At 67.7% G+C, this 55,329-nt stretch carries 62 protein-coding genes and 1 tRNA gene (2 of these 63 running past the window's edge); 28 read left to right on the top strand and 35 right to left on the bottom strand.

Annotation, left to right across the window (positions count from 1 at the left end; all coding sequences use genetic code 11):
* From ACH4KB_RS08560 to ACH4KB_RS08545, 4 genes are all read right to left on the bottom strand, one after another.
* Nucleotides 1–974, bottom strand: the 5' end (the start) of a protein-coding gene (locus ACH4KB_RS08560) for a DEAD/DEAH box helicase family protein (protein WP_398064966.1). It extends 2,008 nt beyond the left edge of the window; the window shows 974 of its 2,982 coding nt (coding positions 1–974); it begins with the start codon at nt 972–974; its stop codon lies beyond the left edge, outside the window.
* A gap of 17 nt (nt 975–991) precedes the next feature.
* A complete protein-coding gene (locus tag ACH4KB_RS08555; protein WP_398064964.1) occupies nt 992–2,851 on the bottom strand; it encodes a site-specific DNA-methyltransferase in 1,860 nt (619 codons plus the stop codon).
* Between the two features lie 139 nt (nt 2,852–2,990).
* Entirely contained in the window at nt 2,991–3,761 is a 771-nt protein-coding gene (locus ACH4KB_RS08550) for a DUF4391 domain-containing protein (protein WP_398064962.1), read from the bottom strand.
* The gene (locus tag ACH4KB_RS08545; protein WP_398064960.1) at nt 3,758–6,961 is read right to left on the bottom strand and encodes a helicase-related protein; all 3,204 of its coding nucleotides are present in this window, start codon (nt 6,959–6,961) and stop codon (nt 3,758–3,760) included. The genes ACH4KB_RS08550 and ACH4KB_RS08545 overlap by 4 nt, the downstream gene beginning before the upstream one ends.
* A gap of 193 nt (nt 6,962–7,154) precedes the next feature.
* On the opposite strand from ACH4KB_RS08545, the gene ACH4KB_RS08540 reads away from it, so the two are divergent.
* Entirely contained in the window at nt 7,155–7,718 is a 564-nt protein-coding gene (locus tag ACH4KB_RS08540; RefSeq protein ID WP_398064958.1) for an HD domain-containing protein, read from the top strand.
* Here the strand turns inward: ACH4KB_RS08540 and ACH4KB_RS08535 are convergent.
* Together ACH4KB_RS08535 and ACH4KB_RS08530 are read right to left on the bottom strand one after the other, a co-directional pair.
* A complete protein-coding gene (locus ACH4KB_RS08535; protein WP_398064956.1) occupies nt 7,706–8,173 on the bottom strand; it encodes an NUDIX hydrolase in 468 nt (155 codons plus the stop codon). The two genes, ACH4KB_RS08540 and ACH4KB_RS08535, sit on opposite strands and share 13 nt — an antisense overlap.
* Nucleotides 8,160–8,933 (bottom strand): XRE family transcriptional regulator, encoded by a 774-nt coding sequence (locus ACH4KB_RS08530; protein WP_398064953.1) that lies wholly within the window; start codon nt 8,931–8,933, stop codon nt 8,160–8,162. The genes ACH4KB_RS08535 and ACH4KB_RS08530 overlap by 14 nt, the downstream gene beginning before the upstream one ends.
* Before the next feature lie 96 nt (nt 8,934–9,029).
* On the opposite strand from ACH4KB_RS08530, the gene ACH4KB_RS08525 reads away from it, so the two are divergent.
* The 7 genes from ACH4KB_RS08525 to ACH4KB_RS08495 all read left to right on the top strand — a co-directional run bounded on the left by ACH4KB_RS08525 (nt 9,030) and on the right by ACH4KB_RS08495 (nt 13,534).
* A complete protein-coding gene (locus tag ACH4KB_RS08525) occupies nt 9,030–9,722 on the top strand; it encodes an HAD family hydrolase (RefSeq protein ID WP_398064951.1) in 693 nt (230 codons plus the stop codon).
* A gap of 105 nt (nt 9,723–9,827) precedes the next feature.
* Entirely contained in the window at nt 9,828–10,730 is a 903-nt protein-coding gene (locus ACH4KB_RS08520; protein WP_229321371.1) for a radical SAM protein, read from the top strand.
* A 61-nt stretch (nt 10,731–10,791) separates the two neighbouring features.
* Nucleotides 10,792–11,364: a hypothetical protein gene (locus ACH4KB_RS08515; protein WP_099218473.1), complete on the top strand. Its 573-nt coding sequence runs from the start codon at nt 10,792–10,794 to the stop codon at nt 11,362–11,364.
* On the top strand, nt 11,282–11,944 hold the full coding sequence (locus tag ACH4KB_RS08510; RefSeq protein WP_398064948.1) for a class I SAM-dependent methyltransferase: 663 nt from the start codon (nt 11,282–11,284) through the stop codon (nt 11,942–11,944). The genes ACH4KB_RS08515 and ACH4KB_RS08510 overlap by 83 nt, the downstream gene beginning before the upstream one ends.
* Nucleotides 11,945–11,955: 11 nt before the next feature.
* On the top strand, nt 11,956–12,543 hold the full coding sequence (locus tag ACH4KB_RS08505) for a class IV adenylate cyclase (RefSeq protein ID WP_398064946.1): 588 nt from the start codon (nt 11,956–11,958) through the stop codon (nt 12,541–12,543).
* A gap of 19 nt (nt 12,544–12,562) precedes the next feature.
* Nucleotides 12,563–12,937 (top strand): hypothetical protein, encoded by a 375-nt coding sequence (locus ACH4KB_RS08500; protein WP_364885716.1) that lies wholly within the window; start codon nt 12,563–12,565, stop codon nt 12,935–12,937.
* A 183-nt stretch (nt 12,938–13,120) separates the two neighbouring features.
* The gene (locus ACH4KB_RS08495; RefSeq protein ID WP_398064944.1) at nt 13,121–13,534 is read left to right on the top strand and encodes an NUDIX hydrolase; all 414 of its coding nucleotides are present in this window, start codon (nt 13,121–13,123) and stop codon (nt 13,532–13,534) included.
* A gap of 104 nt (nt 13,535–13,638) precedes the next feature.
* On the opposite strand, the gene ACH4KB_RS08490 is transcribed toward ACH4KB_RS08495, so the two are convergent.
* The 5 genes from ACH4KB_RS08490 to ACH4KB_RS08470 form a co-directional block, all read right to left on the bottom strand.
* Nucleotides 13,639–15,351 (bottom strand): mobilization protein, encoded by a 1,713-nt coding sequence (locus tag ACH4KB_RS08490; RefSeq protein ID WP_398064942.1) that lies wholly within the window; start codon nt 15,349–15,351, stop codon nt 13,639–13,641.
* Nucleotides 15,348–15,908 carry a MobC family plasmid mobilization relaxosome protein gene (locus ACH4KB_RS08485; protein WP_398064940.1) on the bottom strand — a complete coding sequence of 187 codons (561 nt, stop codon included), beginning with the start codon at nt 15,906–15,908 and terminating at the stop codon, nt 15,348–15,350. The genes ACH4KB_RS08490 and ACH4KB_RS08485 overlap by 4 nt, the downstream gene beginning before the upstream one ends.
* A 325-nt stretch (nt 15,909–16,233) precedes the next feature.
* On the bottom strand, nt 16,234–17,088 hold the full coding sequence (locus ACH4KB_RS08480) for a DUF2637 domain-containing protein (protein WP_398064938.1): 855 nt from the start codon (nt 17,086–17,088) through the stop codon (nt 16,234–16,236).
* A gap of 421 nt (nt 17,089–17,509) precedes the next feature.
* Entirely contained in the window at nt 17,510–18,685 is a 1,176-nt protein-coding gene (locus ACH4KB_RS08475) for a DUF3631 domain-containing protein (protein ID WP_398065607.1), read from the bottom strand.
* Between the two features lie 356 nt (nt 18,686–19,041).
* On the bottom strand, nt 19,042–19,272 hold the full coding sequence (locus ACH4KB_RS08470; protein ID WP_037630553.1) for a hypothetical protein: 231 nt from the start codon (nt 19,270–19,272) through the stop codon (nt 19,042–19,044).
* 94 nt (nt 19,273–19,366) lie between these two features.
* Between ACH4KB_RS08470 and ACH4KB_RS08465 the strand changes: the two genes are divergently transcribed.
* From ACH4KB_RS08465 to ACH4KB_RS08385, 17 genes are all read left to right on the top strand, one after another.
* Entirely contained in the window at nt 19,367–20,068 is a 702-nt protein-coding gene (locus ACH4KB_RS08465) for a helix-turn-helix domain-containing protein (RefSeq protein WP_398064936.1), read from the top strand.
* Nucleotides 20,065–21,732, top strand: coding sequence for a tyrosine-type recombinase/integrase (locus ACH4KB_RS08460; RefSeq protein WP_398064934.1), 1,668 nt, complete (start codon nt 20,065–20,067; stop codon nt 21,730–21,732). Before ACH4KB_RS08465 ends, ACH4KB_RS08460 begins: the two co-directional genes overlap by 4 nt.
* A 456-nt stretch (nt 21,733–22,188) precedes the next feature.
* A complete protein-coding gene (locus ACH4KB_RS08455) occupies nt 22,189–22,638 on the top strand; it encodes a hypothetical protein (RefSeq protein WP_398064932.1) in 450 nt (149 codons plus the stop codon).
* Nucleotides 22,639–22,741: 103 nt separating this feature from the next.
* A complete protein-coding gene (locus ACH4KB_RS08450) occupies nt 22,742–23,749 on the top strand; it encodes a DUF6907 domain-containing protein (RefSeq protein ID WP_398064931.1) in 1,008 nt (335 codons plus the stop codon).
* On the top strand, nt 23,746–24,162 hold the full coding sequence (locus tag ACH4KB_RS08445) for a DUF6907 domain-containing protein (protein WP_398064929.1): 417 nt from the start codon (nt 23,746–23,748) through the stop codon (nt 24,160–24,162). The genes ACH4KB_RS08450 and ACH4KB_RS08445 overlap by 4 nt, the downstream gene beginning before the upstream one ends.
* Nucleotides 24,159–24,353, top strand: coding sequence for a hypothetical protein (locus ACH4KB_RS08440; protein ID WP_398064927.1), 195 nt, complete (start codon nt 24,159–24,161; stop codon nt 24,351–24,353). Before ACH4KB_RS08445 ends, ACH4KB_RS08440 begins: the two co-directional genes overlap by 4 nt.
* Nucleotides 24,350–24,727, top strand: a complete 378-nt coding sequence (locus tag ACH4KB_RS08435) for a hypothetical protein (protein ID WP_398064925.1) — start codon at nt 24,350–24,352, stop codon at nt 24,725–24,727. Before ACH4KB_RS08440 ends, ACH4KB_RS08435 begins: the two co-directional genes overlap by 4 nt.
* Entirely contained in the window at nt 24,724–25,062 is a 339-nt protein-coding gene (locus ACH4KB_RS08430) for an HNH endonuclease (RefSeq protein ID WP_398064923.1), read from the top strand. Before ACH4KB_RS08435 ends, ACH4KB_RS08430 begins: the two co-directional genes overlap by 4 nt.
* Complete coding sequence (locus tag ACH4KB_RS08425; RefSeq protein WP_398064921.1) at nt 25,059–26,195, top strand: conjugal transfer protein; 1,137 nt, start codon at nt 25,059–25,061, stop codon at nt 26,193–26,195. Before ACH4KB_RS08430 ends, ACH4KB_RS08425 begins: the two co-directional genes overlap by 4 nt.
* A complete protein-coding gene (locus ACH4KB_RS08420; RefSeq protein WP_398064919.1) occupies nt 26,192–26,494 on the top strand; it encodes a hypothetical protein in 303 nt (100 codons plus the stop codon). Before ACH4KB_RS08425 ends, ACH4KB_RS08420 begins: the two co-directional genes overlap by 4 nt.
* A 40-nt stretch (nt 26,495–26,534) precedes the next feature.
* The gene (locus tag ACH4KB_RS08415; RefSeq protein WP_398064917.1) at nt 26,535–26,720 is read left to right on the top strand and encodes a hypothetical protein; all 186 of its coding nucleotides are present in this window, start codon (nt 26,535–26,537) and stop codon (nt 26,718–26,720) included.
* Between the two features lie 41 nt (nt 26,721–26,761).
* Nucleotides 26,762–26,983 (top strand): hypothetical protein, encoded by a 222-nt coding sequence (locus ACH4KB_RS08410; protein ID WP_398064916.1) that lies wholly within the window; start codon nt 26,762–26,764, stop codon nt 26,981–26,983.
* A gap of 15 nt (nt 26,984–26,998) precedes the next feature.
* Nucleotides 26,999–27,322 carry a hypothetical protein gene (locus tag ACH4KB_RS08405; protein WP_398064914.1) on the top strand — a complete coding sequence of 108 codons (324 nt, stop codon included), beginning with the start codon at nt 26,999–27,001 and terminating at the stop codon, nt 27,320–27,322.
* An 86-nt stretch (nt 27,323–27,408) separates the two neighbouring features.
* The gene (locus ACH4KB_RS08400) at nt 27,409–29,547 is read left to right on the top strand and encodes a cell division protein FtsK (protein ID WP_398064912.1); all 2,139 of its coding nucleotides are present in this window, start codon (nt 27,409–27,411) and stop codon (nt 29,545–29,547) included.
* Nucleotides 29,548–29,698: 151 nt separating this feature from the next.
* The gene (locus ACH4KB_RS08395; protein ID WP_398064910.1) at nt 29,699–29,953 is read left to right on the top strand and encodes a hypothetical protein; all 255 of its coding nucleotides are present in this window, start codon (nt 29,699–29,701) and stop codon (nt 29,951–29,953) included.
* Between the two features lie 5 nt (nt 29,954–29,958).
* A complete protein-coding gene (locus tag ACH4KB_RS08390; protein WP_398065606.1) occupies nt 29,959–30,549 on the top strand; it encodes a DUF5753 domain-containing protein in 591 nt (196 codons plus the stop codon).
* A complete protein-coding gene (locus ACH4KB_RS08385) occupies nt 30,542–30,727 on the top strand; it encodes a DUF397 domain-containing protein (protein ID WP_398064908.1) in 186 nt (61 codons plus the stop codon). Before ACH4KB_RS08390 ends, ACH4KB_RS08385 begins: the two co-directional genes overlap by 8 nt.
* A gap of 76 nt (nt 30,728–30,803) precedes the next feature.
* Here the strand turns inward: ACH4KB_RS08385 and ACH4KB_RS08380 are convergent, their stop codons facing one another.
* The 7 genes from ACH4KB_RS08380 to ACH4KB_RS08350 all read right to left on the bottom strand — a co-directional run bounded on the left by ACH4KB_RS08380 (nt 30,804) and on the right by ACH4KB_RS08350 (nt 40,213).
* Nucleotides 30,804–31,166: a hypothetical protein gene (locus tag ACH4KB_RS08380; protein WP_398064906.1), complete on the bottom strand. Its 363-nt coding sequence runs from the start codon at nt 31,164–31,166 to the stop codon at nt 30,804–30,806.
* 163 nt (nt 31,167–31,329) lie between these two features.
* Nucleotides 31,330–31,560, bottom strand: a complete 231-nt coding sequence (locus ACH4KB_RS08375) for a hypothetical protein (protein WP_398064904.1) — start codon at nt 31,558–31,560, stop codon at nt 31,330–31,332.
* A gap of 168 nt (nt 31,561–31,728) precedes the next feature.
* The gene (locus tag ACH4KB_RS08370; protein WP_398064902.1) at nt 31,729–32,571 is read right to left on the bottom strand and encodes a helix-turn-helix domain-containing protein; all 843 of its coding nucleotides are present in this window, start codon (nt 32,569–32,571) and stop codon (nt 31,729–31,731) included.
* Nucleotides 32,568–33,101: a DUF6879 family protein gene (locus ACH4KB_RS08365; RefSeq protein ID WP_398064900.1), complete on the bottom strand. Its 534-nt coding sequence runs from the start codon at nt 33,099–33,101 to the stop codon at nt 32,568–32,570. Before ACH4KB_RS08365 ends, ACH4KB_RS08370 begins: the two co-directional genes overlap by 4 nt.
* A 2-nt stretch (nt 33,102–33,103) precedes the next feature.
* Nucleotides 33,104–33,307, bottom strand: a complete 204-nt coding sequence (locus ACH4KB_RS08360; protein WP_018489427.1) for a hypothetical protein — start codon at nt 33,305–33,307, stop codon at nt 33,104–33,106.
* Between the two features lie 102 nt (nt 33,308–33,409).
* Complete coding sequence (locus ACH4KB_RS08355; RefSeq protein ID WP_398064898.1) at nt 33,410–33,928, bottom strand: hypothetical protein; 519 nt, start codon at nt 33,926–33,928, stop codon at nt 33,410–33,412.
* A gap of 486 nt (nt 33,929–34,414) precedes the next feature.
* Nucleotides 34,415–40,213 carry a peptidoglycan DD-metalloendopeptidase family protein gene (locus tag ACH4KB_RS08350; RefSeq protein ID WP_398064896.1) on the bottom strand — a complete coding sequence of 1,933 codons (5,799 nt, stop codon included), beginning with the start codon at nt 40,211–40,213 and terminating at the stop codon, nt 34,415–34,417.
* A gap of 136 nt (nt 40,214–40,349) precedes the next feature.
* Here ACH4KB_RS08350 and ACH4KB_RS08345 point away from each other — a divergent pair, with 136 nt between their 5' ends.
* On the top strand, nt 40,350–40,640 hold the full coding sequence (locus ACH4KB_RS08345; protein ID WP_398064894.1) for a helix-turn-helix domain-containing protein: 291 nt from the start codon (nt 40,350–40,352) through the stop codon (nt 40,638–40,640).
* 49 nt (nt 40,641–40,689) lie between these two features.
* Here the strand turns inward: ACH4KB_RS08345 and ACH4KB_RS08340 are convergent, their stop codons facing one another.
* The 14 genes from ACH4KB_RS08340 to ACH4KB_RS08275 all read right to left on the bottom strand — a co-directional run bounded on the left by ACH4KB_RS08340 (nt 40,690) and on the right by ACH4KB_RS08275 (nt 50,625).
* Nucleotides 40,690–41,733 carry a tyrosine-type recombinase/integrase gene (locus tag ACH4KB_RS08340; protein WP_398064892.1) on the bottom strand — a complete coding sequence of 348 codons (1,044 nt, stop codon included), beginning with the start codon at nt 41,731–41,733 and terminating at the stop codon, nt 40,690–40,692.
* Between the two features lie 132 nt (nt 41,734–41,865).
* Nucleotides 41,866–42,072, bottom strand: a complete 207-nt coding sequence (locus tag ACH4KB_RS08335; protein ID WP_398064890.1) for a secretion protein HlyD — start codon at nt 42,070–42,072, stop codon at nt 41,866–41,868.
* Nucleotides 42,073–42,119: 47 nt separating this feature from the next.
* Nucleotides 42,120–42,542 carry a hypothetical protein gene (locus ACH4KB_RS08330; RefSeq protein ID WP_398064888.1) on the bottom strand — a complete coding sequence of 141 codons (423 nt, stop codon included), beginning with the start codon at nt 42,540–42,542 and terminating at the stop codon, nt 42,120–42,122.
* On the bottom strand, nt 42,542–43,270 hold the full coding sequence (locus tag ACH4KB_RS08325; protein ID WP_398064886.1) for a hypothetical protein: 729 nt from the start codon (nt 43,268–43,270) through the stop codon (nt 42,542–42,544). The genes ACH4KB_RS08330 and ACH4KB_RS08325 overlap by 1 nt, the downstream gene beginning before the upstream one ends.
* Nucleotides 43,267–43,560, bottom strand: a complete 294-nt coding sequence (locus ACH4KB_RS08320; protein WP_398065605.1) for a helix-turn-helix domain-containing protein — start codon at nt 43,558–43,560, stop codon at nt 43,267–43,269. Before ACH4KB_RS08320 ends, ACH4KB_RS08325 begins: the two co-directional genes overlap by 4 nt.
* 112 nt (nt 43,561–43,672) lie before the next feature.
* Entirely contained in the window at nt 43,673–43,924 is a 252-nt protein-coding gene (locus tag ACH4KB_RS08315) for a hypothetical protein (protein WP_398064884.1), read from the bottom strand.
* Complete coding sequence (locus ACH4KB_RS08310) at nt 43,921–44,385, bottom strand: hypothetical protein (RefSeq protein WP_398064882.1); 465 nt, start codon at nt 44,383–44,385, stop codon at nt 43,921–43,923. The genes ACH4KB_RS08315 and ACH4KB_RS08310 overlap by 4 nt, the downstream gene beginning before the upstream one ends.
* 558 nt (nt 44,386–44,943) lie before the next feature.
* Nucleotides 44,944–45,597, bottom strand: a complete 654-nt coding sequence (locus tag ACH4KB_RS08305) for a hypothetical protein (RefSeq protein WP_398064880.1) — start codon at nt 45,595–45,597, stop codon at nt 44,944–44,946.
* 137 nt (nt 45,598–45,734) lie between these two features.
* Nucleotides 45,735–46,391, bottom strand: coding sequence for a hypothetical protein (locus ACH4KB_RS08300; protein ID WP_398064878.1), 657 nt, complete (start codon nt 46,389–46,391; stop codon nt 45,735–45,737).
* Between the two features lie 343 nt (nt 46,392–46,734).
* A complete protein-coding gene (locus ACH4KB_RS08295) occupies nt 46,735–48,417 on the bottom strand; it encodes a hypothetical protein (protein ID WP_398064876.1) in 1,683 nt (560 codons plus the stop codon).
* Nucleotides 48,414–49,448, bottom strand: a complete 1,035-nt coding sequence (locus ACH4KB_RS08290) for a bifunctional DNA primase/polymerase (RefSeq protein WP_398064874.1) — start codon at nt 49,446–49,448, stop codon at nt 48,414–48,416. The genes ACH4KB_RS08295 and ACH4KB_RS08290 overlap by 4 nt, the downstream gene beginning before the upstream one ends.
* Nucleotides 49,445–49,750: a hypothetical protein gene (locus ACH4KB_RS08285; RefSeq protein WP_398064872.1), complete on the bottom strand. Its 306-nt coding sequence runs from the start codon at nt 49,748–49,750 to the stop codon at nt 49,445–49,447. The genes ACH4KB_RS08290 and ACH4KB_RS08285 overlap by 4 nt, the downstream gene beginning before the upstream one ends.
* 101 nt (nt 49,751–49,851) lie before the next feature.
* Nucleotides 49,852–50,292, bottom strand: a complete 441-nt coding sequence (locus ACH4KB_RS08280; RefSeq protein ID WP_398064870.1) for a hypothetical protein — start codon at nt 50,290–50,292, stop codon at nt 49,852–49,854.
* Nucleotides 50,293–50,418: 126 nt separating this feature from the next.
* A complete protein-coding gene (locus ACH4KB_RS08275; protein ID WP_161279411.1) occupies nt 50,419–50,625 on the bottom strand; it encodes an AlpA family transcriptional regulator in 207 nt (68 codons plus the stop codon).
* A gap of 123 nt (nt 50,626–50,748) precedes the next feature.
* Between ACH4KB_RS08275 and ACH4KB_RS08270 the strand changes: the two genes are divergently transcribed.
* Both ACH4KB_RS08270 and ACH4KB_RS08265 read left to right on the top strand, forming a co-directional pair.
* Nucleotides 50,749–51,444, top strand: a complete 696-nt coding sequence (locus ACH4KB_RS08270) for a helix-turn-helix domain-containing protein (RefSeq protein ID WP_398064868.1) — start codon at nt 50,749–50,751, stop codon at nt 51,442–51,444.
* Entirely contained in the window at nt 51,425–52,627 is a 1,203-nt protein-coding gene (locus ACH4KB_RS08265) for a tyrosine-type recombinase/integrase (RefSeq protein ID WP_398064866.1), read from the top strand. The genes ACH4KB_RS08270 and ACH4KB_RS08265 overlap by 20 nt, the downstream gene beginning before the upstream one ends.
* 94 nt (nt 52,628–52,721) lie before the next feature.
* On the opposite strand, the gene ACH4KB_RS08260 is transcribed toward ACH4KB_RS08265, so the two are convergent.
* The 3 genes from ACH4KB_RS08260 to ACH4KB_RS08250 form a co-directional block, all read right to left on the bottom strand.
* Nucleotides 52,722–52,795: transfer RNA gene (locus ACH4KB_RS08260), tRNA-Thr, on the bottom strand.
* Between the two features lie 124 nt (nt 52,796–52,919).
* Nucleotides 52,920–54,449: an alpha/beta hydrolase gene (locus ACH4KB_RS08255; protein WP_398064864.1), complete on the bottom strand. Its 1,530-nt coding sequence runs from the start codon at nt 54,447–54,449 to the stop codon at nt 52,920–52,922.
* Between the two features lie 79 nt (nt 54,450–54,528).
* On the bottom strand, nt 54,529–55,329 hold the 3' portion of the coding sequence (locus ACH4KB_RS08250; RefSeq protein ID WP_398064862.1) for a DNA polymerase III subunit delta'. The gene runs 405 nt beyond the window's last position; 801 of the gene's 1,206 nt are visible here — the last part of the coding sequence; its start codon lies off the right edge, out of view — the gene reads right to left on this strand; the stop codon is at nt 54,529–54,531.

Genomic DNA, 55,329 nt, shown 5'->3' with positions numbered 1-55,329 from the left:
TTCTCGGTTCGGCGCACGACGCGCCCGGACCTCATCACGTCGACTTCCACGGTCGCCGTGTAGTCGTCCTTGCGCGTGCTGACCTTCTCAAGGCGGATATACGGACGGCCGTGCGCGTGCTCCACGGTACCGCCGGCCACCTCGATCTGCTTGACCAGTCCCGCCTGGTAGGCGTCGACGGCGTCCAGCTTGTAGACCATGTTGAACACGTCGACATGTGTCGCCGAGTAGCGCAGGCTGAACAACGGATCCATCGCGCGTAGAGCCTGTCGCCCCCGGCCCTGGGGGCCACCGTCTACGCTCTGCGGCTCGTCAACGATGAGAATCGGCCGCACCTGCTTGATCAATTCAATCGGCGCCTCGCCACCGGTCTGCTCACTCCGCTGGTAGATCTTCGCAGTCGCCTGCTTATTGATTGCGGCGGCCGTCACGATCATTAGCTCGATGCCGGAGCTGTAGGCAAAGTTCCTCACCTGGCCCAGCTGCGCCGAGTCGTAGGGGAAATAGTGCAGCGGGGTGCCGTCGTAGAGGGCCTTGAAGTGATCCCCCATGATTTGCAGCGACTTGTGGACGCCCTCTCTGATCGCCACAGATGGCACGACAACAATGAATTTCGTGAAGCCGTAACGCTTGTTCAACTCGTAGACCGTACGCAGGTATACGTATGTCTTGCCGGTACCGGTCTCCATCTCGACCGTGAAATTCAGATCGCGCTCGTCCGCCAAGTCGGGCAGCGAGGAGAGCGGCAGACCGTTACGCTCCTGGACCTCGTTCAGGTTCGCGTGCAGCTGATCGGGCAGAATCCGCAACCGGTTCCCGACGCCGGCCTCGGGTGTGAACAGGTCGTCGTTGTCTCCGCTGACAGTGAATAGGCTGTGCCCACTCTCCTGCCCGTGGAATAGATCGCACACCGCGTCCACAGCCACCTTCTGATGCGGCAGCTCGGAATCAAAGTGCAGCTTAGGCTTTTTCATTCTAACGTCCCCTCGGCTCACAGACTCTTCACGACGAAGGGGGACTCGTGCTGCTCGAGGATCGCCACGAGGTTTGCCTTGGCAACATCGTCAGCGAAAGCCACGTCCTTGAGGAAAACAGTCACGTCCGCCTCAGGCTTCAGCTCATCACGCCAAGCGATGATGCCTTGAGCGATCCCCTCCGCATTCGCCTTAGTGATTGCATCGGAGGGGGGCAGGCAGGCGAAGAGTAGGCCGCCACCAGTCGCAAACACGTGAATGCCTGCGAAAGCACGAGTTTCGACGCTAGATGCCAGGTCCAGCCCCTGACTAAGCAACAGTTCAAAGAGCACATCGAACTCGGTCCGACCAGGGCGAATGTTATCGATCAGATCGAGCGCCTGCTGCTCAGCATCCTCGCGAGAAGTATTCCAGCGCGAAACACTAGACTCAGCAAGGGCGAAATTCCTGAAACCCCTGTCAGGCGAGTCTTGGACGCTCTCCAAATTTGATGCGCGGCGAATTCTCTCTTTGGTCAACTCTGCCAAATTTGAGCGAAGATTATTCCTTGCACAGAAGAGCGCAGCACCCTTATGCTCGGGGGAATCAGCAATAATCTCCTGAGGGATTTGAACAAGAATGAAACGATGCCCGAGATCTTCAGCATCGCCATTCAACTCCAAGACCGCTTGCGCTGTGGTTCCACTCCCCGCAAAGAAGTCAAGCACGATTCCCCCATTTGGGGCCCCGATCGAGCAGATTGCCTTGAGAAGCTTGGTCGGTTTGGGGGTCTGAAACACAGACTCTCCGTCGAACAACTCCTTGAGCTCGATACTGGCTTCCTTATTGCTGCCGAATTCTTCGTGACGCCACCAGCTACTGGGAGTGAGACCGTCGTCCATTTCGGCGAGAAACTTCTTCAGCATAGGTCGACCCGTGCCCGAGACACCGAAAGTGATTCGACCGTCCGCCAGCCACTCGGCGTAGCGCTTCGCATCGCATCGCCAGTATCGCCCCGGAGGGGGAAGGAATTTTTCCCCTGTTGGCCCGGTAATTTCAAACTGCCCTGCGGCATAGAATTTTCCTGCTGACAGGTTCTCTGCCTTCCAGGGGCCGCGCGGATCGCCGTCTGGATTCTTGAACTTCGCTTTTTGATCACTGGTTCGGCCGATCTTTCCCAATTCGGCCTTATTTGCATCCTTGGCATACAGGAGAATATGATCATGCGTGTCAGAGATAAATCGCGCGGTCATATTAGCCGTGTACGCTTTCTGCCATACAAGATTGCAGATGAAATTCTCCGGGCCGAAAATTTCATCTAGGATGGCGCGCAGATTATGAACCTCGTTGTCGTCAATTGAGACGAAGATGACTCCGTCGTCACTGAGAAGATTCCTGGCCAAGAAAAGGCGGGGGTGCAGCATGTCCAGCCAGGAGCTGTGGCGTCGCCCCGACGTCTCCGAATTGCTACTAACCCGCCCGCCGTCGCCGCTCCATTGACCCGTCAGCTCAAGGTAATTCTGGATACTATCCTGGAAGCTATCGGAGTAGATAAAGTCGTTTCCGGTATTGTAAGGCGGATCGATGTAGATCAGCTTCACGCTGTTCGCGTAGCTCTTCTGCAGGAGCTTGAGCACTTCAAGGTTGTCGCCCTCGATCATGATGTTGCGGCTGGTGTCCCAGTCCACCGACTCTTCTTGGCGGGGCAGCAGCGTCGCCGTGCTCGGCCTGAGGGCAACACGTCGGGCATTGCGCTTGCCGAACCAGGACAGTCCGAACTTCTCGTCGCCGTCCTCGATGGCGTCGCCAAGCAGCTCACGCAGAACGTCGAAGTCGACCTTGCCCTCTGCGAAGGCAGACGGGAAGATCTTCCGGAGCTGTTCGAGGTTCTCCGCCACGAGGTCCTTGGAGTGGGTCTCCGGGTCCCCCGGCTCAACCGTGTGCATCGTCACCCTGATCGTCCCCTGCTTGACTACGGCACCGTCCGGCTCAACCGGTGCCTTCTTCTTGACCGTGCTCTTTGTTCTTCCTGCGTTACTACGCCAGACGCAACTTATCGTGCGCCACTGACAAAGCGACTCTCTTCACCTTGATCTGGTCCTGTAGCTCGATCCTGCGAGGGATCTGCTTCTCCCTCTTGATCTGGGCGACCAGCTTGTTGATCTCTGCCTCGAGGCGGGTGCTCTCTGTCAGGGCAGACAGCTGAGTCTGCGCCGCATCCATGGTGCCCGCGAGCGCAAACTCCCCAAGCACCGCAGCAACACGCAAGGCAACCGTCCTGGCCAGCCAACCGTCGTAGACCGCACTGAGGTCGCTGCGTGGCTGCCGGTCGAGTTGAAGCGCGCTCAGGAAAGCATCGCCCACCAGTGCAGGGACGTCTCCGACGGAAGCACTCACAGGTGGACTCTCCAATGTGACCTCATCGTTCCGCGCGTGTGACATGCGCTTGAGGGCAACCGAAACACGGGGACCGGACTCCTGCTCGCTGACAAGGAGGATCGGGTATGGCACGGCTCGATGGAGGAGTTCTTCCAAGCGAGTGAGCTTGGTTCCGGTCCGGGTCCGCAGAGTCATGACGTGGAGCTCAGGAATGCGCCGACTGCCGTCCGGGGCCGTGTAGGCAGGGATTCCCACGGCATCAGGGCGTATCGCGGCGGCCCAGCGCAGGGTATCGATGCCATCCTGCAGCAACCCCCGATCAGCGGCGCTGAAGTCGGAGTGCGCCTGCAACTGGGTCTTGGGCACCCGGACATCCACTGCGCAGTCGGCGGGCAGCCGAAGCGCGTCGACTACGTCGTCCGGAGTCATCGCTGGGCTTCTTGGTCAGCGGATCCCGCAGGATCGGCGTCGCCACGGGGCAAAACGGCAAGGAAGGCGAGTACTTCGAAGTCATTGGTCCCGGCGAAGCCTCCTGCTGCGGCGGCCTGGGTGCCATCCAGGCTGAACAGGCTGGCAACCGCGCGCTCTTCCTCCTTGCCGGTGATGGAGCGTACAGCGGCGGCAAGGGCCTTGCGGGCTGCCCCCATGTCGGCGCCGCGCCGAGTCCGGGCGTCGAACAGCGCGGTGAGCCCCGGGTCAACCTGGCCCTGCTCGGCACTGACCCTGCGCACCCGGTCGAGGATGCGCTTGGTCTGGGTATGGCTGAGCTGCACCACCCCTTCCTCCCCGACGTGGATGAGGTAGTGAGGGGCAAGGGGGTCGCCGGCCTGCAAGGCCCGATCGGCCGCCTGGCCTTCGGCACGTAGGCAGAAGATCAGTCCGGATGGGACGTCGCCATCGGTGTCCGCGACCGCGTGAACTCCGAGTGGCTCCGCATCCAGCTCGCCGGGGTGTCGCTTGGCGTAATCGGCGAGGTCGATGCGCAGATCGGTGAGGGTGAGGTCAGCGATGGACACGCCGGTCGACAGGTCCTCAAGGTCGAGGACGGAGTCTTGGAGCTTCAGGAGTTGTGCGCGCCGGTATTCGAGATCGTTCATCGGGTCGCCGGCGGTGGTCTCGATGACGTTCTCTTCGCCGGTGGCGGAGATGTCGAGGAGCACCATTCGGCCCGTGACTCGCTGCTCGAGGCCGATGTATTCTTCCAGGTCCATCTGCGGCCAGAAGTTGACGAGCTGGATCCGAGCGCTGCGCGAACCGAGGCGGTCGATGCGGCCGAAGCGCTGGATGATGCGCACCGGGTTCCAGTGGATGTCGTAGTTCGCGAGCCAGTCGCAGTCCTGCAGGTTCTGACCCTCGGAGATACAGTCCGTGGCGATGAGCAGGTCGAGTTCGCCCTCTCCAGCCAGATCGTCCGGGCGTTGCTTCGAGCGAGGGGAGAACGCAGAGAGGATGGCGGGAAGATCGCGGCGCAGCTTGAGCGTCGTGCGGTTGTTCCCGGATCCCGTCACCAAGCCAGCCTCGACTCCGAGTTCGACCCGCGCCCATTCGGCGAGCTCTTCATACAGGTAGGCTGCGGTGTCCGCGAAAGCAGTGAAGACGATGGCCTTGCGATTGCCCGGGTTGACGGGGTTGCGAACCTTATCCCTGATTAGCCGCTTAAGGTGGCTTAGTTTCGCGTCACGCTCCGGTATCACCTGCTCGGCCCTGTACAGCATCGCGGAGAGGCGTTCATGGTCCTCTAGGAGGTCTTGGCGCCAGCGGATCAGATCCATGTCCGCGATGAGAACCCTGATCTTGCCACCACCGATCGCCAGCTCGTCCGAGCGCAGTTCGTCGCGCTCCTCATCGTCGAGAGAGTCGGGGCGGTAGTAGGTCTCGTGGCGGTCGATCGCCCCCAGGTGCGCGTCGATGCGCTCCAGCTGCCGGCTCACCGTCAACCGGAAGGAGTGGACAGAACTCTCCAGCCGTTTGAGGATGTTGACCCTCATTAGGTTGACCAGGCTCTGCTCTCGGTCGGCCTGCTGAAAGCTCCCCTTGCCGCTCTTCAGGCGGGTGGCGTACTTGTCGGCGTACTCAGCCCTCTTGTCCGGTCTCAGGTAGTACATGGGCGAGTAAGCGGCCAGATTGAGCTTGCGGATCTGGTCGTTGAGTTCTCCGATGGCGCCGAAGTCGGCCTGTGTGTCGATATCCGACTTCACGTTGAGCGGTGTGAGGCGCTCGGGGAAGGATCCAGTTTCGGCAGTGCCATAGTACTTCTCGATATGCCTGCGCGAGCGGGCGATGGTCAACATGTCGAGAAGCGTGAAATAGTCAAAACCCAGCATGTCCACGAGTAGGGCTGGGGTACGCCCCTCCGGACCAAGCTCCTGCCACCGATTGAACTGGCGCTGCGCGACGCGGACAGTCTTGCCGATGCTGGCGATACCGTACGGCGCCAAAGAAGTATCGTCGTTCTCGGTAGCGAAGGCGATCTGGTTGCGCAGGTCCGCAAGTCGGTTGTTGACCGGGGTTGCCGAGAGCATCAGGATGCGGGTCTTCACGCCCTCCTGAATGATCTGGCGCATCAGGCGGTCATAGCGAGTCTCGCCATTCTGCTTCGGAGAGTTGGCGTTGCGGAAGTTGTGCGACTCATCGATGACCACCAGGTCATAGTTGCCCCAGTTGACATGTGCAAGGTCGACGTCGCCCGATCTGCCGGACTCACGGGACAGGTCGGTGTGGTTGAGCACGTCGTAGTTGAAGCGATCTGCAGCGAGGAGGTTTCGACGGTCATTCGCCGTGTACATCGTCCAGTTGTCTCGCAGCCGCTTCGGGCAGAGTACGAGTACCCGGTCGTTGCGCAGCTCATGGTATTTGATCACGGCGAGCGCCTCGAAGGTTTTCCCTAGGCCGACGCTGTCCGCAATGATGCAGCCGCCGTAGCGATTCAGCTTGTCGATCGCACCGATGACGCCGTCCCGCTGGAACTTGTACAGCTTTTCCCATACTACGGTGTCGTGGATTCCGGTCTTAGCATCAATGACCGTGTCCTCGTCCAGTTCCCCGCCAACAGCGCTAAACAGATGGTGGAGCATGAGGTGGTAAATGCGCTCCGGATCGCGATAGCGCCCGAGGGCACGCATCTGCTCCAGCAGCGGGCCCGCTTCAAGGGAAGCGGGCGTGCTCTCCCACATCGCCTCGAAGAGTGCAGGAGCAAGAGCGGCCGCCTCGCTCTCGCTGTCGGAGCGCAGAATCGACGTGTACGGATTACCAGGGGCCAGGCCGAGGCCAGCACGATCGAAGCCGAAAGAGCCCTGGGCCAGCGAAATTGTTTCACCCGAGGCCGCTCGGGCAACCAGAACACCCTGGGGAATAGCGTGAAACGCCGCATGCCGTACCTCGGCCCGTCGAGCAAGCCACTCGGCGCACGACGCAGCAAGGTAGCGGCTCGACAGACGGTTGCGGGCAGCGCGATCATGCTCGCCGCCCAGCAGGTGCAGATCGGCACCTGCACTCGGTAGCAGAAGTCGAGCCTGTTCCAGCTTGGCCAGCTCGTCGCGGAGCTCTTCGAATGCGTACACGGAGAAGGTCGACGAGGCGAGGTCTACAGCCCCGCCTGGTCTCAAAATCGGACGTACCGCGTCGATCAAGCGGTCGCTTCCCCTGTTGCTCACGACCTTCAACCCATCCCCCATGACGTCGGTCCGACCCACCGCCTCGCTGAGGCAACTCTAGTCAGCCTACTAACGCCGTAGCTGCGTATGGGACGCTGGCGAGAACCTTGTGCAGCTGTCATCGAAGGCGGTGGCTTGGGCCGAGTACACCCCGGGCAGAGAATCAGACATGGGCGATCTCATAGGGGACTGGGCGACGCACATCGCGAGGGCTGAACTCCGCTGCACACTTCCACGGAGATGGGCGCATACGCAGGGAGTGGCTAACCGCGCCGCCGAAGTAGACCAGGTTCTCAACCAAGACGCCAGCCTTCTCGTCGCCGCCGCCACGCTGCACGACATTGGGTATGCGCCTCGCCTGGCGGTGACGGGGTTCCATCCGCTGGACGGAGCTCGGTTCCTTCGGGACGAGCACGGGGCCGACGAGAGACTGGTGCGGCTGGTCGCAAACCACTCGTTTGCGCTCCTTGAGGCAGAGGAGCGCGGGTTGCACGAGGAGCTGGCGGCGGAGTTCCCATTGCTGGAGGAGCCGCTGCTGGTGGACGCCCTCGTGTACTGCGACATGACGACCACGCCTGACGGCGACCGGACCACCGCGCAGGACCGGGTCGCGGAGATCCGCAGCCGTTACGGGGACGACAGCGTGGTCGGGCGGTTCATCCGGCGGGCGGCTCCGGGGATCTTTGCCTCCGTGGAGCGAGTGGAAGCCGCCTTGGCGGATCAGCCGAGGTAGGGGTAGGTGCCCGCGAGGTAGTCCCCGATCTGCTGGCGCATGCTCGGGTGGATGTCGTACTGGTCGAGGTCGGCCGGCTGGACGAAGCGGACTCCGTCGGCCTCCTCGTTGATCGTAGGCACTCCGCCGACGGGTCGGCCGATATAAGTGTTCTCGTACTGCTGGCGGATCTCCCCGTCGGTGTACGCGACGATGTGGCTCGGGTTCGTGTAGACGCCGAGAAACCCGGTGAGCTCCGCGATGATGCCGGTCTCCTCCAGGCACTCCCTCACCGCACACTCGGCTGCGGTCTCGCCGATGTCCTGGGCTCCGCCGGGGAGGGCCCACTGGCCGGTGTCGCGGCGCCGCTGGAGGAGGATGGCGCCCGTCTCGTCGGCGACGAGCAGGTTGCTGGCCGGGATGAGGGTGTTCGCCTTCGGGGCAGAGGGGTCGTTGTAGTACTCAGTCCTGCCCATGATCGGCGGTCCTCTCCTGGTCGGGTGCCCATTGTCTCGCTGCGGCCCAGACAGCGTCGAAGCTTTCAGCGTAGTTGTCGAACCACCCTGTATCGCCTTCCCTCTTGAGGTGCAGGAGGGGGTTGGCGCTGGCCGGTTGACCCCAGATGTGTGGGTTGACGAGCAGGTTGTCGTCGTAGCGGAACATGGACGTGTACAGGGTGGTGTCGTGGAGTCGTACGCCGCACCCGGCCTCGCCCAGCAGCGGTCGGTAGTACGTCAGTGAGGCGCGGATCTTAGCGGCGAGGGTGTCGCCGATTCCCTCCTCGCGGCCCCGTACGGCGACTGCCTGTCCGTCGGGATCGCCGAAGCACAGGCGAACCCGCACGCCGTCGGCGGCGCGCTCGGAGAGCATCTTGGCGACGTGGGGGTTGGACTGGGCGAAGAAGGTGCCGGAGAAGACGAGGACGCCGATCTCGTGCCGCGCCTCTCGCAGCAGTGTGAGCCATACGTCCCGGGGAACGCTGGCCCGGTTCTGGTAGGTGCCGACCAGCTCGGTGCCTAACCCGTCCTTCGGCCGGCCTGGACGCTTGGACGGCTCGGGCCAGAGAAAGGTCTCTTCGACGCGCAGGTGTCGCGCGACGCGGAATCGGTGCCGTGCATGGGGAATCCGTCCGCCCAGCCATCGGCTGACCGTCTTGGGATCTACCTCGCAGATCTCGGCGAGTGCATCGGGCGAGACGCCGCGTTGGCCGAGCACGGTGCGCAGTCGGTTGTTCACAGCAGCCATCGAATCGGCACGGCGCGTGATCGCGCAAGGACGTTTTGGGACGCAGTCCGCTGTAGTCGAACCTCACGGACTACCTACTCTGGCGGCATGGAGCTCTTCGTCCTGTGGGACATCGACCACACCCTCATCGAGAACGCGGGGGTCAGCAAGGAGATCTACGCCGCTGCCTTTCGTGCCCTCTCAGGTCGGGAGCCCACGGAGCCTGCGCGCACTGAGGGGCGTACGGATCGGCTGATCATGCGCGACATGTTCGTCCGCGAAGGGCTACCCGTGCCCGACTGGCCCTTCGTCGAGACGGCGCTCGCCCAGGCAGGGGAGGCGCGCCTGGAGGAGCTGCGCAGGCGCGGGGCCGCCCTGCCCGGTGTGCACGACGCCTTGAAAGCCGCCTCGGCTCAGACCGGTTGGGTCTCCTCCGTACTCACCGGCAACATCTCCGCCAACGCCCGTGTGAAGCTTGCCGCGTTCGGTCTCGACTCCCTGCTCGATCTGCCGGTCGGCGCCTACGGAGCGGACGCCGAACTCCGCCCCCACCTGGTCGCTGTCGCCCGCGAGCGCGCGCAACGGCTTCATGGTGTTGCGGCCGATATCCCCACCGTCCTCGTCGGGGACACCCCTCGTGACGTGGAGGCGGCTCTGACCACAGGCTCCCGCGTCCTCGCCGTCGCCTCCGGCATCCACACCCAGGAGGAACTGACCGCCGCCGGAGCCGTCGAAGTCCTGCCCGACCTGTCGGACACGAAGCGTGTCCTCGGCATCCTGGGGTCCTTCGCAGGTCACTGAAAACGTCCCCGGACGTCCTCGGACCGTCCCCGAACGCGGTGTCGAGGTCCCCGAGCAGAAGGCCACTATCAGGCTCCCACCAGGCAACCAGCCGAAGGAGCCGAAGTGATTGAGGAAGTCACCGGGATCAAGAAGATCCGCATGCTGTACCTGCAGCTGCTCTACCGCTGCAACTTCACGTGCTTGCACTGCTTCCACGGCAAGCGGCTTCAGTACGCCGACGCCTTCACCGTCGACGAAGCCGCGGATCTCCTCACCCTGATGCGGGACGAGTACGGCACCGAGGCCGTGACCCTGCTCGGCGGAGAGCCCTTCGTCCACCGGGACCTCGCGCAGGTCGTCCGCCACGCCAAGGAGGAACTGGGCCTGCGCGTCGAGATCTGCACCAATGGGTACCGGATCGAGCGCCGTCTGACCGAGATCGCCCCCTCCCTGGACCTGCTCAGGGTTTCGCTGGAGGGCGTCGGGTCGACCAACGACGGCATCCGAAAGCAGGGCAGCTACCAGAGCGCCCTGGAAGCGCTCCGGCTTGCTCGGGATCTCGGTGTTCCGACCGGGGCGACCATGACCGTCACCTCGCGGAACATCGCCGAAGTCCTGCCCCTCGGACGGGCCTTGGCGGAACTCGGGGTGCGGCAGCTCAAGCTCCACCACCTGCGGCCGGTCGGCAACGCCGCCGATCATCCCGAGCTGCTGGTCACCTCCCCTTCCGCCTACGGCCGGCTCCGGGACGAGCTGGCGTCAGCCGATCTGCCATTGGAGGTGATCGTCGACGAGGACCTCTCCGAGGACGGTGCCCCGCAGGTGTGCGCCCCCTCCGATGGTCCTCGCGAAATCGACCGCATCGAGGTCGACCCGCGCGGTGCACTGACCATGTCCTGCAAGGCCGTGGGGAAGGACGCGCACGCCTTCTGGTACGAGAAGGCGGCAGGGCGCATCGTCCACAAGCCCTCGTCCGTCGACGAGCTCACCCTCGCGGTACCGGACGTGGTGTACGGCCGTGCCTGATCGCCCTCGCTTCGAGAGCCTGGAGGGGTTACGCGGCACCGGAAAATCCACCCTGGCGCCCATGCTCGCCGCCGCCCGGCAGGCCGTCCTCGTCGCTACCGTCCCGCTGCCCTACCAGCCGCTCAGGCAGGCGCTGGACGAGCGGACGAACGTAGAGGCACGGATGTGCTTCTACCTCTCGGGCCTGTTCACCGCGGCCGAGGAGATCCAGCACCACCTCGACGCCGGCGTCCCGGTCGTCGTCGAGAGCTACTTCGCCCGGTGCCTCACCACTCACCGGGCCCTGGGGGCGCAACTCGGTATCACCCTGCCGAGCTGGCTGCCGAGACCCACTACGTACCACCTCGTCTGCGACGACGCCGAGAGGCAGCGTCGACTCGCTGGGCGGAACAAGCCGGTGTCGCGGTGGGACTCACTGATCGAGACCGTTACGGACCGAGTGACGGACGCCTACGCATCGTTTCCGATGCAACGCGTCGACACCACGGGGCGCAGCCCCGACGAGGTCCTCCGAGTGATCATGGATACCGAGACGCAGGGAGCGCACCCCCATGCAGACTCAGAGCCTGTGGGAGCACACGCTCACGTTCTTCCCGCAGTTCCTCGCCACGCTGCGGGAACGTGTCGCCCCTGACGCCACCGTCGCCGTGGTCGGCGCGAGCGACGGCAAGTTCGTCCTGCCCCTCGCCGCCGCCGGCTACCGCGTCGTCGCCATCGAACGCGACGCGGTCGCCCTCCATGGGGGCGACGTCCACCTCCCGGGTGACAGCCAGGCCCACGCGTTGGGACTGATCGATCGACTGAAGCTCGAAGAACTCCACGAACGCGTAGAGGTTGTTGAGGAGGACTTCCTGGACGGTGAACCCCTGGGCCTGCAGTGCGACGCGGTCTGGACCAGCTGCTCGTGGCACTACAGTGCCAACCACCACCGCCCGCTCGGCGAGTTCGTCGACCGCATGCAGCGCCTGGTCCGCCCGGGCGGTGTGTTCGGCGCGGAGTTCATGATGCCCGTCGAAAGACGCCACCACATGATCGAGCACTACACCTCCCCGGAACGCCTTCACCCCCACTTCATCGGCGACTGGGAGGTACTGCTCACTCTGCGCACCACCGAGTTCACCGAGCGGCCCCACGTCGGCCAGCTGCACGACCACACCCACCGCATGGGCCTGCTGCTCGCGGCCCGGACGTCCACCCTCACCGACCACTTCTGAGAGAAGGCCCCATGAAGCACGAGTACGAGGCGAAGTTCCTGGCCGTGGACGTCGCCGACCTCCAGACCAAGCTGAGCGCCCTCGGTGCCGTCCAGGCGTTCCCCCGCACTCTCCTCACCCGCAAGATCTTCGAGAACGACTCCCTTGACGGCGGGGCCTGGATTCGGCTGCGGGACGAGGGCACCCGCTCGACGCTCACCCTCAAGCAGGTCACCGACTCCACGACGATCGACGGCACCAAGGAGATCGAAACCGAGGTCACCGACCTGCACGCCATGGCCGACATCCTGCGCCGGGTCGGCCTCACCGAGGTCCGGTACCAGGAGAACTACCGCGAGGAATGGCGCCTGGGCGAGGTCGCCTTCGACTTCGACAGCTGGCCGGACCTTCCCACCTTTCTGGAGATCGAAGGACCCGACGAGGCGTCGGTGCGCCAGGCCGCCGCGCTGCTCGACCTCGACTACTCCGAGGCCCGGTTCGGCAGCGTAGACGAGATCTACAAGAGCGAGTCCGGCCGCGACATCCTCTCCGAACCCACGCTCCTGTTCTCCGAAGCCGAGAAGCAGAAGGAAGCTTCTCCCACGGCCCAGGACCGTTGATCGCGGAGGGAGACGAGCGATGCTGACGGAAGTCGCCCTACAGCACAGGGTGATCCCCGGGATCGCCGAGTTCGCCCGAGGAGGACTGCCCTCACCGGCGGCCACCGACGACGGCAACGAGTGGGTCGACGGAGCCTGCTGGCTCTACTGCGGGCAGCGGTGGACACGCGTCCTGTGGATCGGTCCCGCCAAAGTCGCCGGGGCCCAAGCCCCGATGTACGCGTGCGGCGCCTGCATCGGCGAGCTGCAGGAACGGGTCTGGCAATCCTTCTTCAACGAGAACCGCCCGGCTGGCTCCACCCGGCCAAGCGAATCCGCCGAGGTGGGGCAGTCGACCTCCGGTAGGAGAACCGGCAGGCATCGGGGCCAGAGCAGGCTCTTCCGCCGTAATTAAGCCCCCGCCCCGGTCACGCTGGCGCTCGCTGTCCCCCGCAGCGAAAGCCCGTGGCCGGGGCGGGTCACTGGCGTGCGTGCCTTCGGCGGAAGCCCCGAGACGAACAGCCTGACAACACAGCGACCGTTTCACGTCCACCGATACGGTCTTCCCTGCCATCCTGGGCCTCTTGGAGGAGCAGTCGTGACGCAGCAGACCACGGACAAGCAGCCGGGCATCGCCGCCGCCATCGTCGTTCACGACGGCCGCGTGCTCATGGTCCGCCGCCGGGTGAGCGAGGGGCAGCTCTCCTGGCAGTTCCCCGCCGGGGAGATCGAGCCCGGCGAAGGGCGCGAGGCCGCCGCCGTACGGGAGACCCGGGAAGAGACAGGGCTGACCGTTGAGGCGGTCAAGCTGCTCGGCGAGCGCGTTCACCCCAAGTCGGGCCGCTTCATGTCCTACACCGCCTGCCAGATCCTGGGCGGCACGGCTCACGTCGCCGATACCGAGGAGCTTGCCGAGCTTGCCTGGGTCACCCTCGGCGACATCCCGGAGTACGTGCCGTACGGGCTGTTCGAGCCGGTGCAGGACTACCTCGACGGTGCCTTGTCCGCGTAGACCGCTCCGAGCTCCGGCGGGGAACTGCGGGCGAGCACCAAAGCTCCACGACTTACTGGGTCTTGCCTGGATGCAGGGCTCCGTGCCAACGAACGCCTCCCCCCTCACAGACGTGGACGGTGCTTCTGTTCCGCCGGGACCGCCGACCGTGCGGGCTCAGCCACACCGGCCGATAGTGCAGTCGGGGACAGTCGCATGGTCGTAGTCCTGCGGGCGGCTTCGGCGCGGGGGTTGGGTGCGGGGTTGCGGCTGGTGTGCTGGATGCGGGTGATCAGGACGCGGGCGGGCTGGCGGGCGCTCGTGAGTTCGCGCTGGGCGGCGGCTTCCTTGAGGAGCTGGTGGGGTTTGTGGCCGCTTGCTTCGGCGTCGGCGAGGACGGTGGCGAGGGCCGGCCAGGCGGGGTCGGTGAGGATGCGGTCGGCGTGGTCGGGGGCGGCGGCCCGGACGTCGTGGGCCAGGGTTCGGCTGGCCTGGTCGCTCGGCTGACGAGCGGCGAGGGTGTCGATGACCGGGGCGAGGGCGTGGTCGGCGGCGGTGTGTAGGTGGTGGAGGGTCTGGCGGGCGGCTTCGGCCTGGTGGGCGTGGTTCTTCGCTTCGTGCCAGCGGGCGGCGACGATCGTGGCCCAGACGAGGGCGGCGAGCAGGGCGGCGAAGGCGCTGCCGTCGGCGCCGGTGGTGGTGTGGGCGATGTCGCGGGCCGCGCGGCGCAGGGTATGGGCGGCCTGGTGCTCGGCGCGGATCTGGGAGCGCTGGGCGCGGGCGAATATCTTTGCTGCGGTGCGTAGTTCGGCTCGGGAGTGGTCAGGTGCCTTCTGTGCGGTGGCCTCGATGAGTTCGCCGAGCGCCGTGGTGTGGGCCTGGGCGTGGGTGTCGTCGGTCATGCCCTGGTGGAGGGTGTCGAGGGCGTCGGTGGCCTGGTGCCAGGGGGTGGTGGGGCGCTGTCGGCGTGCGGTGGGGTGTTCTTCCGGTGCGGTGGTTTCCAGACGGGCCTTGAGCTTGGGGAGGGTGAGGTCGGGGGCGATCCTTCCGCCGGGGTGGAAGATCTGTTTCCCGTCGTTGTTGAGGTCGCCGGGGCGGCCGGCGGCGTAGCCGAGGAGATCTCCGGACGGTCCGCGGCGGGGTTTGATCGCGATGCCGTCGGCTTCGAGGTAGGCGAGGAGTTCCTCGGCGTTGCTGGCGTGGGGGATGGCGGCGCGGATGCGGTCCTGGAGCCAGTCACCGCTGGTCTGCTCCCAGCCGAGGCGTTGGGCCTTGTGCATCTCTGCCTGCGTGGGGCGCTTTCCAGCGGTGCGGTCGTCCTTCTTCAGCTGGCGCAGGCCGTAGTCGGTCTCGATCTGGCGGCAGGCGTCGCCGACACGGATACCGCTGCCGTGGAGCTTGGGGCGGCGGCCGTCTTCGCGGACAGTGGTGGCGAGGATGTGGATGTGGTCATCCGCGTGGCGCACAGCGATCCAGCGGCAGCCGAGGTCGTCGCCGGGCGGGGCGATGCCTGCGGCTTCGACGATGCGCTGGGCGATGTCGGCCCACTCGGCATCGGAGAGGTGCCGGTCCTCGGGGGCTGCGCGGACGGGGCAGTGCCAGACGTGGTCGGTGATCTTCTTCCCGAACTCACTGTTCCGGAGATGCACCGGCTCGTCCAGGTGTTGGGCGAGCTGGGTGAGCGTGGCGTCCGGGTTCCGGCCGGGGTCGGGCATACCGAGCATCGCGAAGCCGGCGACGATGTGCGGGTCGAGGTGCTCGTCGTGGCGGCCGGGGCCGTAGAGGTAGGCGAGCAGGCCACGGGTGTTGGCTCCGGCCGGTTTGATGGCGGCTATCACGCGGCCTGCTCCTTCTCCGCCTCAGCGGGTTCACGCAGGGCCTGGGCGATCAGGTCCAGCAGGTGGTGCAGCTCGTCGAGACGGTGACGTACGTCGGGCGGGGTGAGGTCGCTGTTGAGGGCGCGGGCGATCTGGTTGACGTTGGCGCCGATCCGGTTGAGTTCGCGCAGTACCTGGGCGCGGAACATGTGGGTGCGGCGGCGGTCCTCGGACAGCGGCAGGTTCGCGGTGAACCGGCCGGTGATGAAGGCGAGGGCGATGTCCGCGGTGAAGCCGGATTCCCCTTTGTAGCCGTGCTCGGCTGCGGCCTCCTGGAGCGCGGCGTGCTCGTCGCCGGTGAAGCGCAGCGGTCCGACACGGACGGTCCGCTTGGTGCCGGTGAAGCGGCGAATCGTCGGCTGCACGCTCTGCGGTGCTCGTTCGCCAACCGTCGGGTCGGTGGCATGTGCGGGGCGAAGGATCTGCTGCTGGACGGCGTGGAGCTCGTCCTGGTCGGGGCCGCCCTCAGCCCCGATCTCCCGGCCAAGCGCCCCCTGGCGCTGGGCCGTCTCCGCCACCCCCGGGGCGGAGATCCCCGAAGACCGGCCTTGAGTCGGACTCGGGGTACTACTGGCTCCGCCCGGGGCCGTCCGCCCAAATGCCCGACGCAGACGGGACCGCAGCGTAGGAAGCCGTGTCGAGGCGGGCGGCTCAGCGGGGGTGTCGTCAGGTAGGTGCTGACTGTGCTGCATGGAAGATGCTCCAGATGCGGCTCGGCGGACAGGATGACGGCGACCCGGTGGCGCGAGCCATCGCGTTGTCCACAGGTTGTGGGGATCTGCGGGGCGACCGGCGGGTGCTCGGGTGACCGGAAGGGTTCCGGTCACCGGAGCACGCGAGGCGTCAGCCTCCGGAGACCTTGATGCCAGCGGCTTCGAGTTCCGGCCGGAGCGACTCCATGACTTCGGTCTGCCGCGCGCTTCCGATCGTCAGATTCCGTTCCTTCACAGCAGCTCGCAGCAGGTCACGCGTGAGTTTGCCGTGCTGGCGACCGGTGGCCCGGCCGATGGCCTTCAGTTCCGCGATGGTCGCCTTCGGAGGACGGCCGCCGACTGGTTTGGCCTCTGATACCAAGGGCGTAGATTCCGTCCGCTCCTCGCCAGAAGGGCACGGATCGTCAACGGCAGCGTCCTGCCATCGGCCCTCACTATGCTCACCGACCGGCCGGTTCCGCACAGCTACGGAGCCGATACCGGATGGGGCATCGGTTGGTGCCACAAGCTGGTGGATCTGTCGCATCAGCACGCCGAACGCGACCATCGCGGCGGCCGGAGGGACGGCAGCGACCACGTAGTCGAGGAGCGGAACGCTGCGTCCGTTGTCCGCGCCGCTGACGCCAGCGACGTTCAGTGCGATGGAGCCGACCGATCCGGCAGCGGTCACGGCGACCGCCCAGAGGTCGGTCGTACGCCGGAGCGCAGCACGCAGCATGAGCAGTTCGCCGGCGACGATGAACGCGTCCAAGGTGGCAGGCCAAGCCCACCGGCGGATGGGGGATGCGCCGAGCCCGTGCTGGCCGGCGACATCGGCGAGGTGCGCGTAGGACAGCCAGAACGCTCCGGCTGTCAGGGCCACGATGACGATGCCGGCCGCACCGAGCGCGAGCTGCTCTGCGTCGGCACGCCTCGGTCGCTGCTCTTCGGCTGGGACGTCATCTCGTGTCTGCGGCGATGACATGGTGAGGTGCGGGGCGGTCAAGCGGGAATCTCCTTGGGGGTAGTGGGTGAGGGGCGTCTTCGCCGTCTTGTGCGTTGCACGTGCAGGTCAGCGCGGTACGGCAGCGCGCCTGACGTGCCCGTCTTGGCGGGAAGCGCTGGCGTCTTGTCCCGACTCGGGACAGAGGTGAGGCGGATCCGCCCCGGCTCGTGTCCGAGCGCCGGCACCCGCTGGGACGGCCGGTTACGGCAGCCGTCCCAGCGAGCAGGACTGTGACCTGCGGCAATACGGCGAGGACGCCTGGGACGGGGTAAGACGGATCTGGACGCCGTGCCTCTGCTGGATGCACGTGCTCAGGCGCGTGCGCTGCCGTCTCGCCCCTCGGCTGCCGTCTTGCTTATGTGTGCCCTGACCTGCACGATCACGGCAGGGACGGCAAGTACGGCAACCAGGGATGTGGGGGTCAGCCTTCGCCGCGACGAGCGTCGACCGGGTGGACGGTCGGGCAGTACCGCCGCCAGGCGTCCAAGAACTTGTTGCGCGTGTAGCCCTTGCGCTGAGTCCGGTCCGCCATGCGCACGTTGCCGGGCCGGATGTCGTAGTCGCGCAGCATCCCGCTGAGCTCCCGGGAGGTCAGGCCGTGGCGTCCACGCTCTCCCCACGGGGCTTCGGCGTCCGCGTTCAGGTGGTGCAGGAGGTCTTCGGTGGAGAGGCTGTCCGCCTCCCGCTGCGCGAAGAAGACTCGTCGGATGTCAGCGAGGATGCGCGCCCCACTCGGGTGGTCTTCCTCAGCTGCCACCTCGGCGGCGACCATCCGTGCGCACGCGATCCGCGCAAGCCGTGGCCAGCGGCCGCCGGCCAGGTCCGCGATGATCACCAGAGGCTCCCAGGTGTCGGCGGCTCGATCCTCGACCGGCATCTCCGGCTCCAGGCTCGCAGCGTCCTCCAGTAGCGGGAGGGCCCAGGCACGGATACGGTCGCGCAGTTCGTGCAGAGCCGGGATGTCGCGTCGCGAGCGGAAGGGTTTGACCTTCTCACCCTCGGCCCTGCGGCGCATACGGATGACGACGGATCGATCCATGACGGTGTCCGGCAGGTCACCGATGCCCGCGATGGCCGCCATGGCGAAGGTGGCGAACTTGTGCGGGGTGTGGTCGTTGCCGACGACCCGAGTGACGTACCGGCCGCGCTGGTGGCCGGCGTTGAGGAGGCCGCGTGTCTCCTCGTTCTTCTCCGCGACCTTGGGGCCGAAGATGGTGTCGGCCTCGTCCACCAGCAGCGTCGGTGGCTCCTCCTCGTTGATCGAACGGAAGATAGCCGCTGGTGTGGTGTTGATGGTGAGCATCGGCTCGTGGACCGTCTCGGTCAGCACGTCCAGGAGCCGGGACTTTCCACACCGTTTCGCAGGTCCCACCACTGCCAGCCGAGGGGCGTGCTGCCAGGCGGGCTGGAGCTGCGTCGCCGCCACCCAGAGGGTGGTCGCGTCCAGCGCCTCGGGAGAGGGCGGGATCACGAACTGGGCTATCTGGGAGCGCAGTTCGTCCAGCAGATCCGAGCCTGGTGTCGGCTCCGCGTCGGGAATGGTCTCCAGGCTCTTCGCCGGGTCCGTCTCGCTGCCGTCAGCCGGACCATCGTGCATCTCCGCTGTGGCAGAGGCGGCCTGGGTCGGACCCAGATGAGCGCCGGGCCGGCCGGGGATGGCCGTGGCGGGCCAGGCCGCTCGGGCGGGGATGGAATAGGAGTCGGGGTTCTCAGGTTGCACTGGGCGGCTCCTCGTCTGGCGGCTGCGGGCTTGCACGCCCTTGCCGCCGGGTCGGATCTCACGGGATTGCTGGGGAGTCCTGGAGCCTCCGGCGTTGCACCGTCGGAGGCTCTCCCTCTTCTCGCGGGGGTCCCGGTACCGCGAGCGACCACGGACAGTACGTCCACGGCGTGCCACAGTCCAGCGTTTCTGTGTCAGCTCAGCGCAGAAGCGCCTACGGCGCATCAGATGCCTCATGCGGCCAGCCCCAGCAAGGCCAACAGGTCTGCCGTCACCACCCGGTAGGCGTTCCCGAGCCTGAGCACCTTGCACGGGTACTGGCCGCGCTTGGCCAACTCGTAGCCCTTGCTCCGGCCGAGCCCCAGCGCCCGGTTACCCGTCTCCAGGTCAACGGCCGCCGGGAGTCCCAGAAGCTCCTCGCGACTCATCCCCTTCGCCCCTCCGGCGTCTTCGTTCTGGCGCATGCGCACTCCATCCATGACTGAGCCCACGGCGAACGCGACCTCCGCGTCCGTCTCCAGGTCTTGGAATCAACGCTAAGCGAGCTAATGTGTCTACATGACACAACGCCGAAGTCACCATGGATCGAGCAAGGCCGACGACGAGGACGACGTCCCGGAGTGGGTGGACCAGGTCATGGCCACCGTGGCCGCCGAGGTCCGCAGACGACGGAAGGAACTGGGTTGGAGCGCACAGGACTTGGCCGACAGATGCGCGGAGATCGGCCATCCGATCCCCCGCAACGTCATCGCCAACATGGAGTCCGGACGCCGCTCCAACCTGCCCTTGGTCGACATCATGGTGCTGGCCGAAGCCCTGAACACCCCACCCATCTGCCTCCTCTATCCCGTGGGCTACATCGAGGACGTGCAGCGGCTCCCGCTCCAGGACTCGACTTCCACTCTGGATGCACTGCGCTGGTTCACGGGGGAGGAGACCGATCTCGGCGCGGACGACGACATGCTCCGCTACTTCCGAGCCCATCACGCCGCCCAGGAGCGGCTTCGAAGTGCGCGACGCGACGAGGAGTACGCGCGCTACCACGCCCAGACCGCCCCGAATGCCGACCGGAAGGCCGAGGCCCTCCGCTCCCAGGCCCGTGCCGCCGAGACGGCCGACGACGCCGAAGACCGCCTGCGCAGAGTTCGCGCCTTCATCGAGGAAGAGGGCGTCACGCCCCCGTTCCTGTGGCCCGACCTGACCGACGTAATCGACTCATCCGGGAGCGATCCCGAAACCCGCGAGGAGAATGATCTTTGAAGGGCTCCACCTACCGCCGCTGCTCCTGCCGCGACCCGAGGACCGGCAGGGAACTCGGCACCTCCTGCCCCAAGCGCAACAGCAGGAACCACTGCACCTACTCCGTACGCCAGGAGCTCTCACCCCGCGAGGACGGCAGCCGCCGCTCCTTCGCCCGTGGCGGGTACGCGAGTCTCAAGGCCGCCCAGGCCGACCTCGACCGCGTACGCGCCCTCCTCGGGCTCGCCGACTCGGACGACCCCGAGGGCACCGAACTGCTCGCCGAGATGCTGGCCGAGGTAAGTCGAGAGCGGTCACCTCTGCCCGAGGTCGAGGAGACGCGGCGGCGCCTCAACTCCGGTCAGGACCTCATCGGAAGCCTGACCGTCGCCGAATGGCTCGACCGGTGGCTGGCCGGCAAGCGCATACGCAAATCCGGTCTCAACCGCTACGAGACCGACATCCGCGTCCACCTGAAGCCGCGCATCGGCAACCGGCGCCTGGACCGGCTGCGCGTCAGCCACCTCAGCGAGATGTTCACCGACATCCGCGAGGCCAACGCCCAGATCCTGGAGGACAACGCCCAGCGAAGGGCCGCACTCGACGAGTTGGCGACGGTGCCGTGGACGAAGGGCGTCGGAAACCGGGCTCGTCGCAAGGCGATGAAGGCCGCGATCGACGAGATGCCGCCCTTCAGGCGTGTCACCGGACCGGCCACGCGCCTGCACGTCAAGGCCACTCTTCGTGCGGCCCTGAACGAGGCGATCGGGCAGCAGATCATCACGTTCAACCCGGCCGCCCACGTCGAGATCGACCCCGTACGCAAGCCGAAGGCGCTGGTGTGGACCGACGAGCGGGTCGCCAAATGGGAGCAGACGGGCGAGAAGCCGTCCCCCGTGATGGTCTGGACGCCCCAGCAGACCGGCGCCTTCCTCGACTTCGTCGCTGAGGACCGGCTGTACGCGATGTGGCACCTCATCGCCTTCCGCGGCCTCCGCCGTGGCGAGGCGTGCGGCCAGCCGTGGTCGGAGACGAACCTCGACACCCACTCCCTCACCGTCTCCTCTCAACTCGTCCAGGACGGCTGGGAGGTGGAGGCGTCCGACCCCAAGACCGACAGCGGCTCCCGCGTGGTTGCCCTCGACGACGACACGGTCGACGTCCTGAAGCACCACCGCGAACGGCAGGAAACGGCTCGCGAAGAATGGGGCACAGCCTGGGTCGAGACCGGCCACGTCTTCACGCAGGAAGACGGCTCCTGGCTCCACCCCGGCAAGGTGACCGACCTCTTCGAGCGCCTCGTCGCCGCCTCTGGCCTCCCGCCGATCCGCCTGCACGATCTGCGCCACGGCGCTGCCACCCTCATGCTCGCCGCCGACATCGACATCAAGATCGTGTCGGACACCCTTGGGCACAGTGACACCCGCATCACGCGGGACATCTACCAGAGCGTCCTCCCCCACGTCGGCAGGAGCGCCGCCGAGGCCACCGCAAAGCTCGTCCCCCTCCAGCGGAGGGCCGAGGCCGAGAAGGCCGCGCGCAAGGCCGCGAAGAAGGAGAAAGCCAGGAAGGTTGCGGCCAAGGCGGCCGACGTCGGCAAGGGCGGCGGCAAGCCGAAGCGGGACAAGGTGAAAGCCCAGGCCAAGGCCGCCAAGAAGGCCACCCGCCGCAAGCCCAAGAAGTAGGTATCCGAGCGGCTCCGCTCACGCACCGCTCACGCAAGCAACGTCACGGCAACTCGGCCGTGTGACCCGCCATGCCCCGAGCAACAGAAAACCCCAGGTCACGGGCTATGTGACCTGGGGATTTTCTGAGCCGCCTTCGGGATTCGAACCCGAGACCTACGCATTACGAGGTCTATCAGGCCAGTTTCTCGACCTGCGACGGAAGCCCATACGGCCTCTGACCTGCGAGTTTGTCATCCGTACACGTCTCTCGTTATCCCGCAACGTCTGGGGATCACCCGTACTGAATGTGTACTGCGGCCAGCGCGCCGCCCGCGATACTCCCGCACGACAGGGTTGCTCTATCGCATCTTCCAATGCTAATCTGCATTAGCAGTCACATTGAAGCGGCCCCCGCTGGTGGTAGCACACCGAACGAGGGCCTCACGGAAAACCTGCGTGAACAGGAGTACCGCTGTGCTGAAGTCTCTCATCCCTTCCCGCCTGGTCACCATCGTCTCGGACGCGGTCCGGTCGGTCGTCGCCCCGGCCTCTCTCATGGCCGAGGCCCCCACCACCGCCGCCCCGGACCCGGCCGGCCTGTACGAGGTCGATGAGGTCCCCCCGGTCGCCGACGTCGAGGCTGCTGCCGCCGCGTTCGACGTGGCCGCCCAGCAGGCCCGTGCCGGTGACCGTGGCAAGCGGGCCGCGAAGAAGATCCTCGACCGGCTCCCCGCCGGCCGGTACGGGTCCTGGCTGGTGACCCGCACCGTGTCGAACCGGCAGACCGCCGACCTCGACGCCATCCGGGCCATCTTCAAGGCCAACGGGCTCGGTCCCGTGCCGATGAAGTCGTCGGCCCCGTCCCTCAAGGTCGAGCGCCTCGCCGAGGTTCCCGCCGTCGCACCGGTCCTCATCGCCGCCTGACGGCCCCTGCTCCACCACCGTGTCCCGCGGTTTCGGGACTGCCCCGGCCGGACGTGTCCTGTCCGCCGGCCGGGGCCCCTCACATGCTTTGAGGAGACCAGCCATGAGCAATACCGCCCGCACCAGCATCCCGGCCACGTTCCGCCAGTCCGGGGCCCCCGTCACCCCGGCCACCGCCGCCGCCCCCGTCGCCCCGGCCTCCTTCTGGAAAGCGGTCACCCTCGGAGACGTCGCGACGATTCCCGTCGCCGAACTCCTCACCGGCATGGGCGTCACCCTCATCGAGGTCGAGCCCGGCGAGCTGGCCGCTGACGGCATCGTCGCCTACTTCCACGGCCGCATCGGGGAGGCCGAGATCCAGGTCGAGCGCACCCTGCCGCAGACGGACCGGGAGCCGATCATCAGGGAGCTCCTGGCCCGGATCAGCCCCGTCGAGCAGACGTACTCGAAGAGGGCGCCGGGGCCTGCCGCGACGTCTCCCACCTCGACTGAAGACCTGTGGGCGCTGTGGCAGTCCATGACCGTCGGCGAGACCGCGCACATGCCCCTCGACAAGCTGCTGACCCTCCTCGGGGTCACCGTCGAGGAGGTCGAGCCGAAGGCGCTCCAGATCGGGGACTACGCCCGCTTCACCGGCCGGATCGGCGACGGTGAGATCTGGCTGTCGCGCAGTTTGCCGCAGGCCGACCGTGAGCCGATCGTCCGTGACTTCCTCAACACCATCACCCCCGAGCCTGCGACCCGGACCAGGGGCCCGGTGGCGGCTCGACTGGTCCGCCGGGTCACGGTGCAGGTCGACTGCTACGACTGGTGCACCGAGGCCCACCACGAGCACACGGGGCCGATCGAGGACATCATCCACGCCAGCGCTTACGCCGACCTGACGCTTTCGGGGATCGCCAACAGCAACGAGGACGTGCTGCTGATGCACGCCCGGATCGGTGTGGACCCGTTCAGCATCCTGGAGGCGGAGCGGAAGCCGCACATCGTCATCGATGACGAGCAGGGCATGCACATCCTGCCGCTGATGGAGGCCGTCGCGTTCGCCGACGAGCTGGCCGAGTTCGCCGCGGAGATCCGCCGTCAGGCTTCGAAGGCGGCCGGCAAGTGAGCGGCGACCGGCCCACTGTGGCCCCTGAGCCCCGCAGGAACGCGGACGGCACGACCAGCGTGCTGACGCTGGACGCCGGGATCGTGCGGATGACCTGCCCCACGTGGTGCTTCGTCGAGCACGGGTACAGCGTTCCGCCGGCGAAGGCGGAGATCACCCACCGCAGCGAGCCCGTGTGGGCGTTGGCCGACACTCCCGAGCACGGGCCGACCAGCTTGGTCGAGGTCGGTCTCGTGCAGTGGCCGTACAGCGACCGCGACGCCGTGTTCCTCGGTGTCGAGACCGATGACGGGTTTCTGGAGGTCGGGCCGACCGGTGCACACCGGATCGCCACCGCCCTCCGGGACCAGGCGCACCACATCGACCTCATGGCCGGTCACCTGGTCAACCTCCGGGCCGGTGAAGGCCAGTGAGCAGCAAGTGGCCGATCCCCCGGCCCACGGAGAACGCCGCCCTGCGGGCCCTGGACCGGGCCCCGCGGCCCTGCCCGGAGTACCCAGCCCTGTTCGCCGGTCTCCTCACCGCCACGGCGGTGGGTGACCGGCACGGGGTGAACCTCCTCGGTCACCTCATCGCCCGCACCGGCGGAGAGGTCGCACGGTGAGCGCCGACGAGAACGCCCCGGTCATCTGCACGTGGACCGGCCGGGAGATCGCCGCCCTGATGACCGCCCGGCGGATGACGAACGAACGGTTCGCCGGGCACCTGGGGGTGTCGGTCCGGTCCGTCGCGACGTGGCGGGCCAAGCCCACGGCGGTGCCCCGCCCGGACATGCAGCAGCTGCTGGACACCTCGTTCGAGCTGCTGAAGCCGAGGGAGCTGCAACGGTTCGTGGCCGTCCTCAAGGAGCCGGCCGCGGGCCAGGAGCGCAAGCAGGAGTCGCCGGTGGTCATGGTCGCCGAGATGACCCTGATGCAGGCCCGTATCGACGAGTTGCAGGCGGAGTTGGCCCGCGGCGGCCGGAGGGCCGCCCGGTGAGTCGGACCAACGCGAAGACGCCCGCCCGCCGGAGGGTCCTCCTCCGGCTGGTGGCGTCCCGCCCGGGGTGCGGCTGGTGGTGCTTCTACTGCCGCACCCCCTTCACCGACCAGGAGCCGCCCACGTTCGACCACTACATCCCCTACTCGATGTGGCGCACCGGGTGGCACCGCAACTTGGTCCTGGCCTGCGCCCCCTGCAACACGGCCAAGGCCGACACCCTCCCGTGGACGGTGGCCTACCTCCTGCTCAACCAGGCCAAGGCCGCCCTCGCCAACTACGTCTACCCGCCCGGCGACTACGCCGGATTCGACCAGAACGGAAGCCCGTCATGAGCACCACCCGCACCAAACTCACCCGGGGGCAGGCGGTCGTTCTGTCCGCCGCCGCCCTGCCGATGGTCGCCGTCGGCGCGTTCGGCGGGGCAGGCACCTACAGCAACATCGTCGAGGAGTTCAACCGGGCCGCCACCGCCATCGGTGTCGTCGCCGCCGGTGAGGGCGTCACCCTGGTGCTCGCCCTGGTCATGGTCGGTGTCACGATGCTCGGCCAGGCCGCCCCCACGCCCGTTCGTCTCGGCCTGTGGGTGGCCCCGGTCGGGGCCGGGCTGACCGGGGTGGTCGTCGCCGACGACTTCACCGAGGCCGTCGTCTACGGCATGACCCCCCTGGCCATGTCCGCCGCCGCCGAAGGGCTCGGGTTCCTGGCCCGCCGGGTCGTCGTCTACACCACCGGCATCGACATGGAAGCCCAGCGGCGGAACGCCGCCACGATGCAGCGCCTGGCCTTCCACCAGGCCCGTGCGGCGAAGCACCCGGACAAGCGGGTCAAGTGGTGGTCCGAGCGTGCCTCGTGGCGCCTGGCCCGCCGCGTTGGCCACGGTGACGCCCAGCTCGGTCACAGCCTCGTCGAGGTGCAGCGGGAGCAGCTGACCCGCGGGGCCGGTGCAGCCCTCGCCGACATGTACGCCCTCCCGGGAACCGTGGCAGAGACGGCCAAGGTCGCCCCGGTGAAGCACTCGGCGACGGAGGTACTGCGGCGCCGCTTCGCCGAGATGGACCCGGCCGAGGCGATCCGCATCGCACATGATGCGCACCCTGATGCGCCCCCCGCCGAGCTCGCCTCGATGCTCATCACCTACGGGGTGGTGGTCGATGCCGTGCAGGTCGCCCTCGTCCTGTACGGGGCCCCGCAGAACGTCACCGTTGAACGCGACAGGGACGACGATGCGGATGATGCGCATCATGATGCACCCCAGGTCGGGGGTGGTGTCGACGCGAACAAGACGAAGGCGATCCTGGAGGCCGCCGCAGCTCTTGGTCCGGATGTCACGTCCTCGGATGTCGCCGACCGGGTGAAACGCATCAACGGCATCACGGTGAAGCCGAACTACGTCCGCACGACGTTGTCGCGCGAAGCGAAGAAGGCGAAGCCGGCCCGCCACCCGATGGAGGGCGGCTACGCGTGAACGACTTCGAGAAGGCCGCCAAGGACGCGGTCGACGCCGCGGCGAACAGCGAGCAGCTGGCCCTCATCGCCGCTGTGCTCCAGGCCCAGCAGCTCACCCAGCAGCAGCCCGCGGCGCCCGCGCCTGCCGCGCCCCAGAGCAGCGGTGGTGCCGCGAAGTGGATCGGGATCGGGATCGGCGGATCGATCTTCCTGGTCGCGTTCGCCCTGTCCGCTATCGCCGTCGCGATCACCGCCGTCGCCCTGACCATCTGCCTCCTCGTCCTGCGCGCCATGTGGCAGGACATCAAACCCAAGTAGCCCTCCCCCACCTGCACGATCACCCGGAAGGAACCACCCCATGAGCGCCCGTCACCACGCCGCCCGCCAGCGCCGCACGTTCATCGCCCGCATCGCCCGCACCATGCACCGCGAACACGGCCAGGTCAGCCCCTCCGAGATCACCCACGTCGCCGTGTGCGCCGGCTGGAAGACCAACAACCACGAGGTCCGCCACGTCCTGAGCCGCCTCAACCTGCACCGCTGACCGCACCCAACCCAGCACCACCCACCCGAAAGGAACACCCCATGAGCGAGACCCAGACCGAGACCACCATGACCCCGCAGGAAATCGGCGCCCACGCCCTGGCCAAGGCCGTGGAGCACGCCGACCGGGCCGACCGGTACCTCACCCGGCCCTTCGGCACCGTCGAGGAGAACACCGGGCGGATCACGCTGCACGGCGACCTCGCCGCCGTCTACGCCCACGTCGCCACCGCTGCCGCCACCCTCACCGCCGACAACGCCTGACCAGGAAGGACACCCATGTACTCCTACAGCCGAGACGAGTCCCGCCAGCGCGGAAAGCTGTTCCGCAAGGGCTTCCGCCAGGCCCTCGCCGACTGCGTCGACCCCGCGATCCGCCAGCAGATCGAGCGCATCGACCAGTCCGCCGCCGAGCGGGGCCAGCGGGAGCTGAACGCCCTGCACAACGTCCGCGAGGGAGACCGGCAGTCGGTCGCCCAGGCCAAGGCAACCGTGCGCACCGCGAGCCGTCAGGACAAGGCCGCCGCCAAGCAGGCGCTGCGGGACGCCGAGCAGCAGCTCAAGCGCAGTGAGCGGGCCGTGAACCGGGCCGAGAACCAGTAGATCCACCACGGGGCGGCCGTCATCCGCCAAGACAGCCGGCCGCCCCGTGCCCCTGACCACCCAACCGAGCAGCAGGAGAGACCAGCATGACGGACACTGAGATCGGCCCCGTCAACGGGCACACCCTCGCCAAGCTCCACCCCATCCCGCCGGAAGCCATCCCCGAGGCCCGCGCCGAGCAGCCGGCCCCGGTCGTCGAGGACGCCTCCGAGACCACCACACCGGTCGCCGTCGACAACCCGGACCTGCCCTCACCTGGGGTGACGCAGGAGAAGCGGCGGCCGATCCTCGCCCCCTGGCTCAGGAGCGGGGCCGATTTCCTCGCCACCACCCGGCACGCCGGGGCGAACGCCGGGTACGCCGCCCTGTTCCACGGGGTACGGCTGCCCGTCTACGCACTGCGCCTCGGCCTGATGTCGCCCCGCGGCGCCTGCCGGTTCGTCGCCGATAGCAACCGGTGGGTGTGGGACCGGGAAGCCGCACCCTTGCGGGAGGCCGCTGTACGGGCCGAGGACGCCGTCGAGTACCTGACGCTGTCGAGGCTGCGCGCCAACCGGGTGCGGCTCCGTGGCCTGGTCACCATCGTCGCCGCGGTGTTCGGGGCCGGGTTCGCCCTGTGGCTGTACGTCATGGCCCCCGGCTTCCTCGCTGCGTTCGCTGCGGGCGGGGTGCTGCTGTGCGGTTTGGCCGGTCAGGAGAAGGACGCCCCGGTCATCGGGCCTGCTGTGCTGAAGACCGAAGTACAGAAGATGACCGGCAGCATCGTGCTGCGCGGCCTCGACGCCATCGGGAACTCGAAGATCAGCGCCGCGATCAAGAAGGGCGGAGACATGAACGGCATGCGGTTCGTCTCCGAGATCGTGCGGGACGGGCCCGGGTACCGCGCTGACCTGGACCTTCCCTACGGTGTGACCCCGGACGACATCATGGAGGCCCGCTCCCCCCTTGCGTCCGGGCTGCGGCGGAAGCTGGGCTGCGTGTGGCCGTCCCCCGACCCCGACGAGCATGAGGGCCGGCTGATCCTGTGGGTCGGCGACAAGCCGATGAACGAGACGACGAAGCCCGCGTGGCCGCTGCTGAAGGACGGGCAGGTCGACCTGTTCAAACCGGTGGTGTTCGGCAACGACCAGCGGATGCGGGACATGGTCGTCACCCTGATGTTCGTGTCCGTCGTCATCGGCTCCGTGCCCCGCATGGGCAAGACGTTCCTGCTGCGCCTCCTGCTTCTCATCGCCGCCCTCGACCCCCGCGCCGAGCTGCACGGCTTCGACTTCAAGGGCACCGGCGACCTCGGCCCCCTGGAACCGGTCATGCACCGCTACCGGGCCGGCGAGGAAGACGAAGACCTCCTGTACGTCCTGCACGCCATGCGGGAGCTGAAGGAGGAGTTGCGGCGCCGGGCCAAGGTGATCCGCACACTGCCGAAGTCCCGGTGCCCCGAGTCGAAGGTGACCCCGGCCCTGGCCAACGACAAGAGCCTCGGCCTGCACCCGATCGTCGTCGGCTTCGACGAGTGCCAGGTGCCCTTCGAGCACGAGAAGTACGGGGCAGAGCTGGAATCCATCTGCACCGACATCGCGAAGCGCGGCCCCGCCCTCGGCATCATCGGGATCTTCGCCACCCAGCGGCCCGACGCCAAGAGCCTGCCGCCGGGCATCAGCGCGAACGCGATCCTGCGGTTCTGCCTGAAGGTGATGAACCACCAGGCCAACGACATGGTCCTCGGCACCGGGGCGTACAAGTCCGGGATCCGGGCGACGATGTTCTCCCGATCCGACCGCGGCATCTGCTGGATGTCCGGTGAGGGCGACGACCCGCAGATCGCAGCATCAGCGTTCGTCGACGGCCCCGCCGCCGAGAAGGTCATCGTCCGCGCCCGTCAGCTGCGTGAGGCTTACGGCAACATCACCGGGCACGCCATCGGCCAGGGCCCCGAAGCGTCCGCCGGCATGGATGTCCTCGCGGACGTCCTGGGCGTGATCGGCACCGATGAGAAGACCGTGTGGTGCGAGCGGATCGCCGCCCGCCTGGCCGACCTGCGGCCCGACACGTACACCGGGTGGAAGGCCGAGAACGTCACCAACGCCCTCAAGCCGTGGGGCGTGAAGACGGACCAGGTGTGGGGGCAGACCGACGACGGGGAGGGCAAGAACCGGCGGGGCATCAAGCGCGCCGATGTGGCCGCCGCGATCACCCGACGCGACGCCGACCGGGCCGCCGCCTAGCCCCGGAACGGGCCGCTAGACCTAGCACCCGCACCCGCTAGGTCTAGCAGGCCCGCTAGCAGCCGAACGGGCCCCTGAGCAGGCGTCTAACGCCTAGCAGGGGGCCCGCCCAGCACCCTCATAGCCCCCGTTTCGGGAGGAGAAGCACCCCATGCTCATCGCTAGCCTCGTCTTGCTCGCCGCCGCCGTCTACTACGCCGCTCTGTGTGCTCTGCGGCCGTTCGCTCCGTGCCGAAAGTGCCGCGGCCTCGGTCAGATCGAGCGGTTCGGGAAGCCCCGCATGTGCCCCCGCTGCCACAACGGCAAGCTCCGCCTGCGCATCGGCCGCCGCGCCTTCAACGCCTGGCTCCGCACCCGGCACGCCGGTACCCGCTCCACCCCGACCCTGATGAAGGACTCCCGTTGAACACCGTGACCGAGCCCACCTCGTTGGACGAGCACCTTGACCGGCTGCTCGCTTTGGAGACCGCGGCGGACCACATCCACGGATGGCACCCCACGCTCATGCCGGGGCTGCTCCAGACCGCCGACTACGCCCGAGCCGCAATCCGCGCGTCCGCGCCCGCCCTGCCCCCGCACGACGTCGAGAAGCGGGCCACCGGCCGAACCGTGCGCATCGACACGTTGGGGCGCGCAGCAGGCCGTACAGCCCGGTTCGTCATCGGGGAAGCAGTCCTCACGCAGCCTGTCGGCGGGCCGGCCACCCTCGCCGCACAGCTCGACCACCTCATGACCCTCCTCGCGCTGCGCCCGTCCCTTGATGTGCGGGTCCTGCCCGAGGGAGGAGAGCATCCCGGGCTGAACGGGTCGTTCACTGTCTACCGGGCGCGGCCGGGGCGCAGCGTCTTCGTCGAGCACCTGGCAGGCACCGCGGTCATCAACCGCCCGGAAACCGCCCTGTCGTTCATCCACGCTTGCGATCATGTGGAGGAGCGGGCGGCGAGCCCGGTGGACTCGCTTCGGATGATCGAAGCCGCGAGAAAGCGACTCACCCATGCCTGACGACGAACTGACCTGGCATCTGTCCAGCTACACCGACTCCGGGGCCTGCGTCGAGGTCGCCCGCCCCGCCGGCGAAGTCCTCGTCAGGGACAGCAAGCGGCGCACCGGGCCCCGCATCAGCATCACCCCCGGCTCATTCGCCGACCTGGTCGACTGGGCCAAGACCCACCAGGTGTAACGAAATACGTAACGCAATACGTCACGCGCCCCCTGCCCCACCCTTCACTGGCCAGGCAGGGGGCGCTTTCGTGCGTCTAGACGGCCGGCGGCAAATTCTCCGGGCGGATGTAGTCACCGACCCCGTGGACACGCCAGTACCCGCTGGAGGGACGGAACTGCAAGGTGATGATCTTCGCCTCCACCAGCGTGTCCCCGTCCGATCGGACCGACTGGTTGGGGTCAGGCAGGGACACCAGTTTGGCGTAGCGCACGTCCGCCTCACCAGTCGAAGGCGGATCTGCTCGGGTCGCAAGCCCGCGATCGCCGATCACTTCGATCACCTGCAAGAAGTCGCCCCACGCTCCCCACGACTCGGGAGTGCAAAGTAGCTGGAGGTTCTCGACGTCCGGCCCGTCCTCGGCCATCACCGCGTTGTAGAACGCGACGGCCGTAGCCATGGGGTTAAGAGGGTCGCTTAGATCACCGATGTCCGCCTTCGCGGACGACTCACTGTTGTCAGGCACAAGCCCGGATCCGCTGGGCTGGTCGTCCTCTGGAAGTTCTGTCATGTGCCCACATTGCCCTCTCTCGGCCATGAGCGCCCGCCGTAGGGCACATCCGTCAGGCCGCCCCGTCCAGGGCTTTCTGGTAGATGTCGCGGAGCCGGCCGCCGACGTCGCACCGGCCGATCCTGCTGCACCCCTCGCAGTCCGTGGTGTGGAGCAGGTAGTCCCGGTAGGCCACCTCGTGGGCCTGCTCGGCAACAGGCTTCAGGCCGCGCTGTTCCCGGCACGGGGCGCACGCGTACAGGCCTGCCCCGGGGCCGGAGTTCTGCTCGACGAGGTCGACCATGACGGCGGTGCCGGAGGGGCCTTTATGCCAGTGGCACCACCCGAACGGTGCGGGCGCTGCGATGTTCGATGGTGTGGTCATGGCCTGGACCGTAGGAGCAGCCCGATAGAGCAGTCCCGGTGATTGCGCGAGATTGCGCGACCCCGGCCCGACGTTGGGGCGGATTGCTCAGGTCGGGGCGATCAGGTGCCGTGCACGGGCGATGATCCGGTGCGCCCTCGCCCCATAGGCGGCCGACTCGTTCAGCCCATCCCATGTCCGCCCGTACAGGGCCAGGTCGTCAGCCGAGTCGAACGACAACTCTGTGTTGATCGTCTCGACGACAACCCGGGACTCGTCGAAGATCCAAAACCCATGCTTCGGCGTCAGGCACATCGGCGCCCCGAGCGGCACAATGCCGAACTCCACGGTGCTCATCCCAATCAGCCCGACAAGCCGGTCCAGCTGCCCCGCCATCACCTCCCGAGGGCACACCAGGGCATGCAGGGCCCCCTCCCACATCAACACCCGGAACAGCTTCCCCGCCGCGTACAACACCTCTTGGCGCCTCATGCGGGAGGCGACAGCCGCTTCGGTGTCCCGGGGCGTCTGGATCAAGTCGGCATGCCCCATCAGCAGATGCCGGGCGTAGTCCGGAGTCTGGAACAGGCCGGGGATCACCGTCGCCTCATAGCCGCGGAGAACAGTGGTCTGCTGGTACTCAACGACGTACCGATCCTGCACCGGCGCGTGGCCGGCGGCGAGCTGCTTACGCCAGTGCCGTTGCCGGGACTCCAGCAACCGAAGCCGGCCGAGAAGGTCCGCGGACACTTCCGGGCGCCCGCAGGCGGCTGCCCATGCCTGGAGGTCTTCGGGGGTGGCGGTCTGTCGTCCGTTCTGGAGCCGGGACACCTTCGACGGCTGCCAGCCGAGGAGCTGGGCGAAGGCGCGGCCGTTGAGCCCGGCCCCGGTGCGCAGCTCGTTCAGCCGCGCACCGAGAGCTTCCCTCGCGCTCTGAAAGTCGGTGCTCACACCGACGAACGTACCTGCGCCCATACGGTGGCCGAGGGCGTAGCGAGCGGCCAGGCGGTATCCCTGGCCCGGCACGCGGCGAGCACTGCCGTCGGATCGTCGGTGACCTCGACGCCAACCGTCGTGTCTGTTTCGTCGATGTGCATCCGGGCGAGGATGCGGGAGTCGAACAGCCAGAAGTCGTAGTCGGGCAGGCCTTCGGACTCGGCTACGTACCGGCTGAGTACCCGGATGTCCTCGCCGGCCGCAACGTTGCTCAACGCGGTTGCCATGAGGAACCGCTGCCCGTCTGTGGGCGGGTCGTCGACGATCCGGACACGGGAGAAGTGGGCGCCCTGCGCGGCCTTCTCCCGCACGTTCGTGTTCCAGGCGTTGCCCGGTACCGGCTGCGGGTTCACGCCTCGCATGAACGCCTGGAACCGTTCCCCGGCCCGGTCTGTGGCGTACCCGCGGCGAGTCTCCAGGCGGAACGCGGTGTGCTCGAAGTCGGCGAACAGGTGGGTGATCTCCTCGAAGGGGACCAGTGGCACAGCTACTCCTTGGGGGCGAAGCGGGTCAGGAGCTCACGGGGGATCACGACGAACGTCTCGTGCTCGCCGACATCCCGGAGCTGCGCAAGATCCTCGGGTGCGGTGAGCTGGTCGCCCTGGACGACGATGTCGCCGGTCTCGACGACCTCGTACAGGGTGGGGCAGTTACCGCCTTCAGATGTGGTGCCGATGAACCTGAGCGTCACAACGGGGCTCCGTTCTCGCAGGTGAGGCACCAGCATGCAGGCGACGGGCCCAACCCGGGGGCGGGTTGCGCAAGATTGCGCGCGAGGACTGTCTCCGCGGACCTACGCCCCTTGTTGCCCTGGCACGGAGGCGACGACTACGGACTGCGGCGGGGCTGGCGGCTGCGGTCCGGCGACCATGGCCTGGACGAGCGCGGACAGTATTTCGCCCCGCTGCTCTTGGGTGAGGTCTCCGTCGGCGACGAGGCGCTCGGCAGCCAGGTAGCGGGAGAGTTCGAGGGGCTGATCGAAGTAGGACCGCAGGTGAGTGGCGGCGGCTTCCTGGGAGCGAATGAACGTCTTGGCGACGTACCCGGCGAGGGCGGCGGAGACGGCTCCGAGGCCGCCGGCGACGATCGCGACAGCGGTGGTGCTGGCCCAGAGGGCAATGCCTGCGAAGAGGACGAGGAGCAGGAAGCCGGCGCCCATGGCTATCTGGGCGTTGCGGAACGAGGTTTTGGCTTGGCCGGTGGCGATCTGATGGTAGAGGTCGAGGCGGGCGTGGGTGGCCTCCCAGAGTTCGGGGAGGCCGAGGGCGGCCCGCCGTCCGATCTCCGCAGGCGGGGGATGCTCGTCGCCCATTGTTGGGTCGGAATGAAGCGGGGGCGTGGCGTCACGGCTGTGAGTAAGGCTGCCACCGATGATGACGTCCACTCCCGTGAGGGTCCCACGGCGGATCGCATCCGCGAGAGCACCTTCCGCGCGCGTTAGGCGTTCCCGGCTTTCGCCGACGGCAGCGGTTTGACTGTCGGTGAATGTCACCATCCGCCCCACGACCGCTAGGAGGGCAAGGATGGCAGTCGCTGCCGGAAGGGCAAGGTCGGAAGCCTCGGTCCAGAAGTAGAGGGCAAAGAAGACTGCCGCTGTGGCTATCAGAGCGAGTGCTACTACTACGGCTGTGAGAGCAAAGCGGGAACGTGGCGCAGGTTCGGTTTCGTCGGGGGGATTGCTAGGCGGCATGGATCAAGAGGATGCCGGGCTCGCGCCGGGGCGTCCACCCGTTCCGGTGAACCCGGTCATGACCCTGCCGTTCTGCAGGCGGAGTCGTTGAGGCTACGAGGATCGGCATCAGTTGGCTCCGCTCATGACGGGGGCGTGGAGCATTTCGTCAGTGGCGAGGGCGTCGAGAATACTTCGCTTCGAGGCGACCTCGGTGACGCGGGCGTTGTAGTTGAGGACCCGGTCTCCGCTGGTGTTGTTGACGGTGCGCGTTTCGGTGCGTGACATGGTGGCCGCCGCGGACGAGCGGACGGTGCGGGCCATGGCTGCAGCCGCGTCGGCTGCACCGGGGATGCTGGCTCGGATGCCGCCTTCGAAGCCGCCGCCGAAGAAGCGGCCCAGTTGGTCGGCGACCTTCGAGGGGCTGGAAATTTTCAGCTCGACCTTCAGCGTCTTCTGGATCTTCTTGGCCAGGTCGGCGAGCGCCTTGATGATCGACTTCTCTTGGGCGACCAGCCCGGTTAGGAACCCCTTGCCGGACATGGCGCCGGCGTCGTACATGACGTCGGCGGCGGACTGCCCGTAGGCAGTGGCAGCCTTCCCGATCTGCACCTGGGTTGCGTTGATGGACTTCAACTGCGCGTCCGTCGCCTTCACCAGCGCCGCGGCATACGGTGCGCCTTGGTCGGGGCCGGCGGCGATGATCTGCCCGATGAACGCCTTGGACAGGCCGCGCTTCCCCAGCGTCACAATGTTCGCCGAGAACGCCTGGAGCTGGCCGAGGCGCACCTGCAAGCCGGACAGGATGCCTTCCACCCCGAACGGGAGCCCCGAGTTCGGGAGGCCGGTCAGGGTGGCGAAGCCGGCGGCGTTTGCCGTCGTCTCAGCAGCGAACGTCTTCGCCTGGCTGATCTTCGCAGCGATGGTGTCGCGCTGCTTCGCCAGGGATTGGAGCGCCTTGTTCTGGGTCGAGATCTGCCGCAGCAGCTTGTCGTCGAGGGTCGTCTTGACCCCCTTGAACGCGTTCTTGATCGCCGTCGCAACCTGCGTCATGGCCTTGTCGATGCTGCTCGCCGTACCAGCCAGGGCCTTCAGGAAGTTCGAGCCGACCGACGCGGCGATCGGCCCCGTGTCGATCCTCTTGCCGCCGACCCGGATGATCCCGCCCGACGCGTACCCGGTGCTACGCCGGTACCCGGTGCTGATCTGCACCCCGCCGCCGACAATGCCGCCCTGGGCATACCCGCCGATCCGGTTGTAGGCGGCGGAGAGGCTGCCGTAGGTCTTCAACGCGTACCGCATCGACGCGTACACGTTCGCCATCGGATCGATGCTGACCCCGTACATCTTCGGCCCGGTCGCCTTGTACTTCCCCGCGAACGCCTCGAACGTCGGCCGGATGACCTGCATGAGGCCCACCGACGGGTGGCCATTGATCCAGTTGATGTCGTTGCGGTTCACGGCCTTGGGGTTACCGGACGACTCCTGATTCATCCGGCGGAGCGTGGTGTTGACCAGGCTGAGCGACTGCCCCACCTGGCCGAGGGCCTGCGTGACCACACCGCGGAACCGTTCGACACCCGCGCCGGCCTCGCCCCCGGTTCCGCCCTCCAGATACCGCATCGGGTCAACCGTCTTGCCGCCGACCCGGGCTTCGAGGTGGAGGTGCGGGCCCGTGGTGTTGCCGGTGGCCCCGACCTTCCCGATGACCTGGCCGCGGGTGACACCCTCGGTGGCCTTCGCGACCATCGCCGACATGTGCGCGTACAGCGACGACAGGCCGGAGCCGTGGTTGATCTCAATGTGCTTGCCGTAGGAGCCACCGGAGGCGGCTGTCCGAACCTGCCCGTTGTCGACCGCCTTGATGCTCGTGCCGGTCTTCGCCGGGAAGTCCAGGCCCGTGTGCCGGCCGGAAGACCACATCAGGCCGGGCTTCCCGAACGGGGTCCCATACGGGGCGCTGACCGGCTTCATCCACTGGCCGGTGGACTCCAGGATGTCCTTGCCGCGGATGTAGTCGACGACCTTGTTCAGCAAGCCGATGGGCAGCTCACCGACCAGGCCCGGGTAGGTGCCGGTGTTATCCCCGAGCGCCTTGCGAATCCCGGACTTGACCGGCTTGAACGCCGACTGGGCCAGGTTCGCCAGCCCGCCCCGGGCAACATCCGCACCCTTGGAGAGGACGCTGCCGACGGCGTTGCTGATGCCGTCGAAGATGCCGCCCTCCGCGAAGCCCCTGAAGGCCCGGAGGCTGCGACCCTGCATCGCGGCCTGGTTCACCGCGTGCAGCCGTGCCCGCTCATACGGGTCCTGCATCGCCTCCGAGACGTACACGCCCTCGCCGCGGCGCATCGGCACCAGCTGGTCGTCACCCTGGCGGAACGTGCTGTATCCGGGAAGGACCCCACCGCGTGCGAAGCCCTTCGGGAGAGGCATCTCCTTCAGCGGGTCGATGCCCGGGATCTTCGCCGCGGTCTTCTCCCAGACCTTGACGATGCCCTGGTTGTAGACCGTCTCGATCCAGAACTTGACCGGGGCCTTGACCAGACTCTTGAGCCCGTTCCAGACCTTCCCGATGCCCTTCGTCAGCGTGCCGAACGCTGACGTCAGGCCCTCGGCGAACGAGTCGAAGCCCTTCCGTACCAGCGTCCAGGCTGCCGACGCTGTCGACTTCACGGCCCCCCACAGCGCCGTCCACGTCTCACTGACTCGGTCCCGTACCGACGTGAAGATGCGGACCGCACCGTCGCGCAGGTTGGTGAACCAGCGGATGGCCCCGTTGACGATGTCGGGGATGACGGAGTGGCCGAGGAGGAAGTCGTACAGCCACTCGAAAGCCTTGGCGATGGCATTGGTGAGCCACTTCACCGCGTCTACGCCGGGCTGGATGTCCTTGCGGAGGTCCGTCATCGACTTGATGAAGAGCTTCATCGCCGGGATGACGACCCGCAGGATGATCGCCGTGGCGAGTTGTGTCATCAGCATCGAGAACTGGATCAGTGGCGGCAGCAGCGGCATGATCGCAGGCAGCAACTGGATCAGGAACTCGGTTCCCAGCAGAGCCAGTTGCGGCAGCAGCGGGGCCACGGCGAGAAGGATGTCGCCGATGCTCTTTCCGAGCTGCATGAGCGGCGGCACGAGCATCGGGATGATCGGCAGGAGCTGCTGCAGGACCCGCATGAACGCTGCAGCGAACTGTCCCGCGAGCTCGGAGATGACGGCGGACAGGCCCTTGATGATGGGACCGAGGACAGGGCCAAGCATCCCAGCGATCTGGGCTATAACCGGAGCGAGTTCATTGAAGACGACGATCAGCGTGTCGAAGATCGGGGTGACGAGCGGCAGCAGGTCGGCGATCAGCTTGCCGAGTACCGGGAGTAGCGGCGACACGGCCTTAACCAGGGCGATGACAGCTTGGGTAGCCACCACCAGCACTGGGCCCAGCGCTTCGGCGATCGGAAGTAGCGCACCGCCCAGCGATTCCAGCAGTGAGCCGATCGCCGGGCCAAGCAGCTTCGAGATCTGAATTACCGAAGGAGCGAGGGCGGCGAGGATAGGCAGCACCGCCTGGATCGCGGTCCCCAGCGCGCCGGCGATCAGCCCTGCGACGGCCTGGACTGCGGAGAAGATCGCCTTGAGCGCGGCCTGAACCTCGGGCAGGGCGGTGACCCGGCGGATCTCCTTCACCGCGTCGCCGATCACGGCGAAGAAGTCGCCGCCGGCGTTCGCGGCGGCACCCATGACGTTCTTCAGGATCCCGAAGACGTCGGCGATGACCTTCCCGAAAGCGACCGCCACATCGAGGGCGGTGTTGATGGCTTCTTCGAGCTTGCCGCTCTCCAGCCCCTTGGCCAGCTTGCCCATGACCCGGTCCATGGCCGACCCGGCGCCTGCGGTGATCCGGTCCCATGCGGGACCGGCGGCCACAGTCAGCTGCGTGAGGCCGGTCAGGATCTGCCCGGGGATGCGGCTCATGTTCCCCAGGCCGTTACGAACGACGTCGAACGCGCCCTTCAACTGGCCCGACTTCGCCAGGTTCTCCACCGCGGTGAGGGCGTTCTTCCCCATCGTGTTGAGGACGCCGGCGGTACCCGCGAGACCTTGGCGCAGCACAGGGAGGGCGCTGCCGGACACCTGCCGCAGCCGCTCCCCAAGGCCGGCGAACAGCCGGTCCTGCACATCAAGCTTGAGGGCGGTCCAGGCAGGCGCCAGGGCCCGCAGGGTGTTCACGAAGCCGCGGGCGTTCGGGCTGAGCTTCGCCATTGCCGTGTCGAGCTTCGACGTCTGCACCGCGGCGCTCGACTGGGCGTCGGCCACCGCGCGGGCAGCGTCGGCAACAGCCCGGTGGGCGTCCTGCACAGCGCGTTCCTGCTGGGCGACCTGAAGGCCCGCGGTGCGGATCTTCTCCCGCGCCTGGACGACTCCCTCGGCGTCGGACACCCCGGCCTTGTTCGCCGCCGCCGTGTCAACCTGGAGGCGCTTCTGCTGCCGGGCCTGCTCTTCGGCCGACGCCTTCGCCCGCACCAAGGCCAGGTCCGCCTGCTGGATCTGCAACTGGGTGGCGGCCGGGTCGGAGCGGACCGCGGCCAGGTCTACCTCTGCCTGCTGCACGTCCAGGGCGGCCTGCCGCTGGTCCAACGCCCCCTGACGCAGCTGGCGGTTCATGTCCTCCAGGTCGCGGAGGGCCTGACGTCGGGCTGCGGACAGTTCGCCCTGTGCCTGGCGTGCGGCCCGCTGCGCCTGCGACAGGTTTCGTTCAGCGTCCGCAACACCCCGCTGGGCGTTCGCCATGGACCGTTGCGCGGACTCGACCTGCTTTGTCGCGGTGGCGGCGGCCTTCGCTTCGCCGGACGTGTCGGCGAACGCCGCCTTGATCGCGTCGCCGACACCCGACGTGCCCACCTTGATCGCACCGAACGCCGACACCAGGGTCAGCACCGCCGGTGCGGCCAGAGCGGCGAGCGGCCCGAGCTGAGCGATAGCCGACCCGAGAGACGCGATCTGCGGGAGCGCCAGGAGGCCGGCGGCACCGAGGGCGCCGATGCGGCTGGAGAGGAGCCCCAGCCCGCCGCTGCCGCCCCCGGACGACCCGAGGGAGGCGAGGGACCCGGTGAGCGCCGCCAGGCCCGTGGTGCGGATGCGGACATTCGCCGTGCGGTCGCGGGTCAGGAAGGTCAGCGCTGTGTTCGCGGCGGTGGTGTCCGCGCGTGCGGTGACCCGGGCCATGCGCGCACGGGTGAGGTTCGCCAAGTCGTTCGCGGCAACCCTGGTGTCGACGTCCGCGCCGACGCGGACGGTGCGCCGGCGGATCAGGTTCTGGATTTCGTTTGCTGCGACCCGGGTGTCCGTCGTGGCCCGGATGTTGACGACGCGGTCCGCCGTCAGCTTGTCGAGAGCCCGCTCAACCCGCCGGTACGCCGCATCGTTGATCTTCGCGGACACGCTGATGTCAACGGCACTGTCCCGGGTCAGCTTCCCCAACGCCACCTCGGCGGCGGTGCTGTCGAGCTTCGCGGTGATCTTCACTGTGCGGTCGGCTATCAGCTTCGTGACCGCGGCCATTGCCGCCTTGTCGTCGAGCTGCGCCGTGACCTTCACCGTGCGGTCTGCGGTCAGCTTCGCGAGGCCGGCGGACGCGGCCTTGTCGTCGAGGTCGGCGGTGACCTTGACCTTCCGGGGCCGGGTCAGCTCCCGGATCCCGGCCTTCGCCGCGACGTCGTCGAGGTCGAGGCCGAGCCTGATGCGCGGGCGCATCTTCGCGACGGCGGCGTTCACCTTCCGGCTGATGACGTCACCAATGACGTCACCGGCCCGTTCGGCGCCGGGCCTGACCGCCTTGGGGAGCTCTGCGAGGAGTTCCGGGCCGAACCGGGTCACGTCCGGGACCAGTGAGACCCGGGTACTCCCTACGAGGGTCGGTTCGGCCACGGTGCGCTCCTTCGATCCCAGCCCCTCACCCCGCCTTGAGGGGCACATTCAAAGGCCATAGGCACGATTGTCCTTTGAATCATACTTCCTAGGTAACCTTGAAGCTACGATCCGCAGGAGAAGGGGTGGTCTGACGATGGCGACCAGGGCCCGCGTCCGTATCCGCCGTACACCGCCGGCCGAGCTGGGGCCGATGCTCGCCGCCGCCCGGGAACGCACCGGACACACACAGGCCCGCGTCTCCATCGCCGCCGGGCTCGGACGCAGTTACGTCTGCCTCATCGAGGGCGGCCACCGCACCCCGTCCCGCGTCGCCGCGGAACGCCTCGCCGACGTCCTCCAACTCACCGACCAGGAAAGGGCGCAGCTGTACGCGGCGGCCGTGAGTGACGCCGGACTCAGCCACCCCGCCCGCCAGGCGGCATGACGAAGCCCCCACCGCCTGGTGAGGGCTTCAGTCCCTTGGTGCGCCGCCGTCAGGAGTCTTCAGCCGTGCGCATCGCCTTCGTCAGCTCCTCCTGCATCCGATAGCTGGGCGAGCGGTGCAGTGCACCCCTGGACCGGTCGTAGCGGCGGGTAGTGCGGGGGTCGGCGTGCCCCAACGCGTCCTGCACGTCGGCGAGAGGAACCCCCTTCCCGAGCATCGCCGTCGCGTAGGAGTGGCGCAGCGAGTGTGGCGATAGCTGGCCGGCGTGCGGAATGCCCGCAGCCTTCGCGACGCGCCGCAGGGTCCGGAAGGCGGCTGGCTCATCCATGGGCTTGCCGGTGCGGGTCGCGAAGATGAACGCGGCGGAGTCGCCCCGGTCGCGGCCTTCGAGACACGCGTCGATCGCCTGGACGGCGAGCGGTACGAGGACGAACCGCTTCTTCTTGCTGCCCTTGGTAATGAGGTCAATGACCCGGTGTCCCTCGTCTTCCCCCAGCGCGCCGATGGTGGCGCCGAGCACGGACCCGATGCGCCCGGCCGTCGTGGCGAGGGTGACGAGCAGCGCGTAGGTACGCGGGCTCTCCGACGTCTTGGCGTAGTTGAGGAGGGCGCCCAGCTGTGCGGCCGTCATGCCTCGGGTCGGGGAGTCGTCGGCGGATACCGAGGGGCGGTCCATGCCGGCGAACGGGTTCCGCTCGGCAAGGTCGGCCCGCATCAGGTACTCGTACCAGGCGGATGCAACGGCGAGGCGGCGCCCGCGGGTCGACTTGGCGAGCTGCGAGTCGTGCAGGGCGGTGGCGTACCGGTCGGCGTCGATGCCGCGGACCCTGGCCGGGTTGGTGCCGGTGGCCGCGCACCATGCCAGCCACCAGGCGGCGTCCTTGGCGTAGGCGGTGCGGCTGTTGGTTGACGGGCGGCGCATGAGCCAGGTGTCGGTTGCTTCGATCACGGCCGGGGCCGCGCCGGCGCCGCGGAGGAGTTCGATGAGGGATGCCGGGGAGTTGGCGGGCGGTGTCCCCCTGAGCTTCACGGCCGGTGCCGTGATCGCCTCGGGAGCGAGCCCCTGTTCCGGTACAGCGGGCAGAGAATCCATGACTACAGGATAAGGGTCATTATTCTGTATTTCAGGGGTTTCCTAGGAAGCGCGATTCACGAACCGGTTGAAGCGCTCAAAACGCAGAAAGCGCCCGCCCCCACGATCGGGAACGGGCGCTCACTGCTGTGCTCACTCGCCGGCGGCCTCCAACGCCTGCGCCTGCAACAGGCGGACCACGGACGCCATCGGGTCCGGCTCGCCCGACTTCTCGCACAACACCTCGACCGTCTGCACCACCATCCGGCCGAGCGCCTGGCACACCGCCTCGATCTCGATCGGCTCCAGGCCCTCCAGCAGGATGTCCGCAGCTTCCTCGTCGCCTTGGGCGAACGCCAACGGCAAGCCGTACACGATTCGCCGGAGCTCCTCCGCGGACCGGCCGCTCACTCCACACCTCCAGCGCCCTGCGCCTGGTCGTAGTCGTAGAAGTTGCCCTTAGCCCGATACCCGGCAACCTCCTCGGCGGTCATGTGCTCGATGTGCTGCGCACCGAACTGGAAACCGAACCGCACCGGGGCCGAAGCCTCCTCCGGCGCGGGCGGCGGCACATCGTGGCCCGCGGAGAGCGCCGCGAACTTGCCCGCCCGGATAGCCGCCGTGGCCTCCTCCGGCCCCATCGCCGCCAACGCCGCCGCACCCAACTGCGGCACCGGGGCACCCGTCGCCCGATCCACCGGCACCGTGTACGGCAGAGCGTGCGACCGCGGAGCCATCTTGAAGGACTCCAGGAAGCCAGCCCGATCCGCCGCCACGATCTCCTGCGCCGACATGCGGGCCACATCCTCGGCCGTCAGCTGCTCACCCATCAGGCCACCTCCCCAGCCTTGGCCGTCGCCGAAGCGTGGGCGACCACCCGGGCCGCCCACTGGCCCGACGACCAGTTCACATCGAAGCTCGCCCGGTCCTCGCCCGCCTCGACAGCCAGCAGCAGCTCCACCGGATGCACCCCCGACGGGCGAACAATGCCCACCCCGCCGCGCCCCACCTGGTGATTGACCGAGCGGGCAGCCAGCACCGCGCCTGCCGCACGGGCAAGCATGTTGCCCGGCTCGTACTGCCCGAACTCGAACCGCTCCCCGGGCACATCCACCATCACCCGACTGTCACCGGTCTTCACCAACATCCGCTGGTCACCGACCTGCCGCAGCGCCTGGCTGTGCTTGAGTACCGCGGCCTCACGCTCCCCGCAGGTCGACACGAAGTCGTCCAGCGCCGCGAGGAGCACCCGGTACTTCTCCAGCACCACACGGGCCCCCAGGGTGCCCAGCTCCTCAACCGCAGCCTTACGGGCCGCCTCCATCCGGCGGGCCAGGTCGGCGGCCTCGGCCTCCTTCAGCCGCTTCGCCGCCCGCTCCTGCCGCAGCTCGACCAGCCGGCGCAGCCCCCACTGCTCACCGAGCTGCCGGGCGGCCTCGGACTCCTCGCCGTCGAGCACCTGCTGCTCCAGGGTGCCGATCAGTTGGTCGAGCTCGGCCTTCTCCTTCTGGGCGTCAGCCAGCTGCTGCTGCGCCTCAACCGCTTCCTTGCTCGTCATGCCGCGTTGTCCTCTCCTCGGGCGACGAACGCCGCCGATCCGGCTATCAGCCACGCCCGCCCGATCCGGCGAGCCGGCACCCGACCCGTGCGGGCCAAACGCCTCACGTACTGGGGAGAGCAACCAACCCGCTCCGCCCACTCACGTGCACTTACCTCGACACTGACAGGCCCCGCAGCCTCGGTTTCCTCGGCGAAACCAGCCGCGTCGTCCTCCCGGCGGGACGCAATATGCAAGCCCCAGAACAGGACCCGGCACGCCTCGGACGGGACACCGTTCGTCTCCTCCATCTCCCGACCCACATCCCGCAACAGGCGCCGCAGCAGCTCGCCCGCCAGGTGGGCCGGGACCAGAACACTGCCGTCCTCACGCACCAGAGCACGGGCACCCGGCGGCGGTTCGCTACGCACCCGGGCCACCCCCCTGCCGGGCGAGGATCTGAGCCCGCAGTCCGGCACACACCACCGCCCGCCGCTCCGGGCCCTGCACATCCGGGGCAATCGACCTCAACGCCAGGTCGGCCAGGCCGGCGACCAACAGGATCAGATCGTCGATGAGGAGGTCGTCGATGAACGCGTCAACGTCCGCCGTCTTGCTCTCGGCTACCAAGGCCAGGAGCGCCAGGATCCGCAGGTGGATCTCGTCGTCGGTCATGCCGAACCACCGTCCTCGACCTGGTCGACGTCCTCCGCCGCCGCCACACCCAACGCGTGAGCCAGCTGGCCGAGCATCGACTTCGCAGCCTCGGTACCCGAGGAGTCATCCCGGTCGACCGCGACCAACTTGATGTGCGTACCCGCGAGGGCAGCGACCGCCTTGGCTCCGTCGAGGAAGTTCCGGTTGTCGTCGGCGCCGTGCATCCGCTGCCGGGCCGCCTGCACGTCATCGAGCATCGACGTCGCCAACCCCAACCGGGCAGCCTTCAGATCGATCACCCGGGCCTGCAACGCAGCCGCCGTCAACGACCGATCGAAGCCGACACCAGCATCCGCACAGATACGGGACACCGACGCAGTCGAGATCCCCACTTCTCGGGCGATCTCGTTCCGCGCCCGGCCGGCTCGGGCCAGCTCCACAACCTGGTCCCGCTGCTCATCGGGAATCGGTGTCGTCATCAGCTATCTCCTCACGTGCTGCCGCCTCGCGCGCGGGGGCGGGGTGTACCGGGACAGGCGTCTGAGCAACAGCCGAGGTCCTCGAAGGACCCCTGTCTTTCGCAGCACCCTCCGGGGGTTCCGCGACCGTGGGCGGCTGCCCCAAGGTTGTGGGCTGGAGCCCCACAACTGACCTCCTTGAAGGAGGTCTGTCGTTCGCGGGTCCGAGCGGCGGACCCGCAACCGTGGCATCTTCCCCACGGTTGGCCGGGCCAGGGGTACACGCCTGTGACGTGTACCCCTCACTGACTTCCTTCGAGGAAGTAAGTGGCCGACCGTGTCGGGCGAGGTGGGCGAGTTTCTGCCGGTGCCTGGCGGTGATGCCGTGCTGCCGTGCTTCGGCGAGTTCGGCGCGGCGTCGTTTGTCGTTGGCGATCTTGCGTCGTGCGGCGGCTATGCGTTCCTGCACGAGGTCTTCGGAGTTCATCGGCTTCCCAGGTTCCGGGGCGGGGGCTGGGGTGGATGAGAGCCTTGCGGGGTGGCCGCCCCCGAGTCCCGCGGGGGCGGCCGTAATGCGGGTCAGGCGCCGCTTTGACCGTGCTCGAAGCGGGCTGAAATGGCGCTCCGGTATGCGGCGATGACCGCCTCGTCGAACTGGCCTTCGGAGATCATTCCGCCGCCGCCGACGAGGTTGCCCCATCGGTGTCCGCGCCCTTCCCAGTCGATATCGACTGAGTCGTCGGCGATCCGATCCTGAGTGGGGTCGACCGTCACGCCGTTCTGCGAGAACCAGGCGTGGCTCTGGAACATGTCGCCCTTGCGGATGGTCAGGGCTGTGTGGATGGGCAGCACGTACCCGACGTGTTCCTTGCTGGCCTTGTCGATGAGCCCGTGGACGCCGCGTCCATGTGGCCCGAGGACCAGCAGGCGGGCTTCGTGCTCGCTGACGATGTGCGGCTCGGCGGCCCGGGGCAGTCCGGTGTCGAGCGAGGCTGCGTGGACGAGTAGTTCGACGTCCAGGTGCTCCTCGGATCCCTTGACCTCGACCCACAGTCGCTCCTTGGGGAGCCAGAAGTCGGGAAGGTAGGGCTTACGTTCCGGGCCGACGAGGTATCCCTGCGGTTCGTACTCCCAGCTGAGGCCGAGGGTGTCGAAGAAGACGGCCCAGCGGGCTTCGAGGCGGGAGCGGAACCGGTGGCCGGCGTACCGGGTTTCTATGGGTTTGATGCTCATGGGGTCCTTTCGGTGTGGGTGGGGTGTCGATGTTGTCCGGGTGCGGGTATTTGCGCTACGGGTTCGGCGCATATCGGCCATGGCTAGTTCGAGTCGCCTAGAACCGCCGGTCGGCTTTTGGGGCGCGCTGCTCGCGGTTAGCGGATGGGGCGGCCGTCGCGCTGGTGTTGGACGACGTCGACGTAGGCGTGCAGGAGCTCTTTGAGGCTGTGCCGCTGCTGGTCGGGGTCGAGGAGCTGCCACGCCTTCACGCCGATGACGATGGGCAGCTGGTCGGGGTCCTGCGCTTCGGCCTGGATGACGGCCCGGCACATGGGCGAGAGGCCGAGGTCGAGGTCGACGATGTCCTCGAACGTGGCGGCCGGCTGTTCCTGCCGTAGCTGACCGGTGGCTGCCCCGTGGGTGAGGGTGGCGCCGAGGTCTTCGGCCTGGTCGGCGGGGATGGCGGTGTTGGAGAGTTCTTGGCCGTTGCGGTAGAGGGTAAGGAAGGCGCAGCCGTCGTGGTCGAAGAGGACGACGTGCTTGTCGGCGGTGTCGTAGGTGGTGCCGTCGACGGTGATGTGAGCGCCGTCGAAGTGCGGTGGCACGGTCGCGGGTTGGGGGTTGAGGCGCCCGGTCATGTGGCGGGCGTTGTCGACGTCGGCCTGTGTGGGGGCGACGTACATGACGTGGGGGGCGTCGAGTTCGGTGATGGGGTGGCCGGCTCGGAGGTGGGCGAGGCTGCGGGCGAGGTACCCGACGGCGCCGACGACTTCGGCTTCGGTGAGGTCGTTGGTGGGCTGCGAGGCGGTCACGGGATCTCCTTCGTTGGGGGCTGCGATTGGAGGAGCGGTGAGGGGGGTTCTTGGTGCGGAACGATGGCTTCTGCGGGTCTACGGAGGGTGACGGGAGGATGCGGGTCGAAATCTGCGGGTCATGCGGGTCGTGCGGGTCATCTCCTCCTCTCTGTTTCGGACATCGCTCTCTTTTGACCTGCCGTTTTGCGGGTGACGTTGGAAAGCCACTACAAGATTTGCGTCCGTTTTGTTCTATATAGGGGTAGTAAGGGGGTGCGGGCGCGGGTCATGAACTGACCCGCATGACCCGCAACCCGCACTTTCGATTCGAAAGCGGATCTCGTCACAGTTAGTGACAAGTTCAGCTCTTAGGTGGCAGCGTGTAGAGGGTGCCGACCTTCGCGATCCCGGCCCACCTGACGGCCGCGTCTCGGAGGGTCGTTTTCGTGCCGCCGCCGCTGATCAACGTCCAGTAAGCGACGTCCTGTTTGTTGATCCGGTTCGTCATCTGCCGACCCGTGCGCGGCCCCCCGCTGACGTACTCGATCAGGTCGCGACCGACCTTCTTGGCGACGCTGGTGTGCTCGCCCCGCTGGAAGGCCCGCTGGTCCTCGACGGTGCGGGTGCGGCGGGCGGTCTTCGCGTTGTCCTCCGCGTCGTCCTTCTGCCGCATCAGCTCGCCCCAGGCCCGGCAGACCTCGCGGGTCTGCTGGTCGAGGGCGGAGAACGCCTTGGCGATCGCCCAGTCGTCCTCGTTGATGTCGTGCGAGTAGCGCAGCAGCGCCGACTGGGAAGCGATGCGGTACATGGCCACTGCCTTGTGCGACGACTCCGGGTCGTCCTGGGCCAGGCCCTCATCGATGCCCGCCTGGATCAGGGCGATCTCCTCGGCCATGGTGGTGCACATCTTCATGACCGTCGTCGGCGTCGACCGTGCACCTGAGACCCGCAGCAGGAACTCCTCCGCCCCCTTGAGCGGGCCAGGGTGCTTCGGGGCTTCCCCCATGGTCGACAGCAGCTTCTCGCGGTCGTTGAGGGGGATGGTGCCCCCGTTGATGAGGGCGCGGGCTGCGGCGATGCGCTTCTCGTCGCCGCGTTCCTTCATGAGCGGTACGAAGTTGGCGCGCTGCACGAACCCGGTGGTCTGCTCCATCACGGTGCCGATGAACTCCACCTGGAAGTAGGCGTTCGTCGCCATCGTGTAGACGCGGGCCGGGATCGGCGCCCGCTCCTCGGACTTGGTGATGTCGTACTGGAGCGGGTCGCCAAAGTAGCCGTCGAGGATGTACGGGGCGATTGCCGCGCCCTGCGATCCGGAGGACTTCGACTTGCTCATGGTGCCGAGCAGCGTCTCGCCTTCGGTGTAGCTCAACTCCACCCGCGGCAGGTAGGCGATGACCGGCTCGGTGTCCTCTTCCTGCGTCACCGGAACGAGCCGCTGCATGTTCGCCAGCAGCGCCGACCCGGTGGCCGGCTTCAGTGCCTTGTACCCCCAGTCCAGGTCGTTGACCTGGTCGGCGGTCTCCACTGCCCGCACGGGGGTGAGCAGCTTCGCGGGTACGGGCAACGCCCTGTCGACGGCTCTGGCGGTGACGTTGGACCCGGCGCCGGATCGGCCGACCATGACGTTGATGGTGGTGAGAGGGAAGGTGCCGCGCTCGTTGATCGATCCGCAGACGTTGGGCCCGGCGAGGACTGCGGCCCGGTTGCCGAGCCTGACGAAGATGCCTTCCCGTTTGACGCCTACCGACCTGGCGACCTTTTCGGCGTACCGCATGTGCGAGTGCTTCCAGATGGCGTCCGGGGTCTTGAGCATGGCGAGCTTGCGTGCGAGTTCGGATTCGGGCTTGTCGTCCTTGCCCGGGTCGTTGCCCTCGTCGAACTCGTCGAGGGCGTCCTGCTCGGCCTGGTCTTCGTCGGGCGGGCGGCAGGTCACGTGCTGGCAGGGCTGCACCTGTTCGGGGTGGCGTTCGCAGCGGGCGCGTTGGCCGAGGTGTCCGGTGAGCTGTGCGGCGATCGTGGCCGGATCGTATACGGCTGTCATACGAGTTCTCCGATCTGGCGGGGCGACCGCATTCCGGCGTTGAGGCCGTCCCGGATGGTGCTTTGTGCTTTGCGTTCGTCGGGGCTGACCCCGGCCTGCGCTGCTGCGGCGGTGATGGCCTGGTGGGCGTCGTCCTGCCCGATGAGCCCGGCGCCGACCAGCTGGCCGATGCTGTACGAGCAGGTCAGTACGGACTCGTGCAACGCCCCGGGCTGGGCGGATGCCAGGTCGGCAAGTTCCCGTTCCAGGGCCGTCGCGGTGTACCGGCTGAGGTCTTTGGGCGTCTCCGGTGGTGCGACGTGCCGGGGGCGCGGGTTGGGGTCGACCCACCGGCCGAGGCGTTCCAGCTCGGTGCGCAACCACCTGGGCAGTGGCGCTATGGTCCGGGAGTCGCCGAGTGCCCGGTAGGTGCCCTTCGGTACGACGGTGCCGGGCAGGGTGACGGACTGGTCGCCGGCTTTGAAGTCGGCTTGCCATCCGAACCCGGCCCGGACGGAGTCGCCGCCGCGCCACTCGTACCCGTAGGGCACCCGGAACCAGGCCTGGAGTCCGCCGGACTTGGTGAGCACGGTGAGGGTGTTGTGCTCGATCCAGGGCAGGCACCGGCCGCGCAGTTCGCACAGGGCGGCGAACACGTCGAGGCCGTCGTTGATCCCTGCGGGGTCGATGGTCTCGCCGCGGATGAACACCCCGTCCTGCGGGGGTTCGTGGCCGTGGGCGTCGAGGTCGATGGCGACGATGTTGGAGCGCCCGCAGTTGGCGCCCCAGTTGGCGTCGGGGGTTTCCTTGTGCCATATGCGGATGGTGTCCGGGTTGGTGGTGGCTGCGTGCAGCCCGTGGCAGCGTCCGCCGTTGGCGATGCAGCGGCACTTGCGCGGGTCGTGCAGCACGTAGTCCGGGTTGGGTGTGTTGGTGCCCCGGAGGGTGGGCGAGCAGTGCGTGCAGTTGCCGTAGGGCTTGTTGTCGTCGGGCCGGTAGGGGAAGACGTGGATGTTCTGGCGGGCGAACCACAGTGGGGTATCGAGGTTCATGCCGCACCGCCGGGGGTGGCGTCGCGCGGGGTGTGGCTGCGGCTCACTAGATCGGTCTCCGTGCTGGTGAGTGCGGTGATGGCGTCTGCGGCCATCCGGTCGACGTCGTCGGTGTAGAGGCGTTGCACGAGCCGCACGGCGCGGGGGCTGGGCTGTTCGGCGAGGTGCGCGCGGATACTGTCGCGGACGATCAGGCAGCGGGCTCGTTCCTTGACCAGCTGGAGGTGCTGGCGGCCCTGCTGCTCGGTCTCGTCGAGGTCGACGGGGGTGTTGATCGGCCAGTGGCCGTTGGGCTTGCTCATGTGGTGTCCGTTCGCGAGAGCGAGACGGGGCGGGGAACGTCTCGCGACGGGGATGGGGCGTGGTGGCCCGGCCTCGGTTGTGGGGGCCGGGCCGGGGCACGTCAGTTGCTCTCGTGCTGGGCGATGGCGAGCCGGTACCGGAGCAGTTCCAGTTCCTTCAGGAGCCGGTCGATGGAGTCGCCGAGGAACCCGTCGATGACGGTGTCTTCGTCGATGGGTGCCGCGTTCATCAGGGCTTCGTGGATGAGCGGCAGGTCGTCGGGCTCCAGGTAGGTGCCGCTGGTGCCGAGCGCGTCGTGTTCGTGGGCGCGGCGTTCCTCGTTGAGCTTGAGGAAGTAGGCGGTGCAGAGGTCCTTGACGGCGGCGCGCTGCTCGTTGTCCGGGAGGCTGAGCCAGGCGTCGAAGACGAGGGTGTCGGCCCAGCTGGTCTTGCCTTCGCGGCGAGCCTTGGAGGTGGCGGCGTCGACGGCGCGGCGGAGCGCTCCGCAGTTGGTGAAGGTGAAGCTGATGCCGTCGAAGTCGTCCAGCGGTTGTGTCACCATGGGTGGGTAGTCCTTTCGTTGGAGCCCCGGTCGCTGGCGAGCGATGAGCCGGGGCTTCGGCGTGTACGGGGCTGACGGCCCTTGCCTGCCGGTGTTCGAGCACCGGTGACCTGGTGGGGGCCGTTTCTATGCGGCGCCGTCGGCCGTGTTGACGGTCTGGGCGTTCAGCCATGCCTCGATGACGCTGCGCCGGTACCTGATGCGTCCGGAGCGGCCGGGGCTGGTCTTGATGTAGTCGGGCCCGATGCCCATCCACCGCCAGTTGGCGAGGGTCTGAGCGGTGAAGCCGTACTCGGCGTGGACTCGCTTCGGCTCAAGGAGCTCATCAGCCATCACGTTTTCCCTACTCCAGTCATGCGGATTTGCATTGCCTAATGTTAGAGTTAGGCCATGAGCCAGAGACTAGCACCACCTAGGCAGACACTGAAGCGGGTCAAGCCGCATAAACTGGTCCGCATGACTGATGAGCAGAAGAAGCGCGGGCCGGCCGCTACTCAGATCGCCGCCACTGGCGAAGAGGTGAAGAGGAACGTCGCCCGACTGCGCAAGGCGCGGGGCTGGACCACGTATGAACTGGCCCAACGCATGGGCGCAGCGGGTCGCCCGATCCCTCAGTCAGGGATCTCTCGCGTCGAGTCGGGTGGTCGTCGGGTCGACGCTGATGACCTCGCAGCCTTCGCCGTGGTCTTCGGCGTGTCACCCGCGGCGCTTCTGCTTCCGCTCAAGGACTCGCCGCGGGATCGGGTGGGCATCACCGGCGCCGGCGTCGTTCCGGCTGACGTGGCATGGGCATGGGCCAGCAACCGACGCCCGCTCAAAACGCCGTCGACCGAGACTCGCACCGCAGAGATGCAGTACGCCTTGGCGTCGCTGCCCCCAGACGCTCGCGAAGCCCGACAGCACCCCGCCGGGCGGGCGATCGAGGCCGCTCACGATGACGTGACCCGGCTTGTCGTCTACGCCGGCTGGTCCGTCGAGGGTGGTAGCGATCAGGAGTTCGCTGACCTGCTGGACCAGGCCCGCACGTCTCTGGATCGGGCACGGGTCGAGGTGGATCGCATCGCTGTCGAGCGCAACGAGCTGTCGATGCTCCGTGACGGTGTCGGGTCTAAGGCTGGGGAGGGTGGCGGCGATGGCCCGAGTATGGATTGAGGACCGGGAGAACCACGCCGACTACCTGGAGGCGATGGAGAAGTGGCAGGACGCGAAGCGGAACGGCAGTAAGCGCCGGCCACCGGGCAGGTGGCGGGTCCGCTGGTACGGGCCGGACGGCAAGGGCAAGGCGGCCACGTTCGGGAAGCTCCCGCAGGCCGAGGCCGAGATGCACGCCATCACTGCCCGTCTCGACAAGGGGTCCTACCGGGACCCGAAGTCGGGGAAGGCCGCGACGAAGATCGTGGCCGAGGAGTGGTTCACCTCGAAACGCAAGGTTGGCCGGACCACCCGCCGGGACTACCGGGATCTCCTCGACAACTACGTCATCCCGAAGTGGGGTGACTGGCAGGTCGCCGCGATTCAGTGGGAGGACGTGTCCGCGTGGCTGACCGAGCTGGAGACGAAGCCCGGCAAGGCAGGGAAGATCCTCGGGGCGGCCCGGATCATCAAGGCGTACCGGGTGCTGTCCATGGTGATGAAGCACGCCGTGTTCTCGAAGCGGATCAGCACGAGCCCGTGCCACGACCACGAACTCCCCCGGCCGGACGATGAGGACGAGCATGTCTACCTCACCTACGACCAGCTGGAGCGCCTGGCCCTAGCGGCGGGCGACTACCGGTTGATGATCCTGACGCTGGGGTACAGCGGGATCCGGTGGGCCGAAGCGTCCGCCATCAAGACGGGCCGGCTGCTGGTCCCCAAGCGGCGCATCCGGATCGTCCAGAACTTCACCGACGTGGGCGGGGTGCTGGAGCTCGGCCCGGTGAAGAATCACGAGAAGCGTTCGGTTCCGATCCCCCGGTCGTTCGCTGACGAGCTGGGCACCCTCGCGCGCGGCAAGGGGCAGGGCGACCTGCTGTTCACGGCTCCGGAGGGCGGGCCGCTGCGTTACAACAACTTCCGCAACCGGGTCTTCGATCCGGCGGTGAAGGAAGCCGGGCTCGGCGGCATGGGCATCACGCCCCACAAGCTCCGGCATACCGCGGCGTCGCTCGCCATCGCGGCCGGCGCCGACGTGAAGGTCATCCAGCTGATGCTGGGGCACAAGGACGCGTCGATGACGCTGAACATCTACGGGCATCTGTTCCCGGATCGCCTCGACGAGGTCGCGGACGCCCTCGACGCGGGCCGACTCGTCGCACTGGCGATGAAGGATGCGTCGGTCACGGTCGAGGCCTAGGCGAAGTAGCACGTACAAAATGCGTACTGGCCCCCGACGGTGATCTTGTCGGGGGCCAGTCGCGTACCGCGTCTGATCTGCGGTTTCCTAGCTGAGCCGCCTTCGGGATTCGAACCCGAGACCTACGCATTACGAGTGCGTTGCTCTGGCCAACTGAGCTAAGGCGGCGCGCCCTGTCGCACCATGGTGCGATCAGCAGCGGGGCCAAGTCTACACAGTTTCCGGGGGTGCTCCGCACACGGCGTCCTCGGAGGCGTTTGCGCTGGTCAGGGCGGGTCGGAGGGGCGGGGGGTCAGGTGCACTTCTTGCCGTCGGTGGGCGGCGTGCCCTCCAGGAGGTACGTGTTGATCGCCGTGTCGATGCAGTCGCTCCCCCGGCCGTAGGCAGTGTGGCCGTCGCCCTCGTAGGTGAGCAGGGTGCCGGAGGAGAGCTGCTCGGCCAGGGCTTCGGACCACTTGTACGGGGTGGCCGGGTCGCGGGTGGTGCCGACGACCACGATCGGGTCGGCGCCCTTCGCCTCGGTGCGGTGCGGGGTGCCCGTGGCATCGGTGGGCCAGGAGGCGCAGTTCAGGGAGGCCCAGGCGAAGCCGCGCCCGAAGACCGGGGAGGCCTTCTCGAAGTCCGGGACCGCCTTCTCGACCGCGTCGGGGCCGTCGAAGGCGGGCGGCAGGTCGAGGCAGTTCACGGCGGCGTTGGCGAACATCAGGTTCGCGTACTTCCCGTTCGGCCCGCGCTCGTAGTAGCCGTCGGCCAAGGACAGGAGGCCGGAGCCGTCGCTGCGCTGCGCGCCCGCCAGCGCCTCGCGGAGCTGCGGCCAGGCCGCCTCGTCGTACATGGCGGCGATCACGCCGGTGGTGGCCAGGGACTCGCTCAGCTCGCGGTCGTCGCCGGTCGGGATCGGCTTGGCGTCCAGGTCCTTGAAGAGCTGCTTCAGCGCCTTCGCCGCGTCGGCGGTGGACGTGGTGCCGAGCGGGCAGTCCGGCTGCTCGACGCAGTCGGCGGCGAAGGACTGGAAGGCCCCCTCGAAGCCCGCCGTCTGGTCGCGGTTCATGTCGATGGCCTTCAGGGAGGGGTCCATCGCCCCGTCCAGGACGAGGCGGCCGGCCCGCTCCGGGAAGAGGTCCGCGTAGGTGGCGCCCAGGAAGGTGCCGTACGACGCCCCGACGTAGCTCAGCTTCTCGTCGCCGAGCAGGGCCCGCAGGACGTCCATGTCGCGGGCCGTGTCGACGGTGGAGACGTACGGGAGGATCTCGCCGCTCCGCTTCTCGCAGCCCGCCGCGAACTTCTCGAAGGACGCGCTCAGCTTCTTGACCTCCGCCGCGTCGTCGGGCGTCTGGTCGACCTGGGTGTAGGCGTCCATCTCCGGCCCCGTGAGGCACTCGACGGGTTCGCTGCGGGCCACGCCGCGCGGGTCGATCGCGACCATGTCGTAGCGGGCCCTCACCTGGGCCGGATAGCCGAGGGCCGCGTACCCCTGGAGATAGCCGATCGCGGAGCCGCCGGGGCCGCCCGGATTCACCAGGAGGGAGCCGATCCGCTTGCCCGGTCCTGTGGCCTTCTTGCGGGAGACGGCGAGGTCGATATCGCCGCCATCCGGCTTGTCGTAGTCCTTCGGCGCCTTCATCGTCGCGCACTCGAACCCCTCCACCCCGCAGTCGCGCCAGCTCAGCTTCTGCGCGTAGTACGACGACAGCCCCTCGGGGGCCGCCGTGCCGGTGGCCGAAGCGCTCGGCGACGAGCCGCTGCCACTGCAGCCGGAGATGAGGAGGCCGGCAGTGCCGATCCCGAGGGCGAAGGTGCGGAGCAGCCGCCTGGTATCCATTCAGGGAGCGTATCCGCCGGGTGACGAGTCGTCCGATTCCCTACTCATTCGGGTGAACAGGGACCAGGCGTGGAAGCCTTCAGCCCGCCCGCAGCGCCATCGTCATCGCCTCCACCGCGAGCAGCGGCGCCACGTTGCGGTCCATCGCCTCGCGGCAGGCGATCACCGACTCGATCCTGCGCAGGGTCTGCGCGGGCGTCGAGGACTCCGCGATCCGGTCGAGGGAGTCCTGCACATCGACGTTGGCGATCGCCAGCTTCGAACCGAGCTGGATCGCCAGCACATCGCGGTAGAACCCGGTGAGCTCGGTCAGCGCCAGATCGAGGCTGTCCCGCTGCGTACGCGTCTTGCGGCGCTTCTGCTTGTCCTCCAGCTCCTTCATCGCCCCCGCCGTACCGCGCGGCATCCGGCCCCCGGCCACCCCGCCGAGCGCCGCCTTGAGGTCCTCGGTCTCCTTCACATCGACCTCCTCCGCCAGCTGCTTGGCGTCGTCGGTGGCCGTGTCGATCAGCTCCTGGGCCGCCTTGAGGCACCCCCCGACGTCGGCGACCCGCAGCGGAACCTTCAGCACCGCCGCCCGCCGCGCCCGCGCCCGCTCGTCCGTCGCGAGACGGCGGGCCCGGCCGATGTGCCCCTGGGTGGCGCGCGCCGCGGAGTGCGCCCGCTCGGGGTCGACGCCGTCGCGGCGGATCAGGACGTCGGCCACCGCCTCCACCGGCGGGGTGCTCAGGGTGAGGTGCCGGCAACGGGAACGGATCGTGGGCAGGACGTCTTCGAGCGAGGGGGCGCAGAGCATCCAGACCGTGCGCGGCGCGGGCTCCTCGACGGCCTTCAGCAGGACGTTGCCCGCGCCCTCGGTGAGGCGGTCCGCGTCCTCCAT

Source organism: Streptomyces sp. NPDC017520 (assembly GCF_044329855.1).
Classification (GTDB): Bacteria; Actinomycetota; Actinomycetes; order Streptomycetales; family Streptomycetaceae; genus Streptomyces.
This window is presented reverse-complemented; position numbering and strand designations above follow the sequence as displayed.

Coding starts and splice junctions, on each gene's coding strand:
- ACH4KB_RS08405 (WP_398064914.1), top strand. CDS start 26,999: ATGTACTCCTACAGCCGAGACGAGTCCCGCCAGCGCGGAAAGCTGTTC.
- ACH4KB_RS08290 (WP_398064874.1), bottom strand. CDS start 49,448: ATGAACCTCGATACCCCACTGTGGTTCGCCCGCCAGAACATCCACGTC.
- ACH4KB_RS08395 (WP_398064910.1), top strand. CDS start 29,699: ATGCTCATCGCTAGCCTCGTCTTGCTCGCCGCCGCCGTCTACTACGCC.
- ACH4KB_RS08475 (WP_398065607.1), bottom strand. CDS start 18,685: ATGCACGATGGTCCGGCTGACGGCAGCGAGACGGACCCGGCGAAGAGC.
- ACH4KB_RS08425 (WP_398064921.1), top strand. CDS start 25,059: ATGAGCACCACCCGCACCAAACTCACCCGGGGGCAGGCGGTCGTTCTG.
- ACH4KB_RS08540 (WP_398064958.1), top strand. CDS start 7,155: ATGGGCGATCTCATAGGGGACTGGGCGACGCACATCGCGAGGGCTGAA.
- ACH4KB_RS08470 (WP_037630553.1), bottom strand. CDS start 19,272: ATGCGCCAGAACGAAGACGCCGGAGGGGCGAAGGGGATGAGTCGCGAG.
- ACH4KB_RS08275 (WP_161279411.1), bottom strand. CDS start 50,625: ATGGCTGATGAGCTCCTTGAGCCGAAGCGAGTCCACGCCGAGTACGGC.
- ACH4KB_RS08525 (WP_398064951.1), top strand. CDS start 9,030: ATGGAGCTCTTCGTCCTGTGGGACATCGACCACACCCTCATCGAGAAC.
- ACH4KB_RS08340 (WP_398064892.1), bottom strand. CDS start 41,733: ATGGATTCTCTGCCCGCTGTACCGGAACAGGGGCTCGCTCCCGAGGCG.
- ACH4KB_RS08255 (WP_398064864.1), bottom strand. CDS start 54,449: ATGGATACCAGGCGGCTGCTCCGCACCTTCGCCCTCGGGATCGGCACT.
- ACH4KB_RS08380 (WP_398064906.1), bottom strand. CDS start 31,166: ATGGCTACGGCCGTCGCGTTCTACAACGCGGTGATGGCCGAGGACGGG.
- ACH4KB_RS08415 (WP_398064917.1), top strand. CDS start 26,535: ATGAGCGCCCGTCACCACGCCGCCCGCCAGCGCCGCACGTTCATCGCC.
- ACH4KB_RS08465 (WP_398064936.1), top strand. CDS start 19,367: ATGACACAACGCCGAAGTCACCATGGATCGAGCAAGGCCGACGACGAG.
- ACH4KB_RS08330 (WP_398064888.1), bottom strand. CDS start 42,542: ATGGGTGAGCAGCTGACGGCCGAGGATGTGGCCCGCATGTCGGCGCAG.
- ACH4KB_RS08510 (WP_398064948.1), top strand. CDS start 11,282: ATGCAGACTCAGAGCCTGTGGGAGCACACGCTCACGTTCTTCCCGCAG.
- ACH4KB_RS08325 (WP_398064886.1), bottom strand. CDS start 43,270: ATGACGAGCAAGGAAGCGGTTGAGGCGCAGCAGCAGCTGGCTGACGCC.
- ACH4KB_RS08400 (WP_398064912.1), top strand. CDS start 27,409: ATGACGGACACTGAGATCGGCCCCGTCAACGGGCACACCCTCGCCAAG.
- ACH4KB_RS08310 (WP_398064882.1), bottom strand. CDS start 44,385: ATGACGACACCGATTCCCGATGAGCAGCGGGACCAGGTTGTGGAGCTG.
- ACH4KB_RS08345 (WP_398064894.1), top strand. CDS start 40,350: ATGGCGACCAGGGCCCGCGTCCGTATCCGCCGTACACCGCCGGCCGAG.
- ACH4KB_RS08505 (WP_398064946.1), top strand. CDS start 11,956: ATGAAGCACGAGTACGAGGCGAAGTTCCTGGCCGTGGACGTCGCCGAC.
- ACH4KB_RS08410 (WP_398064916.1), top strand. CDS start 26,762: ATGAGCGAGACCCAGACCGAGACCACCATGACCCCGCAGGAAATCGGC.
- ACH4KB_RS08295 (WP_398064876.1), bottom strand. CDS start 48,417: ATGACAGCCGTATACGATCCGGCCACGATCGCCGCACAGCTCACCGGA.
- ACH4KB_RS08270 (WP_398064868.1), top strand. CDS start 50,749: ATGACTGATGAGCAGAAGAAGCGCGGGCCGGCCGCTACTCAGATCGCC.
- ACH4KB_RS08385 (WP_398064908.1), top strand. CDS start 30,542: ATGCCTGACGACGAACTGACCTGGCATCTGTCCAGCTACACCGACTCC.
- ACH4KB_RS08375 (WP_398064904.1), bottom strand. CDS start 31,560: ATGGTCGACCTCGTCGAGCAGAACTCCGGCCCCGGGGCAGGCCTGTAC.
- ACH4KB_RS08285 (WP_398064872.1), bottom strand. CDS start 49,750: ATGAGCAAGCCCAACGGCCACTGGCCGATCAACACCCCCGTCGACCTC.
- ACH4KB_RS08500 (WP_364885716.1), top strand. CDS start 12,563: ATGCTGACGGAAGTCGCCCTACAGCACAGGGTGATCCCCGGGATCGCC.
- ACH4KB_RS08535 (WP_398064956.1), bottom strand. CDS start 8,173: ATGGGCAGGACTGAGTACTACAACGACCCCTCTGCCCCGAAGGCGAAC.
- ACH4KB_RS08355 (WP_398064898.1), bottom strand. CDS start 33,928: ATGGGCGACGAGCATCCCCCGCCTGCGGAGATCGGACGGCGGGCCGCC.
- ACH4KB_RS08315 (WP_398064884.1), bottom strand. CDS start 43,924: ATGACCGACGACGAGATCCACCTGCGGATCCTGGCGCTCCTGGCCTTG.
- ACH4KB_RS08320 (WP_398065605.1), bottom strand. CDS start 43,560: ATGGAGGAGACGAACGGTGTCCCGTCCGAGGCGTGCCGGGTCCTGTTC.
- ACH4KB_RS08305 (WP_398064880.1), bottom strand. CDS start 45,597: ATGAGCATCAAACCCATAGAAACCCGGTACGCCGGCCACCGGTTCCGC.
- ACH4KB_RS08280 (WP_398064870.1), bottom strand. CDS start 50,292: ATGGTGACACAACCGCTGGACGACTTCGACGGCATCAGCTTCACCTTC.
- ACH4KB_RS08550 (WP_398064962.1), bottom strand. CDS start 3,761: ATGACTCCGGACGACGTAGTCGACGCGCTTCGGCTGCCCGCCGACTGC.
- ACH4KB_RS08450 (WP_398064931.1), top strand. CDS start 22,742: ATGAGCAATACCGCCCGCACCAGCATCCCGGCCACGTTCCGCCAGTCC.
- ACH4KB_RS08265 (WP_398064866.1), top strand. CDS start 51,425: ATGGCCCGAGTATGGATTGAGGACCGGGAGAACCACGCCGACTACCTG.
- ACH4KB_RS08515 (WP_099218473.1), top strand. CDS start 10,792: ATGCTCGCCGCCGCCCGGCAGGCCGTCCTCGTCGCTACCGTCCCGCTG.